Below are 57,671 nucleotides of genomic sequence, written 5' to 3'. Positions count from 1 at the left end.
CCGACCTCCTGGCCGGGTCGTCCCCCACGCACGACCACGTCGTCGTCGACGAGGCGCAGGATCTGCACCCCGCGCAGTGGCGTGTCCTGCGCCGCGCGGTGGCGCCCGGCAGCGACGACCTGTTCCTCACCGGCGACCCGCACCAGCGCATCTACGACTCGAAGGTGTCGCTCGGCTCGCTGGGCATCTCCGTGGCCGGCCGCAGCCACCGCCTGCGCATCAACTACCGCTCCACGGAGGAGATCCTCGGCTGGTCGACCGGCATCCTCAGTCCGGTGTCGGTCGACGACCTGGGCGGTGAGGGCAGCGACAACCTGGCCGGGTACCGCTCCCTGCTGCACGGCCGGAGGCCCCACGTGGACGGGTACGGCTCGGAGCAGGCAGAGGTCACGGCGCTCGTCGAACGTGTCGAGGGCTGGATCAGCCAGGGCATCCGGCCGTCGGAGATCGGGGTGTGCGCCCGCTTCAACGTGCTGCTCGACAAGGCGTACGACAGGCTGACCGCGGCCGGGATTCCGGTGGTCCGGGTCAGGGACACCCCCGGGCCCGGCGTGGACGGCGTGCGGCTCGCCACCATGCACGCCATGAAGGGGCTGGAGTTCCGCTGCGTCACCGTCCTGGGGGTGACGGCGAGCGCGGTGCCGTTCGCGCGCGAGATGACACCGGCGAACGTGGACGCGCTGCAACGCGACTCGGACCTGCTGCGGGAGCGGTGCCTGCTTTTCGTGGCGTGCACACGTGCGCGGGAGGCCCTGACCGTCACGTGGAGCGGGTCGGCCAGTTCGTTCGTGCCGTGAGCGCGCCGTTGTACCGGGCGAGCACCGCGACGCTCCCCGTCAGCTCTCCGGGGTGAGCGCGCCGTTGCCCAGTCCGTCCCGTGCCAGTGTCGCCGCGTCCTGGCTCAGCTCCACCACCCTCCGCGCCCGCTGCTCGAACTCCTGCAGCGCGCGGAAGGCCATCCCGTACCGCCGCTGCTCGGTGATGTCCATATGGGGGATGCGGGCGCCCTTGCCGTCGAGCCGGAAGGTGCCGCTGGCGCTCGTGGAGCGCCGGGTGTTGGCCGCGCTGCGCAGGAAGCCCTGCAGGTAGTCGGTGTCGAGCTGGTCGCTGATGGAGACCGGCTCCGGGTCGCCGTACTCGACGAGCCCCGCACGCGCGAGGTCGGCGACGCTGACGGTGGGGCCCTCCAGTGAGCTGGGGCCGTCGCCCGCGGCCAACGCCGGCAGCAGCTCCGCCAACATCCGCACCTGCTCGGCCAGTTCCTGCCGCAGGGTCTGGTACTCGACCGCGTAGTCGCGGTGGGAGTCCTCGACATGACGGCCGGGCGTGAGATCCACGGCATCGTCGAGCAGATCGACCAGGGGGACTTCCGCCATCCGGTCGGGGCCCGGTTCGAGTGAGCCGTCCGGATCGCCCGCCGTCAGATCGACCATGCGGACGCTGGTGCTGCTGTCCTCCGGGGTCCGTGGTCGCCGCAGGTGCCAGAGGTGGACCGGAAGCGCGTGCGAGGACGCCGAGCCCGACGGGAGGGCGGTGATCTGCGTGACGATGCCCCGCCGGACGAGTTCGGCGCGGATCCGGCGACCCGCCTTGCGGTAGGCCACCGAGGCGGGCAGCACCATGAGGACACGACCGCCGGGCGCGGTGTGCGCATACGCGTGCTGCAGCCAGGCGAGCTCGCCCTCGGCGCGGGAGGGGGTGCCGAACTCCCAGCGCGGGTCGAGCAGCAGACCCTCACGCCCCCAGTCGGGTTCGCCGACCGGCGGATCGCAGATGACCAGGTCGGCCCTGAGATCCGTCCACCGGTCCTCGCGCAGGGCGTCCCCCGCGACGACACCGACCCCGGTGTACCCGGTGAGGTCGGCCCGCAACTGCGCGAATAGGGCGCTGCGGGCGTCAAGGTCCTGGCCGTAGCGCTTCGGCCCCTGCCGAGGACCGACAGCCAGCAGCAGGCTACCGATGCCGCAGGCCGGGTCGAAGAGGGTCGCGTCGGACGCCACCTCACCCGCGAAGTGGCGTACGGCACGGATGATGCGCGGTGAGGTGGTCTGGTCCGACCCGGCTCGGCGCACGGAGTCGGTGAAGCGCTCGGCGAGGGCGCTCACCGCCTCGCCCGCACCACCGCTGCCGGCCAGTTCCCGCGCGAGCCGGTCGACGTCCGCCGGAAGCTCCGCGGGGCCCTTTCCCTCGGCAAGGAGGCAGGCGACGTCCAGGAGCCCGCTGAGCGTGTCGTCGCCGTAGGAGCCGCGCAGCGCCTGCCACAGCTGCACCTCCACGGACACCTCCTGCCCCTTGCGCTGCCCGTCCAGCCAGGTCTGCACCTCAGCCAGGTCGAACAGCGGACTGTTGGCACCGCCTCCTGCCGGCCTCGGGAAGTCGTCGTAGCGTCGCCGCCAGTTCGAGACAGCGGCCCGGGTGACGCCTGCCAGCCTGGCGATCTCGGACCCGGTGACCAGGGGGCCGGCCTGTCGGGCGGGGGTGTCCGTCATACGGCAACCGTACACAGCACACCACCCACTATCAACGCAGACATTCGTTGACGACGTTAACAGCGCGGGTCGGCGGGCGTCCCGCAGCAAGTTCCAAGCGCCACTTGTGTCGTGGCTCTGCAGCCCCACTCTGGTCGAGCACCGGGACCGGGTGGTGCCGACCGCCGGACGATCCGGTTTCTTCAGGGCGGATGACGGTACCCGCATCGCCTACGCCACCCCCGACTCGGGGGCGCGGCTGCGGCCTGTCGGACAGGTCCAGGGGGCGAGTGGCCGACGGGCCGGTCCACGGTTGCGCCACCTCCGAGGCCCACTTGCACGCACCGAGGTAACGGTCACTTCGTCGATCTGGGGTTTTTGCGCTGATTGGCAATGAAGCGTGCCTTCTTCTGACGATTCCCGCACGTGTTCATGTCGCACCACTTGCGGGTGCGACTTTGACTGGCGTCGAAGAAGGCGGCTCGGCAGGTCGTTGATGCACACAGGGCCAGTTTTCCGTCTCGCTCGCCTGCGATGAGGCTGATCGCGTCGGCGGCGATCACACTGAGGGCATCCTCCACACTGGCAGCCGAGCTGAGCCGCCATCGCCGCTTGCCCTCGGGCGTCAGGATCGCCGCGGCCCGACCCTGAGTGCTGCAGTCATTGATGGCTTGGACAGCAGACGCAGGGAGAGCGTCCTGGATCGCGGCCGCTGTCGCGGCGGCGTGAATCGACTCCCTCAGCTTCCTGGCGAGGTCGAGCTGGGCGGCGGTCCGCGGACCGGCGCATCGGCGGCCCGCATCTACTACGAAAGCCACAACTCGCTGGACCCCGAACTTCGGGTCGACGTCCCGTCAGCGATCAGCATGTATCCGTGCAACATCGAGAAGTGCCCGCGCCCCTGGGCCCAGGAGCGGTACCGGCAGATCGTCCGATGGATGTCGCCCGAAGTCGGGGGACATTTTCCGTCACTGGAGGTACCCGACTACTTCGTCCAAGATCTGCAAGAGAGCCTTGCGGCAGTGCTGGCCGCCAGGCGGTGATCGGGTGCCGGCACCCGATCACCGCCTGATCCGGTTCAAGGCGTTGCCCGACGGCTTCCAGGACGAGCTCATCGAGACGGCGGAACGTGGTCAGAAATGGGCGGCGAAGGGCGTAGAGCCTGTCGAGGTCTTTCGGATGGCAGGCGTCGGCCCCGTCCCGGCCCCGGCGACGCTGACGGCCTCGCCGGGGGCCGGGTACGCCGTGGCTCAGGCCACCGGCGCCGGGTAGGTCGGGTACTCCACGCCGGAGACGTGCTGGACGACGCGGATGACCTGGCTGGAGTAGCCGAACTCGTTGTCGTACCAGAGATAGAGGATGGCGTCGTCGCCCTCGACCTTGGTGGCGCCGGCATCGACGATCGAGGCGTGGCGGGAGCCGATGAAGTCGCTGGAGACGGCGTCCGGGGCGCTGATGAAGTCGAGCTGACGCTTCAGCGGCGAGGACAGCGACACCTTGCGGAGGTAGTCCAGGACCTCCTCGCGCGTGGTCTCGCGGGCGAGCCGCAGGCTGAGGATCGCGATGGAGACGTCCGGCACGGGAACGCGGATCGAGCTGCCGGTGATCCGCGCGTTGAGGTCCGGCAGCGCCTTGGCCACGGCGGAGGCGGCACCCGTCTCGGTGATGACCATGTTCAGCGGCGCCGAGCGTCCGCGGCGGTCGGAGCTGTGGTAGTTGTCCAGCAGGTTCTGGTCGTTGGTGAAGGAGTGCACGGTCTCGACGTGCCCGCGCAGCACGCCGTACTCGTCCGCCATGGCCTTCAGCGGCGGAACGATGGCGTTGGTGGTGCAGGAGGCACAGGAGATGATCTGCTCGTCCGGCTTGATCATGTCGTGGTTGACGCCGTGCACGACGTTGAGCACGTCGCCCTTGCCCGGCGCGGTCAGGACGACCTTGGAGATGCCGGGCCGCAGGTGCTGCGACAGCCCCTCGCGGTCGCGCCACTTGCCGGTGTTGTCGATGAGGATGGCGTCCTTGACGCCGTACCGGGTGTAGTCCACCGCCGAGGGGTCGTCGGCGTAGATCACCTTGATCGCGTTGCCGTTGGCGATGATCGTGCTGGTCGCCTCGTCGGCGGTGATGGTGCCCTGGAACTGGCCGTGGATGGAGTCGCGGCGCAGCAGCGAGGCGCGCTTGACGATGTCCTGCCCGGCTCCCCTGCGCACGACGATGGCGCGCAGCCGCAGGCCGTTGCCGGAACCGGCCTTCTCGATGAGCAGGCGGGCGAGCAGGCGGCCGATGCGGCCGAAGCCGTAGAGCACGACGTCCCGCGGCTGGCCGCGCTCGATCTTCTGGTCGCCGGTCGCGCCGGCGACGGCCTCGGCGGTGAACTCCTCGACGCTGAGCCCTCGGTCGTCGGCCTTGTACAGGGCGGCGAGCATGCCGAGGTCGACCTGGCAGCAGCCGAGGTCGAGCGTGGTGAGGGCCCGCAGGAACGGCATCGTCTCGGTGACGGAGAGTTCCTCACCGGCGATCTGTCGGGCGAAGCGGTGGGTCTTGAGGATGCTGACCACCGACTTGTTCACCAGGGAGCGGCTGTGGAGCAGGACTGTCACGTCCCGTTCCCGGTGCAGCTTCCCGATGATCGGAATCATCGACTCCGCGATTTCCTCGCGGTGCTTCCAGTTGGTGAACGCGTCTTCGTTGACAGTCACAGGTTTATCTTTCGAGCTAGGCGGTGCTCATATGTTAACCCGCTCTTCGGAGCGGGTTAACGGCGGCCCTCAGCGGGACGCGCGAGGGGGTGAGCGTGCCGCGAGCGGCGGGTCAGCGGCCGGACCACAGCACCGCGACGCCCAGGAGGGCTGCGGCGAGCAGCACCACCCAGCGGCGGCGGGACGGCGCAAGATCGGCCGGGCTGCTGTCCTGCGGTGGTCGCAGTTCTGGGTGGCGCTTCATGAGCGTCAGCAGGTCGGCCGCCCGCCGCGCCTCGTCGGGCCTGCGCAGCAGGCGGCTCAGGAGGCCCGGGAGGAACCTGCCCACCGTGCGGTCCCGGTCACCGTCGCCGTCACCGACCACCACGGCCCCCAGGTACACCGACTTGACGCGGGTGAAGTCCTGCCAGGACAGGAACCGCGTGCCCCAGGCGTTGCGTACCCAGACACCGGAACGGCCCGCCGCCAGTGACCAGTTGGCGAGTGAGCAGGCGAAGTGCAGCCAGGTGGCGACCAACATCGCCCCGAACACCAGCCGGGGCGTGCCGCTCAGCGAGACCTCGTACAGGTGCACCGAACTGGCGGTGATGAGAGCCAGGTTCACGCAGCACAGGACGGCCAGCAGGTGGCTGCCCACACCGGCGCTCCACCCGACGGGTTGGGGCAGCGGCCCGGTTGCCTCGGCGAGCGCGTCCAGGCGGCGGCGCTCCTTCTGCCGTCGCGGCCGCCTGCGATCGTGCGCCCGACCTCTGCCGGCCCCCGCCAGTCGCGCCCACCACGCGGGCTGTTCCCCGTGCATCGCTCCCCCTCGTCACCGGGCACGGCACACTCCCGTCCGGTGCCTGCCCGCCGAGGAGCGTAACCGGTGTGCGTGCCGCACACGGCGGGCAGAGCCCGCAAAAGGGCAGAGCCCGCGCCCCCCGAAGGGGTGCGGGCTCTGCCGGTGGACTGCGGGTCAGCCGCGGGCGGGAAGGTACTGGCGCAGCTCGGCGGCCAGCTCCTCGTGCACACGTGCCTTGAGCAGCGTGCCCTCACCGGTGTGCTCCTCGGAGAGCAGTTCGCCCTCCGCGTGCACGCGGGAGACCAGGCCGCCCTCGGTGTAGGGCACCAGGACCTCCAGCTCGACCTCGGGCCTGGGCAGCTCGTTGTCGATCAGGGCGAGCAGCTCGTCCATGCCCTGCCCGGTGTGGGTGGACACCACCAGGGCGTGCTTCTCGTTGCGCAGCAGCCGCTGGAGGACCAGCGGGTCCGCCACGTCGGCCTTGTTGATGACGACGATCTCCGGCACGTCCGTCGCGCCGACCTCGCGGATCACCTCGCGTACCGCGGCGAGCTGCTCCTCGGGCACCGGGTGCGAGCCGTCGACCACGTGCAGGATGAGGTCGGACTCGCCGACCTCCTCCATGGTGGAGCGGAACGCCTCGACCAGGTGGTGCGGCAGGTGCCGGACGAAGCCGACGGTGTCGGCCAGGGTGTAGAGCCGCCCGCTGGGCGTCTCGGCCCGGCGGACCGTCGGGTCCAGGGTGGCGAACAGGGCGTTCTGCACCAGCACGCCGGCACCGGTGAGCCGGTTGAGCAGCGAGGACTTGCCCGCGTTGGTGTAACCGGCGATGGCCACCGACGGCACCTTGTGGCGGCGCCGCTCCTGGCGCTTGATCTCGCGGCCGGTCTTCATCTCCGCGATCTCCCGGCGCATCTTCGCCATCTTCTCGCGGATCCGTCGCCGGTCCGTCTCGATCTTGGTCTCACCGGGACCGCGGGTGGCCATGCCACCACCGGCCGAGCCGGAGCCGCCACCGCCCATCTGGCGGGACAGCGACTGACCCCAGCCACGCAGCCTGGGCAGCATGTACTGCATCTGGGCCAGGGCGACCTGCGCCTTGCCCTCCCGGGACTTGGCGTGCTGGGCGAAGATGTCGAGGATCAGGGCGGTGCGGTCGACCACCTTGACCTTGACGACGTCCTCGAGGTGGATGAGCTGGCCCGGGCTGAGCTCACCGTCGCAGACGACGGTGTCGGCGCCCGTCTCCAGGACGATGTCCCGCAGTTCGAGTGCCTTGCCGGAGCCGATGTAGGTGGCCGGGTCGGGCTTGTCCCGCCGCTGCACGAGGCCGTCCAGGACGAGCGCGCCGGCCGTCTCGGCGAGCGCCGCCAGTTCGGCGAGGCTGTTCTCGGCGTCCTGGGCGGTACCGGAAGTCCAGACGCCGACCAGCACCACACGCTCCAGGCGGAGCTGCCGGTACTCGACCTCGGTGACGTCCTCGAGTTCGGTGGACAGACCCGACACCCGGCGCAGGGCGGCGCGGTCGGCGCGGTCGAGCTGGTCGCCGTCACGCTCCTCGCCGTCCTCGATGCTCCACGCGACGTCCTCTTCCATCAGGGCGTCGGCTCGGCGGTTCGACTCGGCGATGCGCTGGCCTGGGTGCGGAAGAGAAGAAGAGGAGGTCATTGGATCCTTCACGTCGATGGAGTGGTTCGTGTACGGGGTCAACGCCGTCGTTCCGCGGAACATTCCCGGCGCCGTCCGCACCCTGAGATGGTCGCACGGCACCGGGCGGCGGTCATCCGAATTCCCGCGCCCGCACCCACTCCGGCGCCCTACTCCCCGGTCCGCCGCTCGCCGGCGGCCCGGGCGGCGGCGTCCTCCAGTTCCCGGGCGCCCGCAGGCCCGCCGGGGGCCGCCGCTCCGCCGGACGGGCCACCCGGGGCGGCCGACGGGCCGGTGCCGCCGGCGGCCCAGTCGGGGCGTCCGGGCATCGGCGGCGTGGTGCTGCCGTGCAGCCACTCGTGCAGGAACGAGGTCAGGTCCTGGCCGGACACCTCGTTGGCCAGGTCGACGAAGTCCGCGGTCCCGGCCACCCCGTCCCGGTGCCGCTCCACCCACTCGCGTTGCAGCTTGTCGAAGGCGGTGGCGCCGATGCGCTGCCGCAGCGCGAAGAGCACGACCGCGGAGCCGTCGTAGACGATCGGCTGGAAGATGCTGATGCGGTCGTCGCTCTGCGGCGCCTTCAGCGCCGCCGGCGGCCCGTACCTGCGGCGCCACTCGTCGGACGCCTGGTAGGCGGCCTTCACCCGGCGTTCCATGGCCAGGCCGCCCACCTCCTCCGCGTAGCGCCACTCGTACCAGGTGGCGTGGCCCTCGTTCAGCCACAGGTCGCTCCAGCGCCGCGGGCTGACGCTGTTGCCGAACCAGTGGTGGGCCAGCTCGTGCACCATGATCGACTCGCGGTACCAGTCCGGATAGCCGGGGTTGGTGAAGAAGTCCAGGGAGTACAGGGAGAGCGTCTGGGTCTCCAGGGCGAAGCCGAAGTCGGCCTCGGCGGCCAGCACGCCGTAGGTCTCGAAGGGGTAGTCGCCGACCTGCTGCTCCATCCACTCCAGCTGCCGGGGCGTGCGGGCGAGCCACGGCTCCAGCTTGTCGCGGTGCCGGCTCGGCACGACGTCCCGCAGCGGCAGCCCGCGCGGCCCGTCGCGGTGCACGACGGTGGACCGCCCGATCGCCACCTGGGCCAGTTCGGTGGCCATCGGCTGGGCCGTGCGATACGTCCAGGTGCGGTTCTTGCCGCGGACCGTGCGGATGACCGGACGCCCGCTGGTGACGGCGGTGTACTCCTGGGGCGCGGTGATGCGGAAGGTGAACAGCGCCTTGTCCGAGGGGTGGTCGTTGCCGGGGAAGACCCGGTGGGCGGCGTCGGCCTGGTTGGCGAGGACCAGGCCGTCCCGGGTGCGGATCCAGCCGGTGGGCTTGTCCCCCTCGGTGGGGCTGGTGTGGCGGATGTCGACGGTGAAGGTGCTGCCGGCGGCGACCGGCTCGGCCGGGGTGACGACGATGTCCTCCCCCGCCTGGACCGACTCGGCCGCGCCGCCGTTGACGCGGACCGAGTGGACGCGTCCTTCGGAGAAGTCGAGGTTGAACGTGTCGAGCGCGTCACCGGTCGCCTCGGCCTTGATGCGGGTGCGCGCCTGGAGGTCGTCGGTGTTGTCGCCGCTGTAGCGCAGCGAGATGTCGTAGGTCAGCACGTCGTAACCGGGATTGCCGAGGTGGGGGAAGAGCCGGTCGCCGATGCCGAGCGGTTCGGGCGCCGGGACCGCCACGGCGATCAGGGCGAGCGAGGTGACGGCGACCGCCGTGGCGGTGGCGGTGCGGCGCAGCGCGGCACCGTTGCGGGGGGTGACCATGGTCCACCGCTACCAGCCGCCGGGGTGCCCGAGCGGGCGGCACGTCAGCGGCCCACCTGATCGGCCCATCAGGCCGCGGCCCGGTACACCCGGCCGGGGTCCGCAACCCGCCGGGGCAGGCATCCGGGCTCAGCAGGCGGGGCCGATACGGACGGGGCCATACGGACGGGGCTCAGACGGACGGGGCTCAGACGGACGGGGCTCAGACGACGGGCCGGGTGGCGCGGATGACGTCGTAGACGCCCGGCACGTTGCGCATGGCGCGCATCAGCGCCGGCAGTCCCGTGGCGTCGGGCAGGTGCAGCGTGTAGGTGTGCCGCACACGTTGCTGCCGGGGCGGTTCCACGTCGGCGGCGATCACGGCGGCGCCCTGCACGGCGATGGTCTCGGTGAGGTCGGCCAGCAGCCGCGGTCTGCCGAAGGCCTCGGCGAGCAGCGTGACCCGGCAGCCGGAGTCACCGGGCTGCCAGCGGACCGGCAGCGCGTCGCGGCCGGCCGCGGTCATCCGGGCGACGGCGTCGCAGGTCTCCCGGTGCACGGTGACGGTGGAACCGCGCACCGCGAACCCGGCCACCGCGTCCGGCGGCACCGGTGTGCAGCAGCGGGCGAGCCGCACCTGGCGGCCCGGCAGCCCCACCGCGACGGCGGCGCTCTCGGCGGCCCCGGCCACTGCCCGGTCCTGGCGCGGCGCGGCGTCGCCGGGTACCGGCGGGAGGGAGTCGGGCTGGCGGTCGGCGGTGCCGCTCTCGGGGTGGGTGTCGAGCCAGCGGCGGATCGCGATACGGGCGGCCGGGGTGCGGACGTGGTCCAGCCACTCCGGCGAGGGCCCCGAGGCGCCGTCGGCGGCCATCAGCAGTTCGAGCGCGTCGCCGTCGCGCAGCGTGGTGCCCAGTGCGACGAGCCGGCCGTCGACGCGGGCGCCGACGCAGCGGTGGCCGTCCGCGCCGTGGCGGGCGTAGGCGGCGTCGACGCAGCTCGCACCGGCGGGCAGGTGCAGGGTCGCGGAGTCGGCGGTGCTTCCCGGCGCGGCGCAGTAGACGGTGATCTCGCGGTCCTGGGCGAGGTCGTCGCGCAGCTCGGCCCAGAAGGTGTCTGGGTCGGGTGCGTGGCTCTGCCACTCCAGCAGGCGGGACAGCCACCCCGGTCGGGTGGGGTCGGCGCGCTCGCCCTCGGCGACCGGCTCGTCCGGGCCGGTCGTGCGGTGCGGGTCGCCCAGGGCGATGACCCCGGCCTCGGCGACGCTGTGCATGCGCCGGGTGCGGACGAGGACCTCCACGACGCGGCCCTCCGCGTCGGCGAACGCGGTGTGCAGCGACTGGTAGAGGTTGAACTTCGGTACCGCGATGAAGTCCTTGAACTCGGAGATGACCGGTGTGAAGCAGGTGTGCAGCTCACCGAGGACCGCGTAGCAGTCGGCGTCCTCGGTGACGAGGATCAGCAGGCGCCCGAAGTCGCAGGGGCCCAGCACACCGCGGCGGACGGAGGCCCGGTGCACGGAGAGGGAGTGCCGCGGCCGGATGTGCACGGTGGAGGTGATCCGCGCCTCGCGCAGCACCGAGCGGACGGCGTCGGCGGCGGTCTCCAGCGGGTCGGGCTCGGCGGCGTGCGCGCTGATCAGCGCCTGGGTGCGGGCGTGCTCCTCGGGGTGGAGGATCGCGAAGACGAGGTCCTCCAGCTCCGTCTTGAGCGCCTGCACGCCCAGCCGCTCGGCGAGCGGGATGAGCACGTCCTTGGTGACCTTGGCGATGCGGGCCTGCTTCTCGGGGCGCATCACGGTGAGGGTGCGCATGTTGTGCAGGCGGTCCGCGAGTTTGATCGACATGACGCGGACGTCGTTGCCGGTGGCGACGAGCATCTTGCGGAAGGTCTCCGACTCGGCCGCGGCGCCGTACTCGACCTTCTCCAGCTTGGTGACGCCGTCGACGAGGTAGGCCACCTCCTCACCGAACCCGTCCCGCACCTGCTCCAGGGTGAGGTCGGTGTCCTCGACGGTGTCGTGCAGCAGGGCCGCGGTGAGCGTGGTCGTGCCGGCGCCGAGCTGGGCCAGGATGAGGGTGACGGCGAGCGGGTGCGTGATGTACGGCTCGCCGCTCTTGCGCATCTGCCCGCGGTGCGAGGACTCGGCCAGCAGGTACGCGCGGCGCAGTGCTCCGAGGTCCGCACCGGGGTGGTGAGCGCGGTGGGCCTGGGCGACGTGCTCGATGGCGTGCGGCAGGCCGCCCCGGGCGGCGGTGCCCCGCAGGGCTGCCCGGCTGAGCTTGCGCAGGCTGGTGACCGCGCTCATGGGCAGCCTCCTTCGAGGTGTCGCACCGTCAGTTGCCTGATGCTACCGACCACATCACGCCTGTCCGACCGGCTCCTGCGGACCGTGGTGCGGATCACCCGTTCGAGCGAGCCGGCCCCGGGCGTGGCGCCGGAGGACACGCGTCACGCGGCGGCCAGCCATGCCGGGTCGAACGTGCCCTCGGCCACGATGACCGCGGGCCCGGTCATCCGGATCTCCCCGTCGGGGTCCTCGCTGATGATTAGGCGTCCGCCCGGCACGTCGACGGTGTACGTCACGGAGGTGCCGTCCACCGCAGGGTCGGCGCCGTCGCGGCGGGCGGCGGCGACCATGACCGCGCAGGCGCCGGTGCCGCAGGAGCGGGTCTCGCCCGAGCCGCGCTCGTGCACGCGCAGCGCGACGTGCCGCGGCCCGCGGTCGACGACGAACTCCACGTTGGTGCCGTCCGGGTAGGCGTCGGCGGGCTGGACCGCGGGTGCGTCCAGCAGCCGGCCGGCGTGCGCGAGGTCGTCGACGAAGACGACCGCGTGCGGGTTGCCCACGTTGACGTTGCGGGCCGGCCAGGTGCGGCTTGCGACGGTGACCCGTACCTCGCCCGCGGGCAGCAGGGCGCGGCCCATCGCGACGGTGACCTGCCCGTCTCCGGCTCCGGCCTGCACCCGGCGCACCCCGGCGCGGGTGGCGACCGCGAGCTCCCCGGGCTTGGCGAGGCCGGCGTGCAGCAGGTAGCGGGCGAAGACGCGGACGCCGTTGCCGCACATCTCGGCGACGCTGCCGTCACCGTTGCGGTAGTCCATGAACCACTCGGCGGTGTCCGCGTGCTGCCGCGCCTCGGGATGCGCGGCGGAGCGGACCACGCGCAGCAGGCCGTCGCCGCCCAGGCCGCCCCGCCGGTCGCAGAGCCGGGCCACCGCGGCGGCGTCCAGGTCGAGCAGGCCGTCGGGGTCGGGAAGGATCACGAAGTCGTTCTCGGTGCCGTGGCCCTTGAGGAAGGCGAGGGGCTGCGCTGCGGTGCTCACGGTTCCGATCGTACGGGAGCCGCCGGAGCCGGGGCCGGCGACGCGGCGTCAGCGGAGCCGGGCCACCCGCCACACGGCGAGGGCGACGAGCGTGGTGACGATGACGGCGTAGAGCAGCACCATGCGCCAGTCGGTGCGGTCGCCGGAGCCGCGCGGCGCCAGACCGGGCCAGGTCAGGCCGACCCGCCGGGCCGCCATCATGCCCCAGCCCGCCGCGCAGAAGCTGATGAGCAGTCCGAGCATGGCGACGACGGCCCCGCCGTCCCCGAACTCGAAGGCGAGCGGGAACGCGAACATCAGGGAACCCGTCGCGGCCAGCGCCACGATGGGCGCGAGCTGCCAGATGCGCAGGCGCCGCGGCGGGCGCAGCTCACCGTAGGACTCGTCGCCCGGAGCGGAATCTGCGGGGCCGTCGTCCAGCGGTTCCAGGACGGGGTCGTCGCTGTCACGAGGGCCGGCCTCCATCGCCACGCACCCTCCCACCTACGGCTCACGGCATTGCGGCTGAGCGTCGATGATGGCACGCTCAACCGCCTGCCAGCGCCGTCAGAAGCGTCCCGATGCCATCACGTGATCAGGCTGTGACCGGTCGTTCGACGAGCGACAGCGCGTCCGCCGCGAGACGATCCGAGCCACCGCCGTCACAGCCGCTGTCGCCGCTGAGCCAGTGCACCCGCGGGTCCCGCCGGAACCAGGACTCCTGGCGGCGGGCGAAGCGCTTGGTGGCCCGCACGGTCTCCGCCCTGGCCTCATCCATCGTGCACTCCCCGGCCAGTGCGGCCAGCACCTGCTGGTAGCCCAGCGCCCGTGCCGCGGTGCGTCCTTCGCGCAGCCCGCCGGCCTCCAGCGTGCGCACCTCCTCGACGAGGCCCGACTCCCACATCCGGTCCACCCGCCGGGTGATACGGCGGTCCAGCTCGGGACGCTCCACCCGCACGCCGATCTGCACGGTGTCGTACGCGCCCTGCTCGGCCCCGGGCCCCGGCAGGTTCGCGGTGAAGGGCCGCCCGGTGATCGTGATGACCTCCAGGGCCCGGACGATGCGGCGGCCGTTGCTGGGCAGGATGGCGCGGGCCGCCTGCGGGTCGGCGGACGCCAGCCGCTCGTGCAGCGGCCCGCTGCCCCGCTCGGCGAGTTCCTCCTCCAGCCGGGCCCGCACCTGCGGGTCGGTCCCGGGGAACTCCAGGGCGTCGACCGCGCCCCGCACGTAGAGGCCGGAGCCGCCGACGAGCACCGGGTGGCGGCCCTCGGCGAGCAGCCGGTCGATCTCCGCGCGGGCGAGGCGCTGGTACTCGGCGACGCTGGCGGCGACGGTGACGTCCCACACGTCGAGCAGCCGGTGCGGCACGCCGCCGCGCTCGGCAGGCGTCAGCTTGGCGGTGCCGATGTCCATGCCCCGGTAGAGCTGCATGGAGTCGGCGTTGACCACCTCACCACCCAGCCGCTGGGCGAGGGCGACGCCCAGGTCGGACTTTCCGGCCGCGGTGGGGCCGACGACTGCGATGACCCGGGGGGTGGAGGGTGCGTTCTTCACGGGAGCAGTCTTCCAGAGGGCGGTTGGTGAGGCGATGTCCCGTTTCCCTCGGGAGGGTACTGGTGGTACATCCCAGTGGTGTGTACTTTGGGTTCATGCCCTTGCCCCGATTCGACCGCCTGCCCGCCGAGCGCCGGGAGCAGATCCTGCGCGTGGCGCGCCGCCACTTCGCCGACCACGGCACCGAATCCGCCTCCTACAACAAGATCATCGAAGCTGCGGGCTTCTCCAAGACCGCGGCCTACCACTACTTCGACGGCCGGGAGGACCTGCTCTCCACCGTGCTCGACGACGTCCTCCTGCGGCTGCTCCACACCCTTGGCCCCTGGGTCCCGGCGAGCGGCCGGGCGGAGTTCTGGGCCCGCCTGGAGGCGGGCGCCGGAGCGCTCGCGGCCCATCTGCGCGACCACCCGGACGACCTGGCCCTCGCCGACGCGGCCATCGGGCACACCGGTGACGGGCCGTGGCTGAAGTGGTTCGACGACCTGGTCACCAACGGCCGGCAACTGGGGATCGTCCGAACCGACGTGGACCACGGGCTGCTGGTGACGGTGACGGCGGCGGTCGTCCGGGCCGCCGACGCGTGGGCGCTCGCCCGCATGACCTCTCCGCCCGCGCCCGGGGACGCGGTGGCGGACGAGGAGGGCGCGCAGCTCTGGCAGCTGCTGCGCGGGCTGTGGAGCGGGGCCGGACCGGTCACCGAGGAGGGGAGCGCCGATGCGCACTGACCTGAGGATCGCCTGGGACATACCCGCGACACCCCCCGGGCTCAGCGGCCGCCTGCAGCGGTTCATGGGACCGGGCAAGACGCGCGCGGAGTCGGCGGTGGAGGTCGCCGGCCTCGTCGTCTGCGGCGTGCTGCTGGCCGGCGGGGCGTGGGCCTCGGACGCCCGGCCCCCGTGGTCGGCGCTGCAGCTGGCCGTGGTGGTGCTGGTGGGCCTGGACCTCGTCGGCGGAGTGCTCACCAACGCCACGAACGCGGCAAAGCGCTGGTACCACCGCCCGGCCCCCGGGACCCGGCGGGCGCGGCTGCTCTTCGTCGGCGCCCACCTGGGGCACCTCGCGGCCATGGGGCTGGTCGTCCTGCCGGGTGACTGGCACTGGACGCTGGTCAACGCCGCGCTGCTGCTCGCCGGTGCGGCCCTCGTGGAGTTCGCACCGCTGCACCTCAGGCGCCCCGTCTCGATGGCCGTCCTGATGGCGGCCGTCCTGGTCAACCTGTTCTGGCTGGACGTGCCCGCGGTGCTCGGTTGGTTCGCGCCGCTGTTCTTCCTCAAGCTGCTGGTCTGCCACCTCGTCCCGGAGGCGCCGCTGGAGCGGGGTGACCGTGGTTGAGGCCGCCGGGCGGTGGAGCATCGACCCGGACCCCGACCCTTCCGTCTGCGCCCGCGTGCTGACCGCCGCCTTCGTCCGGGAGCCCGCGGTCTCGTGGATCTGCGGCAGCTCGACGTCGGCGCGGACCCGCTGGTTCGACGCCACGCTGCGGGCCCACGCCACGCTGCCCGCCGCCCGCCGGTACACGCTCACGGCCGCGAACGGGCAGGTGGTCGCTGCCGCGGTCCTCACGCCCCCGGGGGCGGTGCCCGCGCTGACGGCCCGCGCGGTCTGGACAGCGCGGACGGGCGTCCGGTGCGGCCCGCCGGCCCTGTGGAGGACCCTGCGCTATCTCCAGCTCACCGAGGCCGTGGCCCCGGCGGACACGTGGACGCTGGAGTTCGTCGGCGTACGGCCCGAGAGCGCCGGGACCGGGGCGGGAGGGTTCCTTCTGGACCGCGTACTCGCGGATTCCCTGCATCCGGCGGTCCCTCGGGCGAAGGAGGCCACGGCGGTCCCCGCGGGGTGCTTCCTGACCACGGCCGACCCTGCCCTCGTCCCCCTCTACCGCCGCTTCGGCTTCGTCGAGCTCCGGCGGGCCGAGCTGGGGCCGCTCCACGTCACGGCGATGGCGACAACCCGCCCGGCCTGAGCGGCCACGGCCCGCCCGTCGCCCGGCGCCCGTTCCGCGGCCACTGCCCGAACGAGCGACGTGACGCGCCCCGTCCATCCTCGTTCCCCCTTCTTGAAAGCCGCGGAGTACCGCGGAACAAGATCTTCCGGTGCAGCGGGCGCACGGAGGCGCCGAGCGGCGCGGACGTGCCACCGCTCACACCGGACACACGAAAGGTTGGAGAAGGCATGGGTGTTCTCTCCTGGTGGCGCGGCAGGACGTCACGCCCCGCACAGGGCGGCCCGGCGGCGGTGGAGCCGGCAGCGGATACCGACGGGGACGCGGAGGCCGCCGCACAGCCCGCTCCGGCGGGTGACACGCCGGCCGCTGCCGATACGATCCTGGCGGACGGTGACGCCTCCTCGCCCGGTGGGGCCGCGTCGGATGGTGCCGGCATCCCCCGGCAGCAGTCGGCGGCCGAAGCCGCCGACAGCGAGCCCGGCGAAGGCGCCCGCACCTAGCACCCGGGGACTACGGAAGGTGGCGCGATGAGTTTTCTGAAGAAGGCCAAGGACCTGCTGGCCAAGCACGACGACAAGGTCGGCCAGGCCGTGGACAGGGCGGCGGCGATGGCCGACAGCAAGACCGGCGGCAAGTACCGCGACCACATCAGGACGGGCAGCGAGAAGGCCAAGGAGGCCGTGGAGAAGCTGGCCGACGACCCCAAGGGCGCCAGCGGCACCAAGGGGGGTGCCAAGGGTGATGAGAGCACCAGGGGTGACGGGGGCGCAGCCGCCGAGCGCACGCCCGACAGCGGCACGCCCGAAGGCAGCCGTCACGAGGACGGCGGGCCCTCCGGCACGCAGAAGTAGACCGGCCGAGCCGGGCCGTCACGGCCCCGACGGAGCCCGCCGCCGCCCGCCGCACCGGGGCCGCGGCGGGCAGGGCGGTCAGGACCAGCTGGCGACCAGGTAGCCGACGCCGTAGGGCGCGCTGTTGTGCAGCAGGCGCCCCCGCAGCCCGGCGCGCTCCCCGGCACCGGCCAGTACCTGCCAGCAGGCACGCCCGGACACCATCAGGTTCTCGGCGAGCGACACGTCCAGCGCGGCCAGCGCGGCGGTGTCCGCAGTGCCGAGCGCGTGGGCCACGTCGGCGTCGAAGACGCCGGCCTGCTCGTCGAAGTGGCCGGGCGCCTTCTCCGAGCGGCGGGCGCTGCCGTCACCCATGACCAGCAGCGCCATTCGCTCGCCCTCACCGGCGAGTTCACGTCCGGCCTCCGCGCAGCGCTCCGGGGGCAGCCCGGTGCCGACGCCCAGCCCCTCCACGGGGGCGCTGCCCCAGTGGGTGCGGTCCAGCAGCCAGGCAGCGACGGAGAGGGACGCCGGCAGCGCCCGCTCGCCTCCCGGCCCGGTGCCCAGGGCCACCTCCAGGTCCAGTCCGAAGCCCGCGAACGAGCCGCGGCTGCCCCCGGGGAAGACGCCCCTGTCGTCCCGGTCGGCGGGGCCGAGGACCACCAGGCGGTCGGGACGGGCCGCGGCGAGCACCCCCACCGCGTCGAAGCAGGAGGCACGGACGGCGTCCAGTTCGTGGGCGGCACCGCCCGCGAGGTCGGGAAGCAGGAGCGGGGGGCACGGGCAGACCGCGGCGGCGACAAGCATGACCGCAGCCTACGGGGTGCCCCGCCGCTCCCCCGCGCAGGGACGGGCCGCCCGGCGGGCGAGCCGCACTGACGGGGGTCCGGGTCGTCAGCAGGCGTTGCAGCCGCCGGCCGCCGGCGGCAGCGGCTCGGGCACGCCGATCTTCGGCAGTCCGAGCAGTACTCCCGCGCCGGGCTCGCCGGACGCGGCCGGGGCGGCGGTGCGGGCCTCCCAGGCGTCGCCGGCCCGCGTGCGGCGCACGGACAGCGGCGCCCCCTCGGCCAGCAGGTGGTGCGGCGCGGCGTAGGTGACCTCGACCGTCACCATGTCGCCGGGACGCACCGGCTCCTCGGGCCGGGTGAAGTGCACCAGCCGGCTGTCGGGCGCACGGCCGGACAGGCGGCGCGTGGCACCGTCCTTGCGTCCCTCGCCCTCGGCGACCATCAGCTCCAGCGTCCGGCCGACCTGCTTCTTGTTCTCCTCCCAGGAGATCTCCTCCTGGAGGGCGACCAGCCGCTCGTAGCGCTCCTGGACGACGGCCTTGGGGATCTGGTCGTCCATCTCCGCGGCGGGCGTCCCGGGCCGCTTGGAGTACTGGAAGGTGAAGGCCTGGGCGAAGCGGGCCTCACGGACCACGTGCAGGGTCTCCGCGAAGTCCTCCTCGGTCTCCCCGGGGAAGCCGACGATGATGTCCGTGGAGATGGCCGCGTCGGGCATCGCCGCCCGGACCTTCTCGATGATGGACAGGAACCGCTCCTGCCGGTAGGAGCGGCGCATCGCCTTCAGCAGCCGCGAGGAGCCCGACTGGAGCGGCATGTGGAGCTGCGGCATCACGTTCGGGGTCTCGGCCATCGCCGCGATCACGTCGTCGGTGAAGTCGCGCGGGTGCGGCGAGGTGAAGCGGACCCGCTCCAGACCGTCGATCCGACCGCACGCCCGCAGCAGCTTGCCGAACGCCTGCGGGTCGCCCATGTCGCTGCCGTAGGCGTTGACGTTCTGGCCCAGCAGCGTCACCTCGGTGACGCCCTCCTCGACGAGCGCCTCCACCTCGGCGAGCACGTCGCCGGGCCGGCGGTCCTTCTCCTTGCCGCGCAGCGCGGGCACGATGCAGAAGGTGCACGTGTTGTTGCAGCCCACCGACACCGACACCCACGCGGCGTAGGCGCTCTCCCGCCGGGTGGGAAGCGTGGACGGGAACGCCTCCAGCGACTCGGCGATCTCGACCTGCGCCTCCTCCTGGACGCGGGCGCGCTCCAGGAGGACGGGCAGCTTGCCGACGTTGTGCGTGCCGAAGACCACGTCCACCCACGGCGCCCGGCGCACGATGGTGTCGCGGTCCTTCTGCGCGAGGCAGCCGCCGACGGCGATCTGCATGCCGGGGCGGGCGGCCTTCTTCGGCGCGAGCTGGCCGAGGTTGCCGTAGAGCCGGTTGTCGGCGTTCTCCCGCACCGCGCAGGTGTTGAAGACGACGACGTCGGCGCCGTCGGCCTCCTCGGGGGCGCGCACGTAACCGGCCTGCTCCAGCAGACCGGCCATCCGCTCGGAGTCGTGGACGTTCATCTGGCAGCCGAAGGTGCGCAGCTCATATGTCTTCGCAGTCATGTCAGTGGACAAGCCTACGCGCTCCCCCGGCAGGTCCGCCCCTCCCCTTCCCCCGTCGCGGATGGCAGGATCCGCGTCATGGCCCCGATCCGCATCACCCGCCCGGCCGGCCGCGCGGGACTCACCGCCGCCGCAGCCGCAGCCGTGGCGCTGGCGCTGCTGCTGTGGTGGCTGCTGCCGCCCGGCGGCACGCCGCCCAGCGGGCGGGTGGCCTTCGCCACCGGCTCGGCCAGCGGCGTGTACGAGCGGTACGGCGCGCTCATCCAGGAACGGCTGCGGCGGGACCTGCCGGACGTCGAGATGGAGTTGCAGCGCAGCGAGGGCTCGGTCCAGAACATCGAGCGCCTGGTGTCCGGCAAGGCCGACTTCACCATCGCCCAGGCCGACGCGGTCGCCTCCTACCTGGCCAAGGGCGGTCAGGACGCCGACCGGCTGCGGGCCTGCGCCCGGTTGTACGACGACTACGTGCAGCTGGTGGTACCGGCCGACTCGCCCGTCCAGGAGGCCGGGGACCTGCGCGGGCTGCGGGTCGGGGTGGGACCGCAGCGGTCGGGCGTGCGACCGGTCGCGGAACGCCTGCTGCGCGCGGCCGGGCTGGACCCGGCGAAGGACGTCACCGCCGTGCAGGAGGGCATCGACCGGATGCCCGAACTGCTGGAGCGCGGCCGGCTCGACGCGTTCTTCTGGACCGGCGGGCTGCCGACGGCCGCCGTGCAGGACCTCGCCGCGCGGGCTGAGATCCGGCTGGTGGAGCTGGGCGACCTGGTGCCCGCCCTGCACACCGCCGACCCGCAGGCCCGGCACTACCGTGCCGCGGTCATCCCGGGCGACGCCTACCCGTCCGTGCAGCACGGCGAGGGCGTGAAGACCGTCGCCGTGGCGAACCTGCTGGTCACCACCGAGGACACCGGCGCCGCGCTCACCGAGGGCCTGACCCGGTCGCTGATCAGCAGCCGCGACCACATCGGCCGCGAGGTGCACGCAGCGCAGAAGGTGGACCTGCGCACCGCGATCTACACCGACCCGCTGCCGCTGCACGAGGGGGCCCGCCGCTACTACCGGGCGGTCAAGCCCTGACCCGCTGCCCGCGCGGTGCCGCGGGCCGGGCAGCGGACGGGGAGGTCACCGGTCAGGTGCGCAGTGCCTCCTCGCGCGGGCCCTCGCCCAGCAGCGTCTCCGCGCAGGTCCGCAGCAGGTCCGGACGGACCCCGGCAAGCGCCGCGGAGAGGTGGCCGTCGGGCCGGACGACCAGCACCGTGTGCGCCGCCGCACCGGGGTAGTTCTCGGCGACGAGCAGTTCGGCGGGAAACGGCAGCACCCTGACGGCCGCGGCGAGTTCCGGCATGACTCCGGCGTGCAGCCAGTGGCGGCTGTCCCACACCCCGGTACCGGGCGCGACCAGCACCACCAGCAGGTCCCGGCCGAGGCACTGCCACAGCGGCAGGCACTCGCCCTCCAGCGAGGTCACCGGCACGTCCTCCGCCAGGTCCCCCGGAGCGGTGCCGACGGCGACGGTGCCGGCCTGGCCGGGGGCGAGCGGTGACCCGCCGTATCCGGCCGGGCCGCCTATGGAGCCCAGGCCCAGATGGCCGTCGGTGAGCAGTGCGAGCGGGCCGCGGGTGCCGCCCGGCAGCAGCCCGCGCAGCCCCTTGCCGCCGCGTACCAGGGGCAGCGCCTGGTCCAGGGCCCGCAGCCGGCTCACGACCGCGCCGCGCCGCTCCGCCTCGTAGGCGTCGAGCAGCGTGTCACAGGCGCCGTGGTGCCAGGCCACGGCCAGCTTCCACGCCAGGTTGTCGACGTCGCGCAGGCCCTCGTCGACGGACTGCGTGCCCAGCGCCCCCAGCAGGTGGGCGGCGTCACCGGCGAGGAAGACCCGGCCGGTGCGCCAGCGCCGGGCCAGCCGCTGGTGCACGGTGTGCACGCCGGTGTCGAGCAGCTCGTACGCCGGCTCCTGCTCGCCCGTCCACGCGGTGAGCGTGGTGGTGACGTGGCGCATCAGCAGGTCGGGGGTGACGACCTCGCCGCGCGGCGGCAGCAGCCAGTCGAACCTCCACACCCCGTCCGGCAGGGCGCGGGCGCAGATCTCCCCGCGCTGCTCGGGTGGGTCGCGGTGCAGTAAGCCCTCGTTGGGCCACGGCAGCCGGGTGCGCAGCGCGGCGACGGCGTGCCGTTCGACGGCGGTGCGGCCGGGGAAGCGCACCTCCATGAGCTTGCGCACGGTGGACCGGGCGCCGTCGCATCCCACCAGGTAGCTGCCGCTCCAGCCGGTTGAACGCACCCCCCGGGTGCGGGCGGTGACGCCCTCGGCGTGCTGCTCCAGCTCGGTGAGGCGGCTGCCGGTCGCCATGTGCACCAGGTCCTCGCCGCGCACGGCGTCCCGCAACGCCCCGGCCAGGGCGTGCTGGTAGAGGTGCGTGGGCGCGTCGGGAGCGGCGAAGTCCTCCTGGTGCACGGTCTGCCGGCGGCGCATGGTGCGCCACACCCGCCATCGGGCGCCCTCCGGCGGGCGCTCACCTGACAGGCGCCGCACCAGGGCGGCGGTGTCGGGCCGCAGCACGCAGCTGCGCGCGGGACGGGGGGTGACCTCGCCGTCCTCCGTCTCCAGGACGATCGAGGGAACCTCGTGGCGGGCCAGTGCCAGCGCCAGCGCCAGCCCCACCGGCCCGGCCCCGACCACGATCACCGGGTCCACGGCACGACGCCTCCGGGGACCCCGCGGTGCGAGCCGGCCAGGCGGCCGGGTGGTGCCGTGCAGACAGGGGGAGTTGACGCCGGAGGGCCGGTGTGGTGCGTGATCACAGTAGGTCATGCAACCCACTGCCCGTTCAACCGTCAAGTGACGGCGGAACGGGCAGTGGCGGGCCGTGGCGTGAGGTGCCGCGGCGCGGTCAGGTCACATGCCTCTCCCGGTGTCCATGTCCGAGATCGGCTTGGGCCCGGGTTGCTCCAGTTGTTCGAGATCGTCGCGGGTCAGCGTGGCGCCGGTGCTGCGCTTGGCCCGGCGCATCCGCTGTTCCAGCCAGCCGGCGAAGCTGGTGAGCAGGAAGTTCAGCAGGATGAAGATCACCGCGACCACGACGAAGCTGGCGATGGTGTTGGCGTAGTTCGCGTTGAGCTGCCGGACGGAGTTGAGCAGTTCGGGGAAGCCGAGCAGGGCGCCGCCGAGTGCGGTGTCCTTCACGATGACCACCAACTGGCTAACGATGGTCGGCAGCATCACCGTGACCGCCTGCGGCAGCAGCACGGTGCTCATCGTCTGGCCCTTGCGCAGACCGATCGCCTTCGCCGCCTCGGTCTGCCCGCGCGGCAGCGAGAGAATGCCGGCCCGCACGACCTCGGCGAGCACCGAGGAGTTGTACAGGACGAGGCCGGTGACGACCGCGTACAGCGGGCGCACCTCCGGGCTCACGTCGGTGAACTGCGCGTACAGCTCGTTGGCGAACAGCATCAGCACCAGCACCGGGATCGCGCGGAAGAACTCCACGATGGTGGTGGCGACGCCCCGCACCCAGCGGTGGTCGGAGAGCCGGGCGATACCGAGCACCGCGCCCAGCGGCAGTGCGATGACCACCGACAGGAAGGCGGCCTTGAGGGTGTTGCCCAGTGCGGGGAGCAGATAGGTGGTCCACGAGCGGGAGTCGGTGAAGAACGGACTCCACTTCTCCCATTCGAGCTGGCCCGCAGCCGCCACGGTGTCGATCACCCACCAGCAGACCGCGGCCAGCACGACGAGGAAGACCACTGTGTACAGCACGTTGCGCGCCTTGGCCTTCGGGCCCGGTGCGTCGTAGAGAACCGTGTTCATCGCTTCACCGCCACACGCTTGCTGACCCGGCCGAACACGAGACCGGTGGGCAGGGTCAGGATGATGAATCCGACGGCGATGACCATCGAGATGAGCAGCAGTTGCGCCTCGTTCTCGATCATCTCCTTCATCACCAGTGCCGCCTCCGCCACTCCGATCGCCGCCGCGACCGTGGTGTTCTTGATCAGTGCGATCAGCACGTTGGTCAGCGGGGCCACCACCGAGCGGAACGCCTGCGGAAGGATGATGTGGGACAGCACCTGGGAGAAGGTGAGTCCGAGCGCGCGGGCCGCCTCGGCCTGACCGAGCGGCACCGTGTTGATACCGGAACGCAGCGCCTCGCAGACGAACGCCGCGGTGTAGGCACCGAGGCCGAGCACGGCGAGCCGGAAGTTCTTCGTATCGAAGTCGTTCTCCGCCCCGAGGTGGATGCCCAGTGTCTGGGAGAGGCCCAGCGAGGTGAAGAGGATGATGATGGTGAGCGGCGTGTTGCGCACCAGGTTCACGTAGGCGGTACCGAAGGCCCGCATCAGGGGAACGGGGCTGACCCGCATTCCGGCGAGCACCGTGCCCCAGACCAGAGCACCGATGCCCGAGAGGACGGCGAGTTTCACCGTCACCCAGAAAGCCCCGAGCAAGTCGTATTGCTCAAGAAAGTCGAACACGATCTTCCGTGCTTCCGTTTGGATGGATGACGCGGTGTGCCGCCCCGAGGGGCGGCACACCACCGGGCCTTTGTGGCGCTGTCAGCGAGCGCGCTCAGCCCTTCTCGGTGATCTCCGGCGCGGGCTCGTTCTTGTAGTTCGCGGGGCCGAAGTTGGCCTCGACGAACTTGTCCCAGGAACCGTCGTCGACCATCTTCTTGAGCGCGTCGTTGATCTTGCCCTGGAGCTCGGTGTCGCCCTTCTTGAGGCCGATGCCGTAGTTCTCGTCGCTCAGGCTGAGACCGGCGAGCTCGAACTTGCCCTGGTACTGCTTCTGCGCGGCGAACCCGGCCAGGATGGAGTCGTCCGTGGTCAGCGCGTCGAGCTGGCCATTGGCCAGGCCGCTCAGGCACTCCGAGTAGCCGCCGTACGTCTGCAGCTGGGCCTTGGGCGCGAAGTCCTTCTTCACGTTCTGCGCCGAGGTCGAGCCGGTGACCGAGCAGAGCTTCTTGCCGTTGAGGTCCTCGACCTTGCCGATCTTCTCACCGGAGCGGACCAGCAGGTCCTGGTGGGCGAGCAGGTACGGGCCGGCGAAGGAGACCTTCTGCTTGCGCTCGTCGTTGATCGAGTAGGTGGCGGCGATGAAGTCGACGTCCCCGCGAGCGATGAGGTTCTCCCGCTCGGCGCTGGGCGCCTCCTTCCAGGTGATGTCGCCCTCCTCGTAGCCGAGCTCCTTGGCCACGTAGGTCGCGACGTCGACGTCGAAGCCCTCGTACTTGCCGTCGGGCGTCTTCAGGCCCAGGCCCGGCTGGTCGAACTTGATGCCGATGGTGACCTTGTCGTTGCCGTCCCCGTCACCGCTTCCGCTGTCCCCACCGCAGGCGGTGAGGGACAGGCCGAGAGTGACCGCGGTGGCGACGGCGATGCTGGTGCTGCGGAGTTTCATGACTGGTACTTCCCTCGGTTGAGTGGTGTGGAGAATTCCGTCGGGCAGGACTGTCGGGCAGGGCCTCAGTGCGCCAGGATCTTCGACAGGAAGTCCTTGGCACGGTCGCTGCGCGGGTTGCTGAAGAACTGGTCGGGAGTGGCCTCCTCGACGATGCGCCCGTCGGCCATGAAGACCACCCGGTTCGCCGCCGAGCGGGCGAATCCCATCTCGTGGGTGACGACGATCATCGTCATCCCGTCCCTGGCCAGCTGCTGCATGACCTCCAGGACCTCGTTGATCATCTCCGGGTCGAGCGCGGAGGTGGGCTCGTCGAAGAGCATCACCTTCGGCTCCATCGCGAGCGCGCGGGCGATGGCCACGCGCTGCTGCTGGCCGCCGGAGAGCTGCGCCGGGTACTTGTCGGCCTGGTTGGCGACGCCGACCCGGTCGAGCAGTTCGCGGGCGCGCTTGTCGGCCTCGTCCTTGGACTTGCGGCGGACCTTGACCTGCCCCAGCGTCACGTTCTCCAGCACCGTCTTGTGCGCGAAGAGGTTGAACGACTGGAAGACCATGCCGACGTCGGCGCGCAGCCTGGCCAGCTCCTTGCCCTCCGCCGGCAGCGGCTTGCCGTCGATGGTGATCGAGCCGGACTCGACCGTCTCCAGCCGGTTGATGGCCCGGCACAGGGTCGACTTGCCGGACCCCGAGGGGCCGATCACGACCACGACCTCGCCCCGGGCGATGCTCAGATCGATGTCCTGAAGCACGTGCAGGGCGCCGAAGTGCTTGTTGACGTTGTCCAGTACGACCAGCGGATCCGCCTTCGGCGCGGCGTCCTTGGTCACCGATACTTCGCTCATCGGCGTCACTCGCTCCGTCCTCATCGATTGGGGGGACCTTAGTGACCTGCGGGAACCGGCGTCATCACATCTGAGCGGAACTTGAGGATAACGATCCGGCCACGCACGGGCACTCTGGGTGACCGGTCCGCTCGGGAGAGTACCGGGTCCGCAACGAAAATCCGACCGTGCCGGAACAGGGTTGACGCACCCGGTCCTGTCGGGGTGTATGCATAAGCGTGCCCGCACCCCGCGGGATACGCCACGCAGCGCGCGGCGAAGGACGACGGATCCGGAGGGAGGCCCGGTGAGACTGCTGCTCGTCGAGGACGACGAACACGTCGCCGCGGCCCTGAGCGCCGTGCTCAGCAGGCACGGCCTGGACGTGGTGCACGCGCGCAACGGCGCCGAGGCCCTCGACCACCTGCTCCCCGCGGACGGCGTGTCGCCCTTCGCGGTGGTCCTGCTCGACCTGGGTCTGCCCGACCAGGACGGCTTCGAGGTGTGCGGCCGGATCAGGCGGCGCACCAGCACTCCGGTGATCATGGTCACCGCCCGGGCCGACGTCCGCTCGCGTATCCACGGCCTCAACCTGGGCGCTGACGACTACGTCGTCAAGCCCTACGACACCGGTGAACTCCTCGCCCGAATCCATGCCGTCAGCCGCCGCAACGCCCCCGACGAGCACACCGAGCAGCCCGACGAGAGCCGCGGCCCGGCCGGTGACGGTGACGCGCTGCGCTTCGGTCCGGTCCTCATCCACCTGTCCACCCGCCAGGTGACCGTGGACGGCGCCCCCGTGCAGCTGACCCGCAAGGAGTTCGACCTGCTGACCCTGCTCGCCCAGCGGCCCGGTGTGGTGTTCCGGCGGGAGCAGATCATCAGTGAGGTGTGGCGCACCAGCTGGGAGGGCACCGGCCGCACTCTGGAGGTGCACGTCGCCTCCCTGCGGTCCAAGCTGCGCCTGCCGGCGCTGATAGAGACCGTCCGGGGCGTCGGCTACCGGCTCGCCGGGCCGGCGTCCTGAGGCCTCAGACCGTGCGCTCCCGCCTGCTTCCCCTGCTCATCGTGCTGTCCGCCGGGCTGCTGCTGGGCCTGGGCGTGCCCCTGGCGGTCAGCATGGCCGCCCGCGAGCAGCAGCGGGTCGTCGTCGACCGGATCGACGACACCGCCCGGTTCGCATCCCTGGCGCAGTTCGTCACCGCCCGGCCCGTCGACGGCTCGCTCGCCTCCGCGGAGAACCGCGCCGCCCGCGAGGAGCAGGACGAGCGCCTGGCCACCCTCACCGAGGAACTGGCCCGCTACCACCAGCTGTACGGCATCCGGGCCGGCGTGTTCTTCCGGGACGGACGTGCCATGGCGGCCTCACCCGACGGCTGGAGCGTGCCCGCGGAAGAGCCCGGCGCCGAGGCCTTCGCGGAGGCCCTCGCCGGGCGGCGCAGCCACGACCCGGCGCAGGTGTGGCCCTGGTCGGACCACCGCATCGCCATCGCGTCCCCGGTGATCAGGGACGGCGACGTGATCGCCGTCGTGCTGACGTCCTCGCCCGGTGACCAGCTGGGCTCGCGCATCCTGCGCAGCTGGCTGCCGCTGGCGGCAGGCGAGGCCGCGGCGATGCTGCTGGCGGTGATCGCGGCGTTCCGCCTCACCGACTGGGTGCTGCGCCCGGTCCGCACCCTGGACAAGGCGGCGCACGACATCGCCACCGGCAAGCTCGCCTCCCGGGTCGCCGCGTCCGGCGGCCCACCGGAACTGCAGCGGCTGGCGCACTCGTTCAACGAGATGGCTGACCACGTCGAGGACATCCTGGAGCAGCAGCGGGCGTTCGTCGCGGACGCCTCGCACCAGTTGCGCAACCCGCTCGCCGCCCTGCTGCTGCGCATCGAACTGCTCGGGCTCGCCCTGCCGGACGGCAGCGCCGAGTTCGCCTCGGTCCAGGCGGAGGGCAAGCGGCTGGCCCGCGTACTCGACGACCTGCTCGGGTTGGCCCTCGCCGAGCACTCGGCAGCCGACATGCAGGTGACGGACGTGGCCGCACTGGTGGCCGAACGGGTGGACGCCTGGCACACGCTGGCAGAGCGGCGCGGCGTGGAACTCGGCACGGCGGGCAACACCGCGGTCACCGCCTGGACCGACCCGGTGGCGCTGTCCAGTGCGTTGGACGCGGTGGTCGACAACGCGCTGAAGTTCACCCCTGCGGGTGCCGCCGTCACCGTCTCCACCGAAGCCAACGGTGAGCACGTCACCATCGAGGTCGCCGACGGCGGCCCCGGGCTGGACGAGGACGAGCTGGAACGCATCGGTGACCGGTTCTGGCGCAGCGGCAAGCACCAGAACATGCCCGGTTCGGGGCTGGGCCTTTCCATCACCCGGGCGCTGCTCACCGCGGGCGGCGGCACGGTCTCCTACGCGCCGAACGAACCGTGCGGGCTGCGCGTCACCTTCACCGTGCCCCGCACGTCCCCCTGAGGCCCCGGAGCACCGTACCGCCGGGGGCCGGCCGTCGGAGAGGGCAGTACAGGGCACAGCACAGGGCACAGCGGAAGGGGCCGGCCGGGCGGGCTCTGCGGACGGCCGGGGGCGCGATGTGGCCGATGTCGCAGGAGGTACGGGGCCGGGCGGCGCGATCGGCGAGGCAGGATGGCCGGATGCTCGATCCGGCAGACCCGGCCTTCGCCCGCGACCCCTACCCTTTCTACGCCCGGCTGCGCGCCCAGGGCCCGGCGGCGTGTGTGCCGCTGGCCAACGGCAGCAGCGCCTGGCTGGTCACGGGATACGAGCAGGCCAGGGCCGTCCTGGCGGACTCCCGCTTCTCCAACGTGCCGCCCCGGGGCGCCGGCCGACCGAAGGCGGACTCCCCGGCCCAGCGGGCCAGGGCCCGGCTGGGACGGCACATGCTGAACACGGACGCGCCGGACCACACCCGGTTGCGCCGCCTGACCGCCGCCGCGTTCAGCCCGCGCCGGGTGAACGCGCTGCGGCCCCGCATCGAGGTGCTCGTCAAGGAACTGCTCGCCGAGCTGGGCAGCCGCGCCGTCGGCGGCACTCCGGTCGACCTGGTCGACGGGTTCGCCTTCCCGCTGCCGGTGCTGGTGATCGGTGAGGTGCTGGGCGTGCCCGAGGCGGACCGTGCCGACCTGCGGGCCTGGACCTACCGCGTCGGTTCACCGACCGACGCGCTGCCGGCCGGAGCAGTGGACGCCGCCTGGGTGGCACTGCACGACTACTTCGAGCAGTTGATCGCGGACAAGCGCGCACGGCCCGGCGACGACCTGTTCAGTGATCTTGTGCATGACTCCGCCGAGGGCGGCCTGACGGACGGCGAACTCCTGGCGATGGCCTTCCTTCTGCTGTTCGCCGGCTACGAGACGACGATGAACCTGCTCGCGTCGGCCTCGCTACTGCTGCTCGCCCACCCCGCCGAACGGGCAGCAGCCGAAGCGGACCCCTCCCGCCGCTGGCCGGCCGTCGTGGAGGAGACGCTGCGGTACGCCAGCCCGCTGGAGGGCACCACCTGGCGCCGGGCCACCCGGCAGGTCGACCTGGGCGAGGGCGTGCACATCCCGGCGGGGGCCTCCGTACTGGTGGTGCTGGCCGCGGCCAACCGCGACCCGGCGTTCTTCGACGACCCGGACACCTTCCACCCAGCCCGCTACCTACCGGCTCCGGGAAGGGCGCGCCCGGCACCGCACGCCGCCTTCGGCCATGGACCGCACTTCTGCGTGGGCTCCGGGCTCGCCCGGCTGGAGGCGCAGATCGCGCTACCGCTGCTCTTCTCGCACCTGCCGGACCTCCGCCTGGCCGCGGACCCGGCGCGGCTGCCCTACCGCCCCGGCCTGCTGGTACGTGGTCCGCAGACACTGCCCGTCCACCTGGACGGCAACTCCACCACCCGCTGAGGGCGCCGGCGCGCCTCCCCGGGCGGCCTCACACCGGCCCGCGGCCCGGTGCCGCCTGGGGCTCCACCCTCGCTGCCACGGCCGGCTCCCCGCTACTCAGGGAGAACCGGACCCGCCGCACGCTTCCCCGTTCTACGCGTCCCCGTACGCGCCTTCCCCCGTTGAGTCCTCCTCCTCAGCCTTGAGCGCCTGCCGCACCACACGCAGTGCCAGGCCTTCCGAGTAGCCGCGCCGGGCGAGCATGCCGGCCAGTCGCCTGATCCGCTTCTCCCCGTCCAGGCCCCTGGTCGCACGCAGCTTGCGTTCCACCAGGGCCAGCGCGGTGGCCTCCTCCTGCTCCGGCTGGAGCTGGCCGACGGCTTCCTCAATGACGGCCGACTCCACACCCTTGGTGCGCAACTCCTGCGCCAGCGCCCGCCGGGCCAACCCACGTCCGCGGTGCCGGGACTCCACCCAGGCGTCTGCGAACGCCGCATCGTTGATGAGTCCCACCTCTTCGAAGCGGGACAGCACCTGCTCGGCTGCCTCGTCGGGGATGTCCCGCTTGCGCAGGGCCTCGGCCAGTTGCTGTCGGCTGCGCGAACTCCCGGTGAGCAGCCGGAGGCAGATCGCCCGCGCTTGCTCGACCGGGTCCCGGGGAGTGGGCGGTGGTCCCGCGTCGGCCCTCGACGACGAGGGACCACCGCTGTCCTTGGGGGCTGCCGGGCTCTCCGACCACTCGGTGCGGCGCGCCATGCCGTCAGCTCTTGGCCGCGGCGGCAGCCTTGGTGGCCTTCCCCTTGGCCGCTGTGGCGGGCACGGCCTTCGCCGCGTCCGCCACCGGCTCGGCGGTGACATCGGCGGCGTCCTTGCCCGGTTCGGCCTCCGGCTTCTCGGTCTTCGGGCCGATGCCCAGCTTCTCCTTGATCTTCTTCTCGATCTCGTTGGCCAGGTCGGGGTTGTCCCGCAGGAAGTTGCGGGCGTTCTCCTTGCCCTGCCCGAGCTGGTCGCCCTCGTAGGTGTACCAGGCACCGGACTTGCGGATGAAGCCGTTGTCCACGCCCATGTCGATCAGACCGCCCTCACGGCTGATGCCGATGCCGTAGAGGATGTCGAACTCAGCCTGTTTGAACGGCGGTGCGACCTTGTTCTTCACGACCTTGACCCGGGTGCGGTTGCCGACGGCGTCGGTGCCGTCCTTGAGGGTCTCGATCCGGCGGATGTCCAGACGCACCGACGCGTAGAACTTCAGCGCCCGGCCACCGGTGGTCGTCTCCGGCGAGCCGAACATGACGCCGACCTTCTCCCGGAGCTGGTTGATGAAGATCGCCGTGGTCTTGGAGTGGTGCAGCGCACCAGTGATCTTCCGGAGCGCCTGGCTCATCAGACGGGCCTGGAGACCGACGTGCGAGTCGCCCATCTCACCCTCGATCTCGGCCCGGGGCACCAGCGCGGCCACCGAGTCGATGACGATGAGGTCCAGGGCCCCGGAGCGGATCAGCATGTCGACGATCTCCAGCGCCTGCTCGCCGTTGTCCGGCTGGGACAGGATGAGCTGGTCGACGTCGACGCCGAGCTTCTTGGCGTACTCCGGATCGAGCGCGTGCTCGGCGTCCACGAAGGCGACGGTGCCGCCCTGGCGCTGGGCGTTCGCCACCGCGTGCAGCGTCAGCGTCGTCTTGCCGGAGGACTCCGGGCCGTACACCTCCACCACACGGCCGCGCGGCAGGCCGCCCACGCCGAGCGCGACGTCCAGTGCGGTCGAGCCGGTGGGGATGATCTCGATGGGTTCGTCCGGGCGCTCGCCCAAGCGCATCACGGCGCCCTTGCCGAACTGCCGCTCGATTTGTGCGAGAGCGGCGTCCAGCGCCTTCTCGCGGTCGGTTCCTGCCATGGGGGCCACCCGGTTTGCTTGAGTCGATCGCTTCACGTTGAAGACGCTAGCGGCTGCCACTGACAATCGGCTCCGAGGGCACCTTCGCCCGACCCCCGGACCGACTCAGCACCTCCATGGGAATCCATGTTCGATTTTGATGTCAAGTGACACGCCGAGCCTGTGGACAGAACTAAAACCGCAGGTCAGCGAGGTGTCCGCAGGGAGAACACCAGGCGGCGGCCCCGCCGCGGACCCGCCAACACCTGGCCGATGTCCCCGCCCAAGCCCCCCGAAGATCCGACGAAGACCGATCGGAATCAGGCTTCGGGCGCAGGTCAGCACAGGTCAGCGCAGGTCAGCGGGTACGTCGACGGCCGCACACACCGCGCGCCACACCCGCTTCACCTCCCACCCCGCGTCGAGCGCCTGGTGGACCGTGCGCCCGCCCAGCTCTGACATCACGTGGTCGCGGGCGAACGAGTCGGCGTAGGCCTCACCGAAGTGGGCGGCCATCCGGGCCCAGAAGGTCGTCAAGCGCATGGGCCCAGTATCGCCCCCGCCCGGCCGACCCCCGCCCGGCCGGACCGACGCGCCGCCCCGGCACGCGGCCGGACCGCCGCGCTGCCCCCGCGCCCTGCCCGCTCATCCGCCCAGAGCCCGGACACCGGCGGTGACCAGCACCGCTGCTGCCACCACCACCAGGAACGGCGCGCGCAACAGCAGGGCCACCGCCGCCGCTGCCAGACCCGCCGCCCGGGCGTCCACACCGAACGTGCCCCCGTCTCCGCCGAAGGTCTGCAACGCGGTCAGCGCGGCGAGCAGCGCCACCGGCAGCAGGACGGCGAGCCGCCGCACGACGGGCGCCCGCAGCACACTCGCCGGCACGGTCAGGCCGGCCAGCTTCACCAGGTAGCAGCCGAGCGCGGTGAGTCCGACCGCGATCCAGACGGTCATCGCTCCCCCTCCGCCCCGGCCCGGGGGCGCCTTCGTCGGCCCACGAGTGCCAGCGGGGCGGCCAGCGCCGCCACCAGCACCGGCACTCCCGCGGGCAGCAGCGGCAGGGTGGCCAGCGCCAGGACGACCGCCAGCGCGGCGACGACGCGGGCCCGCACGGAGTCGAGCATGGGCGCCAGCAGTGCCAGGAACACCGCCGGGCCGGCGGCGTCGAGACCCCAGTCGGCGGGGTCGCCGAGCGCACCGGCACCCAGCGAGCCGAGCAGCGTCGTCAGGTTCCACAGCACGTACAGCGTGGCGCCGGTGACGAAGAAGCCGAGTCGGGCGCTGCGGCGGTCGGGCTGGGCCAGGGCCACTGCCGACGTCTCGTCGATCACCCACTGGGCGGCGAGCGGCCGGTAGCGGCCGGGCAGCCGGAGGACCTCGGACAGGCGCAGCCCGTAGAAGGCGTTGCGCAGGCCGAGGAACAGCGCCCCCGCTGCGGCGGCGGCCGCACCGCCCCCGGCTGCGAGCGCGCCGACCAGGGCGAACTGAGAGGCGCCGGTGAAGACCAGCAGGCTGAGCGCGCAGGTCTGAGCGAGGCTGAGGCCGGCCCCGGCGGCGGTCACCCCGAAGGCGAACCCGGAGAGCCCGACCGCGACGCCCACGCCCAGCGCATCGCGGACCGCCGCCCGGTCGGCCCTGGAGACAGGAACGGGTTCGGATGCGCAACGCGGGGCGGGGCAGGGGGCGGGATGCGGGTCGGGATGCGGGTCGGGCCCGGGGCCGTCCTCGGAGGCGGGCGCGGGGGCGGGACCAGGCGCGGCACCCGGGGCGCCTGCCGGGCCGGCCGCTGTCGTCGTGCGTTCTTCCACCCGGCGCACGCTAGCCACCACGCGCACCCCCGGTCTTGTACGTTCTTGCGCCCCTCGCCTCCGCCCCGGGCTCCCTCCGCCCCGACCCATCTCCCGCCCACCTGGTCCGCTCCCCCGCTCGCGGCGCGCCTCGGCGGCGCCGGCCTCCGTCGACGGCGTCCGGGCGCGTCAGGGGCGTCAGGGGCGTCAGGAGTGCGTCAGCGGCGTCCACGTTCACGCTGGTAGGCGCCGGGCGGGACGCCGACGATGCGGCGGAAGTGGCGACCCAGGTGCGGCTGGTCGGCGAAGCCGACCGCGAGCGCGGCCTCGGCCGGCGGAACGCCCTCCTCCAGCAGCAGCCGCGCCCGGCGGACCCGGGCGTCGACCAGCCAGGTGTGCGGCGGCATGCCGAAGCGGTCGCGGAAGGCACGCAGCAGCGCGAACGGCCCGCTGCCCAGTTCGGCGGCGAGCGCGGCCAGGGTGGGCGGGTCCGCCATGCGCTGCTCCAGCAGCAGCCGGGCGCGTTCGGCGACTCGTGCGCCCGCGGTCTGTACGGAACGCGCCGGCAGGGCGCCGCCGTGGCTGCGCAGCAGACGGGCGACGGCCACCCGAAGCAGGCTGTCGGCGGCCAGTGCGTCCCCGGCCTCCGCCGACCGGTGCACGGCCCGTATCAGGTGGGAGACGGTCGGGTCGTGGGCCACGTCCGCGGTGAATCCGGGTGTGCCGCGAAGCCCGGTGGTCTCGGCCGCCACCTCCGCGACCAGCGGCAGCGCGGGGTACAGCGTGAAGTACGCCCAGCCCTCCGGAACCCCCGCCCGGGACGTGTGCACCACCTCGGGGTTGATCATCACGACCGAGCCCGGACCGGCCCGTTCCGTGCCGTGCGGCAGCCCGACCTCCTGGATGCCGCCGGTGACCGCGCCGAAGGTGTAGCCGTCGTGACTGTGCCTGGGGAAGGAGTGCTGGATGTAGTGGGCACGCAGCAGGTCGACGCCGGGCAGCCCGTCGTGGCGCCAGTGCCGTGCCCACTCCGTCGCCGCCATTCCTCCATTCTGCGGCCCGGGTCCGACATCCCGCCCGAAGGCCCTTCCCTGTAGCGACCTGTAGCGACCTGCCCTGCCCTGCCCCGGTCGGCTGCCCCGGCCGGTCGCGTCCCGGCCGCCGCTGTCGGTGCCGGGGTGCACGATGGGGTCATGGGTCAGTCCTCGGCTCTCGCCGCCTTCTCACCAGCCACCCGCGCCTGGTTCACCGGTGCGTTCCGGGCGCCCACCGCCGCCCAGGAGGGCGCCTGGCAGGCGCTGGCCGAAGGTTCCGACGCACTGGTCGTCGCACCGACCGGCTCGGGGAAGACCCTCGCGGCGTTCCTGGCCGCCCTGGACGGGCTGGCGTCCCAGCCACCGCCGGCCGACCCCGCGCGGCGGTGCCGGGTGCTGTACGTGTCACCGTTGAAGGCCCTGGCGGTGGACGTGGAACGCAACCTGCGCAGCCCGCTGACCGGCATCCGGCAGGAGTGCGTGCGCCGCGGCCTGCCCGAGCCGGGCATCTCGGTGGCGATCCGCTCCGGCGACACCCCCGCCGCCGAGCGCCGCTCCATGGCGCGCCGACCGCCGGACATCCTCATCACCACCCCCGAGTCGCTGTTCCTGATGCTGACGTCGGCCGCCCGGGACGCGCTGCGCGGGGTGCACACGGTGATCCTCGACGAGGTGCACGCCGTCGCCGGCACCAAGCGCGGCGCGCACCTGGCGCTGTCCCTGGAGCGGCTCGACGAGCTGCTGGACCGCCCGGCGCGGCGCATCGGCCTGTCCGCGACGGTCCGGCCCGTGGACGAGGTCGCGCGCTACCTGTCGCCGCAGCGGTCGGCGAAGATCGTACAGCCGCCGTCGACGAAGCGGTTCGACCTCAGCGTGGTCGTGCCCGTGGAGGACATGGGCGAGCTGGGGTCCTCCCCCGTGCAGGATGCGGGGGGCGAGGCCGCCGCGTCCTCCCCGTCGATCTGGCCGTCGGTAGAGGAGCGCATCACCGACCTGGTGCAGGCCCACCGCTCGACGATCGTGTTCGTCAACTCGCGGCGTCTCGCCGAGCGGCTGTGCAACCGGCTCAACGAGATCGCCCACGAACGGGCCACCGGCGAACCGATGCCCGAGGCGCACACCCCCGCGCAGCTGATGGGCGGTTCCGGCGCCGCACAGGGCGCGCCGCCGGTGCTCGCCCGGGCCCACCACGGTTCGGTGTCGAAGGAGCAGCGGGCGCAGGTCGAGGAGGACCTCAAGGCGGGCCGGCTGCCCGCCGTGGTGGCCACGTCCAGTCTGGAGCTGGGCATCGACATGGGCGCCGTGGACCTGGTGGTGCAGGTCGAGTCGCCGCCGTCGGTGGCGTCGGGCCTGCAGCGCGTCGGCCGGGCCGGGCACCAGGTGGGCGCGGTGTCGGCGGGAGTGTGCTTCCCCAAGTACCGCGGGGACCTGGTGCAGTCCGCGGTGGTGACCGAGCGCATGCGGGAGGGCGCCATCGAGGCGCTGCGCGTTCCGACGAACCCGCTGGACGTGCTGGCGCAGCAGGTGGTCGCGATGACGGCCATGGACACCTGGGACGTGGACGAGCTGCTCGCCGTGGTGCGGCGGGCGGCGCCCTTCGCGTCGCTGCCGCAGTCCGCGTGGACGGCGGTGCTGGACATGCTGGCCGGCCGGTACCCGTCGGACGCCTTCGCCGAGCTGCGTCCGCGCCTGGTGTGGGACCGGGTCGCGCACACCGTGACGGGCCGCCCGGGGGCGCAGCGACTGGCGGTGACGTCGGGCGGGACGATCCCCGACCGCGGCCTGTTCGGCGTGTTCCTGGCGGGCGCCGACCCGCGGCGCGGCGGCGGCCGGGTGGGCGAGCTGGACGAGGAGATGGTGTACGAGTCCCGGGTGGGCGACGTCTTCACCCTGGGCACGACGACATGGCGCATCGAGGACATCACCCGGGACCGGGTGCTGGTCTCGCCCGCGCCGGGGGTGCCCGGCAGGCTGCCGTTCTGGAAGGGCGACCAGCTGGGCCGGCCGCTGGAGCTGGGCCGGGCGCTGGGCGCGTTCCTGCGGGAGCTGGGCGGCCTGGACCGGCCCGCGGCCGAGCAGCGGCTGGCCGCGGCGGGGCTCGACGCGTGGGCGTCGGCGAACCTGCTCGCCTACCTGCGGGAGCAACGCGAGGCGTGCGGCCACGTCCCGGACGACCGCACGATCGTGGTGGAGCGGTTCCGGGACGAGCTGGGCGACTGGCGGGTCGTCGTCCACTCCCCCTTCGGCGCGCAGGTGCACGCCCCGTGGGCGCTGGCGCTGGGCGCGCGGCTGACCGAGCGGTACGGGCTCGACGCCCAGGTGATGCACGCCGACGACGGCATCGTGCTGCGGCTGCCGGACGCCGACCTGCTCAGCCTTGGCCCGGACGACGGCTCCGGAGCCACGGATGCCGGGGGCCTGCCGGGCGGCTCCGCGCACGGCGCGGACGAGGCCCCGGTGGGAGCGGCGGACGTGCTGCTGGACCGGGACGAGGTCGAGCGGACGGTCACCGACGAGGTCGGCGGCTCCGCGCTGTTCGCCGCCCGGTTCCGGGAGTGCGCGGCGCGCGCCCTGCTGCTCCCCCGGCGCAGCCCGGGCCGGCGCACTCCGTTGTGGCAGCAGCGCCAGCGGGCGTCCCAGCTGCTGCAGGTCGCCAGTGACTTCGGGTCGTTCCCGATCGTGCTGGAGGCGGTCCGCGAGTGCCTCCAGGACGTCTTCGACGTACCGGGCCTGACGGAGCTGATGGGCGACGTGGAAGCGCGCCGGGTCCGCCTGGTGGAGGTCTCCACGCCGGAGCCGTCACCGTTCGCCAGGTCGCTGCTGTTCGGCTACGTCGCGCAGTACCTGTACGAGGGCGACTCGCCCCTCGCGGAGCGGCGGGCGGCTGCCCTGTCGCTGGACTCGCGACTGCTGGCGGAGCTGCTGGGCCGGGCGGAGCTGCGGGAACTGCTGGACGCCGAGGTGGTGGCCGCGCTGGAGCGGGAGCTGCAGTGGAGCACCGAGGACCGCCGCCTCAAGGACGTCGAGGCGGTGGCCGACGTGCTGCGGCTGCTCGGCCCGCTGACCGGCGAGGAGCTGGCGTCCCGGGGCGCCGAGCCGGGCTGGGCCGGGGAGCTGGCCGAGGCCCGCCGGGCCATCGGGGTGCGGATCGCCGGGCGGGACCACTGGGCGGCCATCGAGGACGCCGGGCGGCTGCGGGACGCGCTGGGTGCGGCGCTGCCGGTGGGCGTGCCGGAGGCCTTCACCGAGCCGGTGCCCGACCCGCTGGGGGACCTGCTGGCACGCTTCGCCCGGACCCACGGCCCGTTCACCACACAGCAGGTCGCGGCCCGCTTCGGGCTGGGGTCCTCGGTCGCCGACGGCGCCCTGCACCGCTTGGCGGCAGAGGGGCGGCTGGTGCAGGGCGAGTTCCATCCGGCGGGCAGCGGCCAGGAGTGGTGCGATCCGGCGGTGCTGCGGCGGCTGCGGCGCCGGTCACTCGCGGCGCTGCGGGAGGAGCTGGAGCCGGTTCCCGCCCCGGCCCTGGCGGCGTTCCTGCCGCAGTGGCAGCACGTGGAGTCCGGCGGGCTGCGCGGCGTGGACGGCCTGCTGCGGGCGGTCGAGCAGTTGCAGGGGGTGGCGGTCCCCGCGTCGGCACTGGAGCGGCTGGTGCTGCCCGGCCGGGTCACCGGCTACAGCCCGGTGATGCTGGACGAGCTGACCGCGGCGGGTGAGGTGGTCTGGGCGGGCGCGGGCGCGCTGCCCGGCAAGGACGGCTGGGTGGCGCTGTATCCGGCGGACAGTGCGCCGCTGCTGCTGCCACCGGAGCATCCGCTGGAGCTGAGCGAGCACCACCGCGCGGTGCTGGACGCGCTGGCGGGCGGCTACGGGCTCTTCTTCCGGCAGATCGCCGAGCAGGCCAGGGCGGTCGACGGGCAGGTCACCGACCTGCGGCTGGCGGAGGTGGTGTGGGAGCTGGCGTGGTCGGGACGGCTGACGAACGACACGCTGGGTCCGCTGCGCAGCCTGCTCGGGTCGGGGCGTACCGCGGGCGCCACCGCGCACCGGGCGCGCCGCACGGTCCTGCGGGGGCGGTACGGCGGCCCGGGTGCCCGCCCGGCGGGCCGGGGCGGACCGCCGACGGTCGCCGGCCGCTGGTCGCTGCTGCCGGAACGCGCATCGGACCCGACGCTGCGGGCGCACGCGCTGGCCCGCACTCTGCTGGACCGGCACGGCGTGGTGACGCGCGGCGCGGTGGCCGCCGAGGGTGTGCAGGGCGGGTTCGGCGCCGCGTACCGGGTGCTGGCGGCCTTCGAGGACACCGGCCGGGCCAGGCGCGGGTACGTGGTGGAGGGTCTGGGCGCGGCGCAGTTCGCCGTGGACGGCGCGGTGGACCGGCTGCGGGCGGTGCACACCGCACGGGAGCGGCAGCGGGAGCCGTCCGCGGTGGTGCTGGCTGCGGCGGACCCGGCCAACGCGTACGGGGCGGCGCTGCCCTGGCCGGACCCGCCGGACAGCGCCGGCCACCGGCCCGGCCGGAAGGCGGGCTCGGTGGTGGTGCTCGTCGACGGCGAGCTGGTGCTGTACCTGGAGCGCGGCGGTAGGAGCCTGCTGGTGTGGGAGGAGGACGGGCCGCGCCGGGCCGCGGCGGTGGCGGCGCTCGCCCGGGCGGCGAAGGCGGGCACGCTGGGCCCGCTGACGGTGGAACGCGCGAACGGGGTGGCGGCGCTGGGCTCCGCGCTGGGCTCCGCACTGGAGGCGGCGGGGTTTCACGCCACGCCGCGCGGCCTGCGGCTGAGACCCTGAAGCCATGCCTGAGGGAGACACGGTATGGCGTACCGCGCGGCGGCTGCACGAGGCCCTGTCCGGTTCCCGGCTGACCGGTTGCGACCTGCGGGTTCCGAAGCTTGCCACGGTCGACCTGAGCGGCCGGGAGGTGCTGGAGACGGTGCCGCGCGGCAAGCACCTGCTGACGCGGTTCGAGGGCGGCCTGACGCTGCACTCGCATCTGCGGATGGACGGCGCCTGGCGGGTGCAGGCCGCCGGTGAGCGCCCCAGGGGCGGGCCCGCGCACCAGATCCGGGCCCTGCTGGAGACCGCGGACCGGTTCGCGGTCGGTTTCCGGCTGCCGGTGCTGGAACTGCTGCGGACAGCGGAGGAGGCCTCTGCGGTCGGGCATCTGGGCCCTGACCTGCTGGGCTCCGACTGGGACGCCGCCGAGGCGCTGCGGCGGCTGCTGGCGGCGCCCGCGCGGCCGGTGGGTGAGGCGCTGCTCGACCAGCGCAACCTGGCCGGTGTGGGCAACGTCTACCGCTCGGAGCTGTGCTTCCTGACCCGCATGGTGCCGTGGCTGCCGATGGGCGAGGTTCCGGAGCCGGAGCGGCTGCTTGCGCTGGCGCACCGGCTGCTGCTGGTCAACCGAGACCGCGCGGAGCGTTGCACCACCGGGGAGCTGCGACGCGATCGCCGGCTGTGGGTGTACGGGCGGGGGCGGCGTCCGTGCCTGCGGTGCGGCACCCCGGTGCGTGCCGCGGAGCTGGGACCGGCGGACGCACGGCGTCCGGTGTACTGGTGCCCGAGCTGCCAGCCCGACCCGGAAGGCCTCATCCCCACGAGCTGATCCCCGTGTACTGAGCCCTCACACTGGTCCTGCACCCTGAGCCCCCGCGGGGCCTGCTCCGGCCGGCGCTACGGGCAGCAGGGGCAGGGCACACGTGTGCGCCGCACCGGGCCGGTGTGCGGTCGGTGCGGCGCTGTGTCGGGTGTGCGTCAGGCTGCGACGACGTCCACGGCCTCGGAGGGCCGCTTGATCGTCACACGCTCCTCCGGACGCCCCGTGACGGACGTCACGGAGACCGGATTGAGCATCGACCGCATCGGCGCGGGTACCGCGTCGCTTGCGGCGGACTGCGCCAGTTCGGCCAGGGCCAGCTCATCGCTGACCTCGCGCATCAGCTCGGACATACGAACGTCCAGCGCGTCACAGATCGAGGACAGGAGCTCGGAGGAAGCCTCCTTCTGTCCTCGCTCGACCTCGGACAGGTAGCCGAGTGAGACGCGCGCGGATGCGGAGACTTCGCGCAGGGTGCGGCCCTGACGCTGGCGCTGCCGACGCAGCACGTCACCAAGCAGGCGACGGAGCAGAATCATCGGTGGCTCCCTCCTCGGACCGCGGACCTGGATCCTTCATGCCCCACCGTACCGTCTACAACCCCGGCCGTGCGGGGAGCAATGTCGTGTTCACTCAGGGCTGCAAACATGCGTCCTCCCCACGGTGTTCCGTGTATGGTCCCTACCCATTCTCGACCAGTTCCCTGTACAGCAACCGGAGAACGGCTCGGACGCTTTCGTTCCGGATCTCCGCGCGCCCGCCGCGCAGGGTCAGCCGACGGCCGATCACCAGGCCGCCCGGGCCCGCCACCGCGACGTGCACCGTCCCCACCGGCTGCCCGTCCTGGGGTTCCGGACCGGCCACACCCGTGGTGGCGGCACCCCAGTCGGCGCCCAGTCGGGAGCGCACTCCGGCCGCCATCTGCCGGGCCACCTCGGCGTCGACCGCGCCCCGCTCGGCGAGCAGTGCGGCGTCCACGTCCAGCAGGGTGTGCTTGAGCGCCGTGGCGTACACGGTGACCGAGCCGCGGAAGCACCGCGAGGCGCCGGGCACCGAGGTCAGCGCCGCCGCCACCAGACCGCCGGTCAGCGACTCGGCGACTGCGAGCGTGCCGTTCCGCCCGGCGAGCAGGTCGAGTACCCGCTTCGCCTCCGTCCCCACGCTCCCGGTCGGTTCCGTAGCCTCAACGCTCCCGGCCAGTTCCGTCTTCCCCGGCCCAGCACCCGTGCCGCCGGCCGCCGGCAGGCGCTCAGTCGGCACAGGACCGTTCCGCCGCCAGGCCGGCCCGCCGCAGCAGCACCGCCTGCCGCACGTAGTCGGCGGCGGTGCCGACCGTCAGGACGACGGCGGCGCCCATCACCCACCAGCGCAGTGACGCCAGCCCGCCGGTCATCACCAGGATGTACATGCCGACCGCGACGCCCTGGGCGAGCGTCTTCATCTTGCCGCCGCGGCTCGCCGGGATGACGCCGTGGCGAATGACCCAGAACCGCATCAGGGTGATGCCCAGCTCGCGGGCGAGGATGATGCCCGTGACCCACCAGGAGAGGTCGCCGAGCGCGGACAGGCAGATCAGCGCCGCCCCCATGATCGCCTTGTCCGCGATGGGGTCGGCGATCTTCCCGAAGTCGGTGACCAGGTTGTACCGCCGCGCCAGCTCGCCGTCGAAGAGGTCGGTGATCATGGCGACGGTGAACGCCGCCCAGGCGAAGGCGCGCCAGACGGGGTCGTGGCCGCCCTCGACGAGCATGAGGGCCACGAAGCCCGGCACCAGCGCCAGCCTGAGCATGGTGAGGATGTTGGCGATGTTCCACAGGCCCGCCTGCTGACGTGCGGCGGGCGCCTTGCGCTGGGCCATGGAACCGCCGCCGGCCGCGGGGGCCGGGATGCCGGTCATCTGGGCGCCTCCTCACAGTCCAGCGGTTCGGCGACCAGGTCCACTCCCTCGCTGGCCACCGCCTTGGCCTCGACCATGCGGCCGGGCGTCAGCGTCCGGGCGCCGGGCCCGGTCAGGCGGACCTGGCCGTCCGTCTCCGGTGCCTGGTGCTCGGCCCGGCCCAGCACGCCGTCCTCCTCGTCCACGGTCTCCACCAGCACGGAGAGCGTCTCACCGAGGCGCTCCTCGGCGCGCTGCGTGGTCAGTTCCTCGGCGAGCCGGCTGAGGTGCGCCAGTCGCTCCGCGACCGTCTCCGGCTCGTTCTTGTCCTCGTAGCCGGCGGCCTCGGTGCCGTCCTCGTCGGAGTAGCCGAACACGCCGATGGCGTCCAGCCGGGCGCCGGTGAGGAAGCGCTCCAGCTCGGCGAGGTCCTGCTCGCTCTCACCGGGGAAGCCGACGATGAAGTTGGACCGCACACCGGCCTGCGGCGCCTTGGCCCGGATCGTCGCCAGCAGGTCCAGGAAGCGGTCGGTGTCGCCGAAGCGGCGCATCGCGCGCAGCACCTTCGGCGCGGAGTGCTGGAACGACAGGTCGAAGTACGGCGCGACCTTCTCGGTGCCGGTCAGCACGTCGATCAGGCCGGGGCGCATCTCGGCGGGCTGGAGGTAGCTCACCCGGATCCGCTCGATGCCGTCGACGGCCGCCAGCTCGGGCAGCAGGGTCTCCAGCAGGCGGATGTCCCCGAGGTCCTTGCCGTAGGAGGTGTTGTTCTCGGAGACGAGCATGACCTCCTTGACGCCCTGCTCGGCCAGCCAGCGGGTCTCGCCCAGCACGTCGGAGGGGCGGCGGGAGATGAACGAGCCGCGGAAGGAGGGGATGGCGCAGAACGAGCAGCGCCGGTCGCAGCCGGAGGCCAGCTTCACCGAGGCGACGGGCGTGTTCCCCAGCCGGCGCCGCAACGGGGCCCGGGGGCCGGAGGCGGGGGCGACCCCCGCGGGCAGGTCACCGGGCGGGGACGCCGGCTGGTCGCCGTGCCCCGGCAGGGCGACGGTGGTGGTCTGCCGCTCGGCCGGGCTGATGGGCAGCAGCTTGCGGCGGTCGCGGGGGGTGTGGGAGGCGTGCACCCCACCGGCGAGAATGGTCTGCAGCCGGTCGGAGATGTCGCTGTAGTCGTCGAAGCCGAGCACACCGTCGGCTTCGGGCAGCGCCTCGGCCAGTTCCTTGCCGTAGCGCTCGGCCATGCAGCCGACGGCCACGACGGCCTGGGTTCTGCTGCCGCCGCCCTTGAGGTCGCCCGCTTCGAGCAGGGCGTCCACGGAGTCCTTCTTTGCGGCTTCGACGAAGCCGCAGGTGTTGACGACGGCGACGTCCGCGTCGGCGGCTTCCTCGACAAGGTCCCAGCCGTCCGCCGCCAGGCGGCCCGCCAGCTCCTCCGAGTCCACCTCGTTACGGGCGCAGCCAAGAGTGACAAGGGCGACAGTACGGCGTTCGGGCATGGGCTCAGCCTACTTTGTCCCGGCCGGGCAGTCGGCCGGTGCCTGCCGGCGACCGGCCGTCCGCCCTCGTCAGGGCCCCTCGTGCGGCCCGTCAGCCCTGCTCGGGGTCGCCCTTGGTGTAGCTGACCCGCTGGACCTGGCCGACGTCACCGATGCGCTGCACCTTCTTGCCGTTGACGAACAGCTCCACCGCACCGGCGTTGCCGAGCACCAGGTCGATCTGCTGCTTGTCGGTGAAGGTGCGGGAGTCGCCCTGTTTGAGCACGCCCTCGTGCATCAGCCGCCCGGTGTGGTCCTCGGCCGAGATCCAGCTGTTGCCGCCGTCCGCGACGAGCCGCACCGTCACCTTGTCGGCGGGGGCAGCCGCGATGGCGCTCTTGGACGGCTTGGGCTTGGTCTCGGTGGACTTGCCGGGGCTGGGGGTGGCCGGCGGACCGCTGCTGGGCGCGGTCTCGGCGACGTTGCCGGAGGTGTCGCCGCCGCCGCTGAACAGCGTGAAGCCGACGAAGCCGATCACCGCGACGATGGCGGCGACCATGGCCGCCGTCCAGTTGGGCCGCCGGGGCTCGGGGCGGATGCGCTCCGCCTCGAACAGCGGTGCGGCCGGGGTCGCCGTGGGGCGTCCGCCGTGCTCGTCGTCGTACCTGGCGACCAGCTCGGCCGAGTCCAGGCCGACGGCTCTGGCCAGGGTGCGGATGTGGCCGCGCGCGTAGACGTCGCCGCCGCACCGGGAGAAGTCGTCCTGCTCGATCGCGTGGACGATCGGGATGCGCACACGCGTGGCGGAACTGACCTCGTCCACGGTCAGTCCCGCGTCGATACGGGCCTGCTGGAGGGCTCGACCGACCGAAGGCCGGTCCTCTTCGGGTGTGTTGCCGAGGGACACGAGAGAGCCTTTCGAGCGTGCAGCCACCTGCTGGAGGTTCAGTCTAGGGGGGTGAGGAAAGAGTCGGGCAAGCGGGCGGGCGGACTTTGTCCGCCATCGGGATTGCCGTACGTCCTGTCGGCGGAACGCGCCGCCGCTCCCCGGAGCGTGCGCCGGGACGCAGGGCGTGTGTACACCGCTTACCCAACTAACGGGACGCGGCACACACGGAAACGGTTGCCCGGCTGCTCCTTACGAGTGACCGCCACCGCGGATCACCTCCAGCACGCCGTCCAGCTCGTCCGGTTTGACGAGCACGTCGCGCGCCTTGGACCCCTCGGTGGGCCCGACCACCCCGCGGGACTCCATCAGGTCCATCAGCCGGCCGGCCTTGGCGAACCCGACCCGCAGCTTGCGCTGGAGCATCGACGTCGAACCGAACTGCGTGGACACCACCAGCTCCGCCGCCTGGCAGAGCAGGTCCAGGTCGTCGCCGATCTCCTCGTCGATCTCCTTCTTCTTCGTCTGCCCGACGGTGACGTCCTCCCGGAAGACCGGGTTCATCTGTTCCTTGCAGTGCGCCACCACGGCCTGGATCTCGGTCTCGGCGACGAAGGAACCCTGCATGCGGACGGGTTTGTTGGCACCCATCGGCAGGAACAGTCCGTCACCCTTTCCGATGAGCTTCTCGGCCCCGGGCTGGTCGAGGATGACCCGGCTGTCCGCGAGCGAGGAGGTGGCGAACGCCAGCCGCGACGGCACGTTCGCCTTGATGAGGCCGGTCACCACGTCCACCGACGGCCGCTGCGTGGCCAGCACCAGGTGGATGCCGGCGGCCCGGGCGAGCTGGGTGATGCGCACGATGGCGTCCTCGACGTCACGCGGGGCGACCATCATCAGGTCGGCCAGCTCGTCCACGATCACCAGCAGGTACGGGTAGGGGGCGAGCTCCCGCTCGCTGCCCTCCGGCGCGCTGACCTTGCCGCTGCGCACCGCCGCGTTGAAGTCGTCGATGTGCCGGAAGCCGTAGGCGGCCAGGTCGTCGTAGCGCAGGTCCATCTCGCGCACGACCCACTGCAGGGCCTCGGCGGCCTTCTTGGGGTTGGTGATGATCGGCGTGATGAGGTGCGGGATGCCCTCGTAGGCCGTCAGCTCGACCCGCTTGGGGTCCACCAGCACCATCCGGACGTCCTCCGGCGTTGCCCGGACCATCACCGACGTGATGAGGCAGTTGATGCAGGACGACTTGCCGGAGCCGGTGGCTCCGGCCACCAGCAGGTGCGGCATCGACGTCAGGTTCACCTTGACGTAGCCGCCCTCGACGTCCTTGCCCAGCGCCACCAGCATCGGGTGCGTGTCCCCCACCGCGTGCGCCGACCGCAGCACGTCACCGACGTTGACCATCTCACGGTCGCTGTTGGGGATCTCGATGCCGACGGCGGACTTGCCCGGGATGGGCGAGATGATCCGCACGTCGGGGCTCGCCACGGCGTAGGCGATGTTCTTGGCCAGCGCGGTGATCTTCTCGACCTTGACCGCGGGGCCGAGCTCCACCTCGTAGCGGGTGACCGTCGGACCGCGGGTGAACCCGGTGACGGCCGCGTCCACCTTGAACTCGGAGAAGACGGTCGACAGCGAGGCGACCACCGCGTCGTTGGCGGCGCTGCGGGTGCGGCCGGGGCCGCCGCGCTCCAGCAGGTCAAGTGACGGCAGCGCGTAGGTGACGTCGCCGGCGAGTTGCAGCTGCTCGGCTCGCGGCGGCAGCGGCCCCTCCGCGACGGCGCTGGGTTTCGTCAGGTCCGGAACCGCGCTGCGTCCGGAGTCCGCGTACGCTCCCGGCTCCGCACCGGCGTCCGGCGGCGGCGCTGCGAGCGCCTCGGCGCGCTGGCGGGCGATGCCCGCGGTGAGGTCGGCGACCAGCGGTGAGGGCTGCACACCGTGCAGCACCGCGCCGTCCAGGTCCGCGGCGGCCGCGGCGGCGACGTCCACCGCGTGCAGTCCGCTGTCCGGCCCCGCGTCGTTGACCGACGGCGTGTGGGCGGCTCCGCGCCGGGAGCGGCGCCCGCCGCGCCTGCGGTCGAGCGCCTCCTTCTCGGCGTGGATCGCGTCGACGTCCTTGCGGAAGTCGGGTCCGCGCGGGCGGCGGTACTCCCCCGCGGCGGGCACCTCGCCGTAGCCGTCGTCCTCCTCGCCGTAGCCGTCGTCGAGGTCGTCCTCGGCGTGCGCGCCCCGGGCGCCCCGGCGCCGGCGCGGGGACTCCTCGGACGGCGGCGCCGCCACGACGCCCAGCCGCACACCCAGTTGCCGCAGCCGCTGCGGGATGGCGTTGACCGGGGTCGCGGTCACGACCAGCAGACCGAACACCGTGACCAGGACCAGCAGCGGCACCGCGAGCACGTCGCCGACGGTGAAGATGAGCGGCTTGCTCGCCGCCCAGCCGATCAGGCCGCCCGCGTCCTGCAGCGCGGCCGTGCCCTCTCCGCGGCCGGGCGACCCGCAGGCCATGTGCACGAGCCCGAGCACCCCGACCACCAGCGCGGACAGCCCGATGACGATGCGTCCGTTGGCGTCCTGCTTCTCCGGATGCCGTATGAACCGGACGGCCATCGCGCCGAGCAGTATCGGCACCACCAGGTCCAGCCGCCCGAACGCCCCGGTGACCAGCATGGTGATGAGGTCGCCGACCGGGCCCCGCAGGTCCGACCAGGTGCCCGCCGCGACGATCAGGGCGAGGCCGAGCAGGAGCAGCGCCACCCCGTCCTTGCGGTGCGCAGGGTCGAGGCCGCGTGCGCCGCGCCCGATGCCGCGGAACATCGCCCCCACGGTGTGCGCGAGGCCGAGCCACACCGCCCGCACCAGGCGGTAGACGCCGTTGGTGGGCGACGGAGCTGGTTTGGCGGGCGCGCGCTTCGCGGGCGCCTTGCGCGGAGTGGCCTTCTTCGCCGGAGCTCTCTTGGCGGCTGCCTTCTTCGCGGGCGCCTGCTTGGCGGCCTTGCCGGACGTACGTGAGGCCATGGTGGTGAGGTTACCGCCGTCCGGGGCGCAAGGCACGGATGAATGCGCCTGTATGCCTGTGTGACGTGGCGTCAGCCGCGGGGCGAACCGTTCACTGCTGCGAGCGCGCCGGGGCGGCGGAACCCTCCGTGCCGGGTTCCAGGGCGTCAAGCGCCCTGCGCAGCCCGGTCAGTTTGCGTTCCAGGTGTGCGGCGGTGGACACCGCCGCGGCGTCCGCGCTGTCGTCGAGCTGCTTGGAGAGCGCCTCCGCCTGCTCCTCGACGGCAGCGAGACGGGCCGAGAGCTCGGCGAGCAGCCCGGCCGACTCCCGGGCGTCGCCGCCGCTCTGGTGGCCGTTCTCCAACTGGAGCCGCAGCAGGGAGGCCTGCTCGCGCAGCTGCACGTTCTTCATGTACAGCTCGACGAACACCGAGACCTTCGCCCGGAGCACCCACGGGTCGAACGGCTTGGAGATGTAGTCCACCGCGCCGGCCGCGTAGCCGCGGAACGTGTGGTGCGGGCCGTGGTTGATGGCGGTGAGGAAGATGATCGGGATGTCCCGGGTCCGCTCGCGCCGCTTGATGTGGGCGGCGGTCTCGAAGCCGTCCATGCCCGGCATCTGGACATCCAGCAGGATCACCGCGAAATCGTCGGTGAGCAGTGCCTTGAGTGCTTCCTCCCCTGACGATGCCCGCACCAGCGTCTGATCGAGCGCGGAGAGGATCGCCTCCAGCGCCAGCAGATTCTCCGGCCGGTCATCGACCAGGAGGATCTTGGCCTTCTGCACCATGGCCCGTCCTCCTCGCCCCGGCGACGTCGAGGACGCCACCCCTGGGGACGACTTCTTTGCGCCGCCCGTCCTTGTGCCGGTCATGGTAGCCGCACCCTGCCGCCCACCACACCCTGTCACCGTGATGTCACTGTGCACGTAGCCAGAACGCGCCGGGGCACGGGGAGGTTCCCCGTGTTCCGTCACTTCCGCGTGTCACCTGACACCAGCGGACCGGGCGGTACCAGCGGTCCCACCCGTCCCGACAGCCAACGTACCCTGCCGGGCGGGCGTCCCTCATGTCACCCCGTCATGTCACGCAGACATGTCACCCCGTCCTCATCCACTGGCGCATGACTCCCAGCAGGTGGTCGGTGTCCACCGGCTTCGTCACGTAGTCCGACGCCCCCGAGTCGATGCTCTTCTCCCGGTCGCCCTTCATCGCCTTCGCGGTGAGCGCGATGATCGGCAGGCCGGCGAACTGCGGCATCTTGCGGATCGCCACCGTCGTGGCGTAGCCGTCCATCTCCGGCATCATGATGTCCATCAGCACCAGGGCGACGTCGTCGTGCTGCTCCAGCACCTCGATGCCCTCCCGGCCGTTCTCCGCGTACAGCACCTGCAGCCCGTTCTGCTCCAGGACGCTGGTCAGGGCGAAGACGTTGCGGATGTCGTCGTCGACGATGAGCACCTTCTCCGAGTGGAACCGCCCGCCGGCCGAGGGCCGTGCCGGTTCCTGCTCGCCGTCCGACGGCCAGGACCCGTTGCGCCGCGACCGTCCGGTCACCTGCGGCGCCGACTCCGGCGCGGTGCCGGAGGATTGCGCTCCCGGTGCCCGCCGCGCGACGGATCCGCCCGAGGAGGGCGGCGGGAGGAGCTGCGCCGGCTGCGGGCCCGCCTCGATCGCCGCGGCCGTCTCGTGCCCGACCGTGTTCTCGTGCCCCTCTCCGTCGCCCCCGTCGTCGTCACCGGCCGGGCCGAACCCGTGGCTGAGCAGGCCGGCAGGGTGGAGCGGCAGGTACAGGGTGAACGTCGACCCGCGCCCGGGCTCGCTGACGGCGTGGATCTCCCCGCCCAGCAGCCGGGCGATCTCCCGGCTGATGGACAGCCCCAGGCCCGTGCCGCCGTACTTGCGGCTGGTCGTACCGTCGGCCTGCTTGAACGCCTCGAAGATGACCCGCATCTTGCTCTGCGCGATACCGATACCGGTGTCCGTCACCGAGAACGCGATCATCTCCGCGTCGGCGTCGCGCAGCGAACCGGCCTCCAGCATCTGCTCGCGGATCGACACCGGCACGTCGGCCGCGGCCGAGCGGATCACCAGCTCCACCGCGCCGCTGTCGGTGAACTTGACCGCGTTGGACAGCAGGTTGCGCAGCACCTGCAGCAGCCGCTGCTCGTCGGTGTGCAGCGTCGCCGACAGCTCGGGCGAGACCCGTACGGAGAAGTCCAGGCTCTTCTCCGCGGTGAGCGGCCGGAAGGTGGCTTCCACGTAGTCGACCAGCTGGACCAGCGCGATCCGGGTCGGGCTCACGTCCATCTTGCCCGCCTCGACCTTCGACAGGTCCAGGATGTCGTTGATCAGCTGGAGCAGGTCGGAGCCGGCGCCGTGGATGGTCTCCGCGAACTCGACCTGCTTCGCCGACAGGTTCTCCTCCGCGTTGTCGGCGAGCAGCTTGGCGAGGATGAGCAGCGAGTTCAGCGGGGTGCGCAGCTCGTGCGACATGTTCGCCAGGAACTCCGACTTGTAGCGCATGGACACCGCGAGCTGCTCGGCCCGCTCCTCCAGCACCTGCCGGGCCTCCTCGATCTCGGAGTTCTTGATCTCGATGTCGCGGTTGGTCTGCGCGAGCTGCTTGGCCTTCTCCTCCAGCTGGGCGTTGGAGTCCTCCAGCGCCTTCTGCCGGCTCTCCAGCTCGATCGAGCGTTCCTGAAGCTGCTCGGTCAGCTCCTGCGACTGCTCCAGCAGCACCTCGGTCTTGGTGTTGACGCTGATGGTGTTGACGCTGGTGGCGATCATCTCCGCGATCTGGCTCAGGAAGTCCTTCTGGATCTGGGTGAACGGCTGGAACGCGGCGAGTTCCACGACGCCCAGCACCACCGACTCGAAGACCACCGGCAGCACGATGACGTGAGCGGGCGGCGCCTCGCCCAGGCCCGAGGCGATCTTCAGGTAGCCGGGCGGGGTGTTCTCCATCAGGATCGTGCGCTGCTCCTTCGCGGCGGTGCCGATCAGGCCCTCCCCCGGCGCGAACGAGGTGGGCATGAGGCCCTGCGTGTAGCCGTAGGCGCCGAGCAGCCGCAGGTCGTAGGAGCCGTCCGCGCCCTGGCCGACGCCGACGTCCTCCGGCCGCCCGCCGTCCGGCACCGCGAGGAAGAACGCGCCGTGCTGGGCGGACACCGCGGGGGTCAGCTCGCTCATGATCAGCTGGGCTACGTCCTTGAGGTCGCGGCGGCCCTGCATCAGGCCGGAGATGCGGGCCAGGTTGCCCTTCAGCCAGTCCTGCTCCTGGTTGGCGAGCGTGGTCTCGCGCAGGTTGCTGATCATCTCGTTGATGTAGCCCTGGAGCTTGAGGATCTCCCCGGCCGCGTCCACGTCGATCTTCACGCCGTGGTCGCCGCGGGTCACCGCGGTGGCGACCTCGGCGATGGCCCGCACCTGACGCGTCAGGTTGCCGGCCATCTCGTTCACCGACTCGGTGAGGTCCTTCCAGGTACCGGCCACGTCCCGCACCCGCGCCTGGCCTCCGAGCTGGCCCTCGGTGCCCACCTCGCGGGCGACCCGGGTGACCTGCTCCGCGAACGAGGAGAGCTGGTCGACCATCGTGTTGATCGTGGTCTTGAGCTCCAGGATCTCGCCGCGCGCCTCGATGTCGATCTTCTTGGTGAGGTCGCCCTTGGCGATGGCCGTGGTGACCTGGGCGATGTTGCGGACCTGCCCGGTCAGGTTGTTGGCCATGCCGTTCACCGACTCGGTGAGGTCCTTCCACGTGCCCGAGACACCCGGCACCCGTGCCTGGCCGCCGAGAATGCCCTCGGTACCCACCTCACGCGCGACCCGGGTGACCTCCGCTGCGAACGAGGACAGCGTCGTCACCATCGTGTTGACGGTGTCGGCGAGCTGCGCGACCTCGCCGCGGGCCTCGACGGTGACCTTCTTCGTCAGGTCGCCGCTGGCGACCGCCCCGGCCACCTGGGAGATGTTGCGCACCTGCGACGTCAGGTTGTTCGCCATCAGGTTGACGTTCTCGCTGAGGTCCTTCCAGATGCCGGTGACACCCGGTACCTGCGCCTGGCCGCCCAGCCGGCCCTCGGTGCCCACCTCGCGCGCCACCCGCGTCACCTGCTCCGCGAACGAGGAGAGCTGGTCGACCATCGTGTTGACCGTGGTGACCAGCGCCAGGATCTCACCCTTGGCGTCAACGGTGATCTTCTTGGAGAGGTCGCCGTCGGCGACCGCCGTGGTCACCTCGGCGATGTTGCGCACCTGCGAGGTCAGGTTGTTCGCCATGCCGTTGACGGACTGGGTGAGGTCCTTCCAGGTGCCGGAGACGCCCTTCACCTCGGCCTGGCCGCCGAGGATGCCCTCGGTGCCGACCTCGCGGGCGACCCGGGTGACCTGCTCCGCGAACGAGGAGAGCTGGTCGACCATCGTGTTGATCGTGGTCTTGAGCTCAAGGATCTCGCCGCGCGCGTCCACGTCGATCTTCTGCGACAGGTCACCGCGCGCCACCGCGGTGGCGACCTGCGAGATGTTGCGCACCTGGGCGGTGAGGTTTCCCGCCATGCCGTTCACGGAGTCGGTGAGGTCGCGCCACACCCCGGCCACACCGGGCACCTGCGCCTGGCCGCCCAGCCGCCCCTCGGTGCCCACCTCGCGGGCGACCCGCGTCACCTGGTCGGCGAAGGAGGAGAGCTGGTCGACCATCGTGTTGATGGTGCTCTTGAGCTCAAGGATCTCGCCGCGCGCGTCGACCTCGATCTTCTGCGACAGGTCACCGCGCGCCACCGCCGTCGTCACCTGCGCGATGTTGCGCACCTGCGAGGTGAGGTTGCCCGCCATGAAGTTGACGGAGTCGGTGAGGTCCTTCCAGGTACCGGAGACACCGTCCACGTGGGCCTGGCCGCCCAGCCGGCCCTCGGTGCCCACGTCGCGGGCCATCCGGGTCACCTGCTCGGCGAACGACGACAGCTGGTCCACCATCGTGTTCACGGTGTTCTTCAGCTGCAGCATCTCGCCGGAGACGTCGACCGTCACCTTCTGCGACAGGTCCCCGTTCGCCACCGCCGTCGTCACCTGCGCGATGTTGCGCACCTGGCCGGTGAGGTTGCGGAACGCGGTGTTGACCGAGTCGGTCAGGTCCTTCCACGTGCCGGCGGCGCCCGGGACCTGCGCCTGGCCGCCCAGCTCGCCCTCCACGCCGACCTCGCGGGCCACCCTGGTGACCTCCGCGCCGAACGCGGACAGCTGGTCGACCATGGTGTTGACGGTGTTCTTGAGCTCCAGCATCTCGCCGGAGACGTCGACCGTCACCTTCTGCGACAGGTCCCCGTTCGCCACCGCCGTCGTCACCTGCGCGATGTCCCGTACCTGCGCCGTGAGGTTGCGGAACGCGGTGTTGACCGAGTCGGTCAGGTCCTTCCAGATGCCGCCCGCCCCGGGCACCTGCGCCTGGCCGCCGAGCACGCCTTCCGTGCCGACCTCGCTGGCGGCCCGCGTCACCTCGTCGGCGAAGGTGCGCAGGGTCTCCGTCATCGTGTTGATGGTCTCGGCGAGCTGCGCGACCTCGCCGCGCGCGTTGACCGTCACCTTCTGCGACAGGTCCCCGTTCGCCACCGCCGTCGTCACCCGGGCGATCTCCCGCACCTGCGAGGTGAGGTTGCCCGCCATGAGGTTCACCGAGTCGGTGAGGTCCTGCCAGACGCCTGCGACGCCCTCCACCCGGGCCTGGCCGCCCAGCTCGCCCTCGGTGCCCACCTCGCGGGCGACCCGGGTGACCTCCGACTGGAACGACGACAGCTGGTCCACCATCGTGTTGACGGTGTTCTTCAGCTCCAGCATCTCGCCGGCCACGCGCACGGTGACCTTGCGGGACAGGTCGCCCTTGGCCACCGCCGTCGTCACCAGCGCGATGTCGCGCACCTGCGCGGTGAGGCGGGACGCCATGGTGTTGACGGAGTCGGTGAGGTCCTTCCACGACCCCGACATGCCGCGCACCTTCGCCTGGCCGCCGAGTTTGCCCTCGGTGCCGACCTCGCTCGCCACCCGCGTCACCTCGTCGGTGAACACCGACAGCTGGTCGACGAGCCCGTTGACGGTCCGGCCCACCTTCAGGAACTCGCCGCGCAGCGGCTGCCCCGACCCCTCCGCGGTGTGCACCCGCAGGTCCATGCGCTGTTCCAGGTCACCCTCGGCGACCGCGGCCAGCACCCGGCCGACCTCGGACACCGGGCGCACCAAGTCGTCCACGAGGGCGTTGGAGGCGTCCACGGACGCCGCCCAGGCCCCCTCGAAGGCCCCTGGCTCCAGCCGCTCGGTGAGCTTGCCCTCCCGCCCGACGACCCGGCGGACCCGTGTCAGTTCGTTGGCCAGGTGCAGGTTGCGGTCGGCGACCTCGTTGAAGACCGCCGCGACCTCCGCCAGCGGCCCGTTGCCGGCGACGGTCAGGCGGCGCCGGAAGTTGCCGTCCCGCATCGCGACCAAGGCGGAACGCAACCGGTCGACGGCCGCGGCGTCCACTTCGATCGTCCCGCTCTTCCGGGGCCGTCCGCCCTTCGCGCGCGTGCTTGTGCCCCGCGCTGCTCCGCCAGACTCCACCGTGTCCCTCCCGCAGGGGTCGACCATTTGCGCCCGGGTACCTCTTCGAGCCTGTCCCAGTGTTTCACCCCGCGAGAACCAGGCGATAACAGTTCGGCAGCATCGCATACCGGCGGCCCGGCAGGGCGGGAAGAGGAAACACCCGCATCCGGCGCCCACGCACCCCGGCAACGTAAGTAACCTGGCCTCCGGCTGTCCATCCCGTCCCGGTTCCCGGGCTCGGGCCGATTGTCCCCACCGGCGGCGGGATGCGGGCGGTGGAGCGAGCACGACGGGTTACGGAGGGGCGCCGCGATGGAGAAGCAGAGCGCCGAACAGCGAGGGCGTATCGCCCGTGTGGGGGCACAGCGAACCCCCCTCGCTCAGGAGCGGACGGACAACGGCGACATCAGTGAAGCCATGGGGAGACACGTGATCACCGCGCGGGCAGCGGCAACCTTCGAGCCGGTCGGGCGATCCGTCGCGACCGCCCGCGGATTCGTGCGCGACACCCTCCAGGGCTGGGGGCTCTCCGACATCGTCGACGACGCCGTCGTACTCACCAGCGAACTCGTCACCAACGCGGTGGTGCACGCCGGCACGTCCGCCGAGGTGCTGTGCCTGCGGGACGCGGCGGGTGCCCGGATCGAGGTCGCCGACCGGTACCCGGACCGGGAGGTGCCGATCCACGACGCGTCCAGGGCGCACCCCGGTCCCGACCGCGAGGGCGGGCGGGGCCTGCTGCTCTGCTCGGCCCTCGCCACCCGCTGGGGCGTCGACTACGCGTCCGCGGAGAAGCGCGTCTGGTTCCGCCTCGACCTGCCGCAGCGCTCGGTGGGCATGCGCAGCTCCGGCCCCGAGGTGCCGGACGCGGCCCTGCCGGTCACCGACTCACACGTCCGGGTGGCCGTCGTCCAGGTCGACCGCGGCGGCGCCATCGCCGCGTGGAACGACGACGCCCGCGACCTCTTCGGCTACCGGCCGGAGCAGGTCGTCGGCAAGCCGCTCAACGACTTCGCCGCCTGGCCGCACACACCGGGCACGGGCACCGGCATCGCCGAGGCGCTGGTCTTCTCCCGCTGGGAGGGCACCTACGGCTTCCGCGACGCCCAGGGCCGCACCGTGCCCGTCTACGCCTCCCATCTGCGGGTCCGCGACCCGCAGGGCGAGCCCTCCACGGTCTGCCTGCTGGTTCCCGAGGACGAGCGCGCCGTGCTGGCCTCCCCGCAGCGGGCGCCGGCCACCGAACCCGTCGGCGGCCACGACGGCCGGGAGCGCCCGGGGGTGGACCCGTTCGAGATGTTCATCGGTTCGCCCCCGCCGGAGGATCTCGACGGCCTGCTGCAGCGCACCGTGGAGCGCGCCCGGGACATGCTCGACGGCGACGCGGCCTTCCTGCTGCTGGCCACCGACGACGAGACCGAACTGGAGGTGCGGGCCTCGACCGGGCTGCCCTCCGCCCGGCAGCGCTTCGCCCGGGTCCCCGTCGAGGCGGGCAGCGGACGCTACGGCAGCGCCCGCATGCCGTCGGTGCACGAGGACCTGACCGCGGTCCCCGGCGCGGTCCCGCTGCTCACCGGCACGGGCATGCGCTCGGTGGTGACGGTGCCGCTCAAGGTCGAGGGGCGCCTCACCGGTTCGATGGGGGTGGCTGCCGAGACGTCCGGCCGCTACACCAACGAGGAGGCGCTGCGCCTGCAGTTCGCCGCCGACCGCATCGCCCTGGCCGTGGAGTCGGCGCGCCTCACCGAACTGGAACGGCTGCGACGCGGCTCGCTGTCCTTCCTGGTGGAGGCCTCTGACCTGCTGGCGGGGACTCTGGACCGTGACCAGACCCTCGCACTGATGGCTCAGATGACGGTCCCCACCCTCGCCACCTGGTGCGCCGTCTACACCATCGCGGACCCGGCATCGGAGCCGGAACTCTCCTACGTGCTGCACGAGGACGAGGACCGCATCGACGGCCTCAAGGCCCTGCTGGCGAAGGTCGACGCACCCGACCCGGTGCCCACTCCCGGCGCACGCGGCTGGAGCGCCCCCGGCGACGCTGCGCACTCCAGCGCACTGCGCAACTCGCTCCGCAGCCTGCAACTGGACGAGCCGACGCTGCCCGCCCCCGGCACCACGCTGGCCACCGCCTCGGCGGTCGGCGGCGAGACGGTGGTACTGCCTCTGGTGGCGCGCAACCGCGTCATCGGCATGATCGTGCTGGGCAAGCCGACCGACGAGCGGTTCCGCCAGGAGATCCTGGAGCTGGCCGAGGACCTGTCCCGCAGGGCGGCACTGGCCCTGGACAACGCCCGTCTGTACTCGGAGCGGACGGCGATCAGCCAGTCGCTGCAGCGCAGTCTGCTGCCGCCGGAGCTGCCCGACGTGCCGGGCGTCGAGGTCGAGGTGATCTACCGGGCCGCGGGTGAGGGCAACGAGGTGGGCGGCGACTTCTACGACCTGTTCCCGATCCGCGACGGCGCCTACGGCTTCGCCATCGGCGACGTCTGCGGCACCGGCCCGGAGGCCGCCGCCGTCACCGGCCTGGCCCGGCACGCGCTGCGTCTGCTCGCCCGGGAGGGCTTCAGCGGCCCGGCGGTGCTGGAGCGGCTCAACGCCGCGATCCTGGACGAGGGTGCCCGCAGCCGCTTCCTGACCCTGCTGTACGGCGAACTGTGGCCGCAGGAGGACGGCAGTGCGCTGCTGAAGGTGGTGTGCGCCGGCCACCCGCTGCCGCTGCGGCTGCGCCCGGACGGCACCGTGGAGCCGGCCGCCGAACCTCAGCCGCTGCTGGGGGTGATGGACGACCTGGAGCTCTACGAGGAGACGCTGACCCTGGAGCCCGGCGACGTCCTGCTGTGTGTCACGGACGGCGTCACGGAGCGGCGCGAGGGCACCCGCATGCTGGGCGACGACGGACTCGCCGAATGCCTCACGACGTGCACGGGCCTGACCGCCGGGGCGGTGGCGGCCCGCATCATGCGGGCCGTGGAACGCTTCGCCGCAGACGCCCCGTCGGACGACATGGCCATTCTCGCGATGCGCGTGCCGAAGTAGTTTCCGCAGGGGCCGGGAAAACAGTGCGGAAAAGCGAAACGGCCCCCGCCGTGAGGCGGGGGCCGTTCGCTTGCGGAGCCCCAAAACGGAATCGAACCGTTGACCTTCTCCTTACCATGGAGACGCTCTGCCGACTGAGCTATTGGGGCGCGTCGACGGGGAAAAGCATACCCGACGCGGGACGTCGTCCCGCACGCCCCCGCCCGTTCCGGACAGGGTCCAGCGCGGCGGTGCGCCCTCCCGTCAGGCCGCTTCGAGCAGCAGGCCTCCCAGGGCCCTGCAGGCGGAGACGATGCGCTGGAGTTCGCGCCGGGTGATGTCCTCGTGCACGGGCAGGGCGAGCGTCTCGGCTGCGGCACGTTCGGTCTCGGGCAGCCACAGCTCGCTGCGGAAGTCGTGGGTGCGGTGCGCGGGTGTGGGTATCGGGATGCGGCTCACCACACCCCGTGCAAGCAGTGCGTACCGGAAGGCGTCCCGGTCGGGCCGCCCGTTGCCGGGGACCCGCACCACGTACTGCTCGTAGGTGTGCTCCACGCCCTGGGCGACGGTCGGCGTGAGGACCCCGCGGAGACGCACGTCGAGGTAGGCCGCGGCGTGCTGCCGGCGCCTGGCCGCGGCGTCGCTGACCCGCCCGAGCGGTTCGCCGGTCTCCACCAGTCGCAGGCCGTGCCGCTCGGCGAGAGCGTGCAGGCACACCATGTCGGCGGGGTGCCCGAAGAGGTGGACGGGCACCACGGCTGTGGTGCGTTCGGTGACGGCGGCCTCAACCGCGTGCGGGGCGAGGCAGTAGCTCGCCCGGTCGATGTCCACGAACACCGGGGTCGCCCCGACGTCCCGTACGGCCTGGGCCGCGTGCTCGCCTCCGAAGGACGGGACGATCACCTCGTCCCCGGACTTCACTCCGGCTGCGGTCAGCTCTGTCGTCCCCATGCGCCCGATGCTCGCGGCCCCACATGAACAGCCGGTGACGGAACACAAAAAGACTCGGGCCCCTGGAATGAATTCCAGGGGCCCGAGCCCAATATTTGTTCGGCGGCGTCCTACTCTCCCACACGCTCCCGCATGCAGTACCATCGGCGCTGAAAGGCTTAGCTTCCGGGTT

Annotated in this window: 43 protein-coding genes, 1 tRNA gene, 1 rRNA gene and 3 pseudogenes (1 of these 48 running past the window's edge); 14 read left to right on the top strand and 34 right to left on the bottom strand. The window is 72.4% G+C overall.

The features are described from left to right. A pseudogene (locus QNO07_RS27600) lies at window positions 1–797 on the top strand (3'-5' exonuclease) (its annotated part extends 79 nt beyond the left edge of the window); the annotation flags it as partial. A gap of 39 nt (window positions 798–836) precedes the next feature. Here QNO07_RS27600 and QNO07_RS24105 read toward each other — a convergent pair. Both QNO07_RS24105 and QNO07_RS24100 read right to left on the bottom strand, forming a co-directional pair. After that, window positions 837–2,489 carry an N-6 DNA methylase gene (locus tag QNO07_RS24105; RefSeq protein WP_283994455.1) on the bottom strand — a complete coding sequence of 551 codons (1,653 nt, stop codon included), beginning with the start codon at window positions 2,487–2,489 and terminating at the stop codon, window positions 837–839. A gap of 335 nt (window positions 2,490–2,824) precedes the next feature. Further along, window positions 2,825–3,241: pseudogene (locus tag QNO07_RS24100) on the bottom strand (CGNR zinc finger domain-containing protein); the annotation flags it as partial. 3 nt (window positions 3,242–3,244) lie between these two features. Between QNO07_RS24100 and QNO07_RS24095 the strand changes: the two are divergent. Next, window positions 3,245–3,511, top strand: a pseudogene (locus QNO07_RS24095) (epoxide hydrolase); the annotation flags it as partial. 207 nt (window positions 3,512–3,718) lie between these two features. Here the strand turns inward: QNO07_RS24095 and QNO07_RS24090 are convergent. From QNO07_RS24090 to miaA, 8 genes are all read right to left on the bottom strand, one after another. After that, complete coding sequence (locus QNO07_RS24090) at window positions 3,719–5,164, bottom strand: glyceraldehyde-3-phosphate dehydrogenase (RefSeq protein ID WP_283994453.1); 1,446 nt, start codon at window positions 5,162–5,164, stop codon at window positions 3,719–3,721. A 112-nt stretch (window positions 5,165–5,276) separates the two neighbouring features. Further along, window positions 5,277–5,963: a hypothetical protein gene (locus QNO07_RS24085; RefSeq protein ID WP_283994452.1), complete on the bottom strand. Its 687-nt coding sequence runs from the start codon at window positions 5,961–5,963 to the stop codon at window positions 5,277–5,279. Between the two features lie 156 nt (window positions 5,964–6,119). After that, entirely contained in the window at window positions 6,120–7,613 is a 1,494-nt protein-coding gene (hflX, locus tag QNO07_RS24080) for a GTPase HflX (protein WP_283994451.1), read from the bottom strand. 149 nt (window positions 7,614–7,762) lie between these two features. Beyond that, window positions 7,763–9,343 carry a M1 family metallopeptidase gene (locus tag QNO07_RS24075; protein WP_283994449.1) on the bottom strand — a complete coding sequence of 527 codons (1,581 nt, stop codon included), beginning with the start codon at window positions 9,341–9,343 and terminating at the stop codon, window positions 7,763–7,765. A 202-nt stretch (window positions 9,344–9,545) separates the two neighbouring features. After that, the gene (locus QNO07_RS24070) at window positions 9,546–11,627 is read right to left on the bottom strand and encodes a RelA/SpoT family protein (RefSeq protein WP_283994447.1); all 2,082 of its coding nucleotides are present in this window, start codon (window positions 11,625–11,627) and stop codon (window positions 9,546–9,548) included. A gap of 143 nt (window positions 11,628–11,770) precedes the next feature. Beyond that, complete coding sequence (gene dapF / locus QNO07_RS24065; protein ID WP_283994445.1) at window positions 11,771–12,646, bottom strand: diaminopimelate epimerase; 876 nt, start codon at window positions 12,644–12,646, stop codon at window positions 11,771–11,773. Between the two features lie 48 nt (window positions 12,647–12,694). Further along, window positions 12,695–13,111, bottom strand: coding sequence for a hypothetical protein (locus tag QNO07_RS24060; RefSeq protein ID WP_283994461.1), 417 nt, complete (start codon window positions 13,109–13,111; stop codon window positions 12,695–12,697). Window positions 13,112–13,220: 109 nt separating this feature from the next. Beyond that, window positions 13,221–14,180, bottom strand: a complete 960-nt coding sequence (gene miaA, locus QNO07_RS24055; protein ID WP_283994443.1) for a tRNA (adenosine(37)-N6)-dimethylallyltransferase MiaA — start codon at window positions 14,178–14,180, stop codon at window positions 13,221–13,223. Window positions 14,181–14,275: 95 nt separating this feature from the next. Here miaA and QNO07_RS24050 point away from each other — a divergent pair, with 95 nt between their 5' ends. The 5 genes from QNO07_RS24050 to QNO07_RS24030 all read left to right on the top strand — a co-directional run bounded on the left by QNO07_RS24050 (window position 14,276) and on the right by QNO07_RS24030 (window position 16,979). After that, window positions 14,276–14,908, top strand: a complete 633-nt coding sequence (locus QNO07_RS24050) for a TetR/AcrR family transcriptional regulator (RefSeq protein ID WP_283994442.1) — start codon at window positions 14,276–14,278, stop codon at window positions 14,906–14,908. Then, window positions 14,898–15,515: a hypothetical protein gene (locus QNO07_RS24045; RefSeq protein WP_283994441.1), complete on the top strand. Its 618-nt coding sequence runs from the start codon at window positions 14,898–14,900 to the stop codon at window positions 15,513–15,515. Before QNO07_RS24050 ends, QNO07_RS24045 begins: the two co-directional genes overlap by 11 nt. Beyond that, a complete protein-coding gene (locus QNO07_RS24040) occupies window positions 15,502–16,146 on the top strand; it encodes an N-acetyltransferase (RefSeq protein WP_283994440.1) in 645 nt (214 codons plus the stop codon). Before QNO07_RS24045 ends, QNO07_RS24040 begins: the two co-directional genes overlap by 14 nt. 209 nt (window positions 16,147–16,355) lie before the next feature. Then, window positions 16,356–16,628: a hypothetical protein gene (locus QNO07_RS24035; RefSeq protein WP_283994439.1), complete on the top strand. Its 273-nt coding sequence runs from the start codon at window positions 16,356–16,358 to the stop codon at window positions 16,626–16,628. 27 nt (window positions 16,629–16,655) lie between these two features. Then, window positions 16,656–16,979 (top strand): antitoxin, encoded by a 324-nt coding sequence (locus QNO07_RS24030; protein WP_283994438.1) that lies wholly within the window; start codon window positions 16,656–16,658, stop codon window positions 16,977–16,979. A 78-nt stretch (window positions 16,980–17,057) separates the two neighbouring features. On the opposite strand, the gene QNO07_RS24025 is transcribed toward QNO07_RS24030, so the two are convergent. Further along, window positions 17,058–17,765, bottom strand: coding sequence for a class III extradiol ring-cleavage dioxygenase family protein (locus tag QNO07_RS24025; protein WP_283994437.1), 708 nt, complete (start codon window positions 17,763–17,765; stop codon window positions 17,058–17,060). Window positions 17,766–17,852: 87 nt separating this feature from the next. After that, on the bottom strand, window positions 17,853–19,346 hold the full coding sequence (miaB, locus tag QNO07_RS24020; protein ID WP_283994436.1) for a tRNA (N6-isopentenyl adenosine(37)-C2)-methylthiotransferase MiaB: 1,494 nt from the start codon (window positions 19,344–19,346) through the stop codon (window positions 17,853–17,855). A 78-nt stretch (window positions 19,347–19,424) separates the two neighbouring features. Between miaB and QNO07_RS24015 the strand changes: the two genes are divergently transcribed. Next, window positions 19,425–20,423: a TAXI family TRAP transporter solute-binding subunit gene (locus QNO07_RS24015; RefSeq protein ID WP_283994434.1), complete on the top strand. Its 999-nt coding sequence runs from the start codon at window positions 19,425–19,427 to the stop codon at window positions 20,421–20,423. A gap of 52 nt (window positions 20,424–20,475) precedes the next feature. On the opposite strand, the gene QNO07_RS24010 is transcribed toward QNO07_RS24015, so the two are convergent. The 5 genes from QNO07_RS24010 to QNO07_RS23990 form a co-directional block, all read right to left on the bottom strand. After that, a complete protein-coding gene (locus QNO07_RS24010) occupies window positions 20,476–22,038 on the bottom strand; it encodes an FAD-dependent monooxygenase (RefSeq protein ID WP_283994433.1) in 1,563 nt (520 codons plus the stop codon). A 201-nt stretch (window positions 22,039–22,239) separates the two neighbouring features. Beyond that, window positions 22,240–23,151 carry an amino acid ABC transporter permease gene (locus QNO07_RS24005; RefSeq protein ID WP_283994431.1) on the bottom strand — a complete coding sequence of 304 codons (912 nt, stop codon included), beginning with the start codon at window positions 23,149–23,151 and terminating at the stop codon, window positions 22,240–22,242. After that, window positions 23,148–23,816 (bottom strand): amino acid ABC transporter permease, encoded by a 669-nt coding sequence (locus QNO07_RS24000; RefSeq protein ID WP_283994429.1) that lies wholly within the window; start codon window positions 23,814–23,816, stop codon window positions 23,148–23,150. Before QNO07_RS24000 ends, QNO07_RS24005 begins: the two co-directional genes overlap by 4 nt. A gap of 94 nt (window positions 23,817–23,910) precedes the next feature. Next, complete coding sequence (locus QNO07_RS23995; RefSeq protein WP_283994427.1) at window positions 23,911–24,741, bottom strand: glutamate ABC transporter substrate-binding protein; 831 nt, start codon at window positions 24,739–24,741, stop codon at window positions 23,911–23,913. 65 nt (window positions 24,742–24,806) lie between these two features. Further along, window positions 24,807–25,583, bottom strand: coding sequence for an amino acid ABC transporter ATP-binding protein (locus QNO07_RS23990; RefSeq protein WP_283994425.1), 777 nt, complete (start codon window positions 25,581–25,583; stop codon window positions 24,807–24,809). Window positions 25,584–25,869: 286 nt separating this feature from the next. Between QNO07_RS23990 and QNO07_RS23985 the strand changes: the two genes are divergently transcribed. The 3 genes from QNO07_RS23985 (at window position 25,870) to QNO07_RS23975 (ending at window position 29,461) form a co-directional block, all read left to right on the top strand. Then, the gene (locus QNO07_RS23985; RefSeq protein ID WP_283994424.1) at window positions 25,870–26,589 is read left to right on the top strand and encodes a response regulator transcription factor; all 720 of its coding nucleotides are present in this window, start codon (window positions 25,870–25,872) and stop codon (window positions 26,587–26,589) included. A gap of 11 nt (window positions 26,590–26,600) precedes the next feature. Further along, window positions 26,601–28,031 carry a sensor histidine kinase gene (locus QNO07_RS23980; RefSeq protein WP_283994423.1) on the top strand — a complete coding sequence of 477 codons (1,431 nt, stop codon included), beginning with the start codon at window positions 26,601–26,603 and terminating at the stop codon, window positions 28,029–28,031. 179 nt (window positions 28,032–28,210) lie between these two features. Next, window positions 28,211–29,461, top strand: coding sequence for a cytochrome P450 family protein (locus tag QNO07_RS23975; RefSeq protein ID WP_283994422.1), 1,251 nt, complete (start codon window positions 28,211–28,213; stop codon window positions 29,459–29,461). 132 nt (window positions 29,462–29,593) lie between these two features. On the opposite strand, the gene recX is transcribed toward QNO07_RS23975, so the two are convergent. From recX to QNO07_RS23945, 6 genes are all read right to left on the bottom strand, one after another. Next, window positions 29,594–30,196, bottom strand: a complete 603-nt coding sequence (recX, locus tag QNO07_RS23970) for a recombination regulator RecX (RefSeq protein ID WP_283994421.1) — start codon at window positions 30,194–30,196, stop codon at window positions 29,594–29,596. A 4-nt stretch (window positions 30,197–30,200) separates the two neighbouring features. After that, a complete protein-coding gene (gene recA, locus QNO07_RS23965) occupies window positions 30,201–31,334 on the bottom strand; it encodes a recombinase RecA (RefSeq protein WP_283994420.1) in 1,134 nt (377 codons plus the stop codon). A 327-nt stretch (window positions 31,335–31,661) separates the two neighbouring features. Then, window positions 31,662–31,856: a DUF3046 domain-containing protein gene (locus QNO07_RS23960; protein ID WP_283994418.1), complete on the bottom strand. Its 195-nt coding sequence runs from the start codon at window positions 31,854–31,856 to the stop codon at window positions 31,662–31,664. Window positions 31,857–31,958: 102 nt separating this feature from the next. Then, a complete protein-coding gene (locus tag QNO07_RS23955) occupies window positions 31,959–32,270 on the bottom strand; it encodes an AzlD domain-containing protein (RefSeq protein WP_283994416.1) in 312 nt (103 codons plus the stop codon). Further along, the gene (locus QNO07_RS23950) at window positions 32,267–33,133 is read right to left on the bottom strand and encodes an AzlC family ABC transporter permease (RefSeq protein ID WP_502961920.1); all 867 of its coding nucleotides are present in this window, start codon (window positions 33,131–33,133) and stop codon (window positions 32,267–32,269) included. The genes QNO07_RS23955 and QNO07_RS23950 overlap by 4 nt, the downstream gene beginning before the upstream one ends. A 188-nt stretch (window positions 33,134–33,321) precedes the next feature. Next, the gene (locus QNO07_RS23945; RefSeq protein WP_283994414.1) at window positions 33,322–34,146 is read right to left on the bottom strand and encodes an AraC family transcriptional regulator; all 825 of its coding nucleotides are present in this window, start codon (window positions 34,144–34,146) and stop codon (window positions 33,322–33,324) included. A 150-nt stretch (window positions 34,147–34,296) separates the two neighbouring features. Here QNO07_RS23945 and QNO07_RS23940 point away from each other — a divergent pair, with 150 nt between their 5' ends. Together QNO07_RS23940 and QNO07_RS23935 are read left to right on the top strand one after the other, a co-directional pair. Further along, complete coding sequence (locus QNO07_RS23940; RefSeq protein ID WP_283994413.1) at window positions 34,297–38,922, top strand: Lhr family ATP-dependent helicase; 4,626 nt, start codon at window positions 34,297–34,299, stop codon at window positions 38,920–38,922. Between the two features lie 4 nt (window positions 38,923–38,926). Further along, on the top strand, window positions 38,927–39,736 hold the full coding sequence (locus tag QNO07_RS23935) for a DNA-formamidopyrimidine glycosylase family protein (protein ID WP_283994411.1): 810 nt from the start codon (window positions 38,927–38,929) through the stop codon (window positions 39,734–39,736). Between the two features lie 149 nt (window positions 39,737–39,885). Here QNO07_RS23935 and QNO07_RS23930 read toward each other — a convergent pair whose 3' ends face one another. The 8 genes from QNO07_RS23930 to QNO07_RS23895 all read right to left on the bottom strand — a co-directional run bounded on the left by QNO07_RS23930 (window position 39,886) and on the right by QNO07_RS23895 (window position 53,545). After that, window positions 39,886–40,266, bottom strand: a complete 381-nt coding sequence (locus tag QNO07_RS23930) for a helix-turn-helix domain-containing protein (protein WP_283994409.1) — start codon at window positions 40,264–40,266, stop codon at window positions 39,886–39,888. Between the two features lie 142 nt (window positions 40,267–40,408). Next, the gene (locus QNO07_RS23925) at window positions 40,409–40,888 is read right to left on the bottom strand and encodes a CinA family protein (protein ID WP_283994408.1); all 480 of its coding nucleotides are present in this window, start codon (window positions 40,886–40,888) and stop codon (window positions 40,409–40,411) included. A gap of 88 nt (window positions 40,889–40,976) precedes the next feature. After that, entirely contained in the window at window positions 40,977–41,624 is a 648-nt protein-coding gene (gene pgsA / locus QNO07_RS23920) for a CDP-diacylglycerol--glycerol-3-phosphate 3-phosphatidyltransferase (RefSeq protein ID WP_283994407.1), read from the bottom strand. Next, the gene (rimO, locus tag QNO07_RS23915) at window positions 41,621–43,099 is read right to left on the bottom strand and encodes a 30S ribosomal protein S12 methylthiotransferase RimO (RefSeq protein WP_283994406.1); all 1,479 of its coding nucleotides are present in this window, start codon (window positions 43,097–43,099) and stop codon (window positions 41,621–41,623) included. Before rimO ends, pgsA begins: the two co-directional genes overlap by 4 nt. A 91-nt stretch (window positions 43,100–43,190) precedes the next feature. Then, window positions 43,191–43,985, bottom strand: coding sequence for a helix-turn-helix domain-containing protein (locus QNO07_RS23910; protein WP_283994405.1), 795 nt, complete (start codon window positions 43,983–43,985; stop codon window positions 43,191–43,193). 231 nt (window positions 43,986–44,216) lie between these two features. Continuing rightward, window positions 44,217–46,979: a DNA translocase FtsK gene (locus QNO07_RS23905; protein ID WP_283994404.1), complete on the bottom strand. Its 2,763-nt coding sequence runs from the start codon at window positions 46,977–46,979 to the stop codon at window positions 44,217–44,219. Window positions 46,980–47,070: 91 nt separating this feature from the next. Further along, a complete protein-coding gene (locus QNO07_RS23900) occupies window positions 47,071–47,748 on the bottom strand; it encodes a response regulator (RefSeq protein WP_283994403.1) in 678 nt (225 codons plus the stop codon). Between the two features lie 307 nt (window positions 47,749–48,055). Beyond that, the gene (locus tag QNO07_RS23895) at window positions 48,056–53,545 is read right to left on the bottom strand and encodes a HAMP domain-containing protein (RefSeq protein ID WP_283994401.1); all 5,490 of its coding nucleotides are present in this window, start codon (window positions 53,543–53,545) and stop codon (window positions 48,056–48,058) included. A 399-nt stretch (window positions 53,546–53,944) separates the two neighbouring features. Between QNO07_RS23895 and QNO07_RS23890 the strand changes: the two genes are divergently transcribed. Continuing rightward, a complete protein-coding gene (locus QNO07_RS23890) occupies window positions 53,945–56,569 on the top strand; it encodes a SpoIIE family protein phosphatase (RefSeq protein ID WP_283994400.1) in 2,625 nt (874 codons plus the stop codon). A gap of 76 nt (window positions 56,570–56,645) precedes the next feature. On the opposite strand, the gene QNO07_RS23885 is transcribed toward QNO07_RS23890, so the two are convergent. The 3 genes from QNO07_RS23885 to rrf all read right to left on the bottom strand — a co-directional run. Next, a tRNA-Thr gene (locus QNO07_RS23885) sits at window positions 56,646–56,718 on the bottom strand. A 94-nt stretch (window positions 56,719–56,812) separates the two neighbouring features. Beyond that, a complete protein-coding gene (locus QNO07_RS23880; RefSeq protein WP_283994398.1) occupies window positions 56,813–57,499 on the bottom strand; it encodes a DegT/DnrJ/EryC1/StrS family aminotransferase in 687 nt (228 codons plus the stop codon). Between the two features lie 97 nt (window positions 57,500–57,596). Continuing rightward, a 5S ribosomal RNA gene (gene rrf / locus QNO07_RS23875) occupies window positions 57,597–57,671 on the bottom strand; the annotation flags it as partial.

Origin of the sequence: Streptomyces sp. 549, from assembly GCF_030124175.1 — a bacterium.
GTDB lineage: Bacteria > Actinomycetota > Actinomycetes > Streptomycetales > Streptomycetaceae > Streptomyces.
Note: the sequence above shows the minus strand (reverse complement) of the source record. Positions and strands in the feature narration are given on the sequence as shown.

Coding starts and splice junctions, on each gene's coding strand:
- QNO07_RS24105 (WP_283994455.1), bottom strand. CDS start 2,489: ATGACGGACACCCCCGCCCGACAGGCCGGCCCCCTGGTCACCGGGTCC.
- QNO07_RS24085 (WP_283994452.1), bottom strand. CDS start 5,963: ATGCACGGGGAACAGCCCGCGTGGTGGGCGCGACTGGCGGGGGCCGGC.
- hflX (WP_283994451.1), bottom strand. CDS start 7,613: ATGACCTCCTCTTCTTCTCTTCCGCACCCAGGCCAGCGCATCGCCGAG.
- QNO07_RS24075 (WP_283994449.1), bottom strand. CDS start 9,343: ATGGTCACCCCCCGCAACGGTGCCGCGCTGCGCCGCACCGCCACCGCC.
- QNO07_RS24070 (WP_283994447.1), bottom strand. CDS start 11,627: ATGAGCGCGGTCACCAGCCTGCGCAAGCTCAGCCGGGCAGCCCTGCGG.
- QNO07_RS24060 (WP_283994461.1), bottom strand. CDS start 13,111: ATGGAGGCCGGCCCTCGTGACAGCGACGACCCCGTCCTGGAACCGCTG.
- QNO07_RS24050 (WP_283994442.1), top strand. CDS start 14,276: ATGCCCTTGCCCCGATTCGACCGCCTGCCCGCCGAGCGCCGGGAGCAG.
- QNO07_RS24045 (WP_283994441.1), top strand. CDS start 14,898: ATGCGCACTGACCTGAGGATCGCCTGGGACATACCCGCGACACCCCCC.
- QNO07_RS24035 (WP_283994439.1), top strand. CDS start 16,356: ATGGGTGTTCTCTCCTGGTGGCGCGGCAGGACGTCACGCCCCGCACAG.
- QNO07_RS24030 (WP_283994438.1), top strand. CDS start 16,656: ATGAGTTTTCTGAAGAAGGCCAAGGACCTGCTGGCCAAGCACGACGAC.
- QNO07_RS24025 (WP_283994437.1), bottom strand. CDS start 17,765: ATGCTTGTCGCCGCCGCGGTCTGCCCGTGCCCCCCGCTCCTGCTTCCC.
- miaB (WP_283994436.1), bottom strand. CDS start 19,346: ATGACTGCGAAGACATATGAGCTGCGCACCTTCGGCTGCCAGATGAAC.
- QNO07_RS24015 (WP_283994434.1), top strand. CDS start 19,425: ATGGCCCCGATCCGCATCACCCGCCCGGCCGGCCGCGCGGGACTCACC.
- QNO07_RS24005 (WP_283994431.1), bottom strand. CDS start 23,151: ATGAACACGGTTCTCTACGACGCACCGGGCCCGAAGGCCAAGGCGCGC.
- QNO07_RS23995 (WP_283994427.1), bottom strand. CDS start 24,741: ATGAAACTCCGCAGCACCAGCATCGCCGTCGCCACCGCGGTCACTCTC.
- QNO07_RS23990 (WP_283994425.1), bottom strand. CDS start 25,583: ATGAGCGAAGTATCGGTGACCAAGGACGCCGCGCCGAAGGCGGATCCG.
- QNO07_RS23975 (WP_283994422.1), top strand. CDS start 28,211: ATGCTCGATCCGGCAGACCCGGCCTTCGCCCGCGACCCCTACCCTTTC.
- recX (WP_283994421.1), bottom strand. CDS start 30,196: ATGGCGCGCCGCACCGAGTGGTCGGAGAGCCCGGCAGCCCCCAAGGAC.
- recA (WP_283994420.1), bottom strand. CDS start 31,334: ATGGCAGGAACCGACCGCGAGAAGGCGCTGGACGCCGCTCTCGCACAA.
- QNO07_RS23960 (WP_283994418.1), bottom strand. CDS start 31,856: ATGCGCTTGACGACCTTCTGGGCCCGGATGGCCGCCCACTTCGGTGAG.
- QNO07_RS23955 (WP_283994416.1), bottom strand. CDS start 32,270: ATGACCGTCTGGATCGCGGTCGGACTCACCGCGCTCGGCTGCTACCTG.
- QNO07_RS23945 (WP_283994414.1), bottom strand. CDS start 34,146: ATGGCGGCGACGGAGTGGGCACGGCACTGGCGCCACGACGGGCTGCCC.
- QNO07_RS23940 (WP_283994413.1), top strand. CDS start 34,297: ATGGGTCAGTCCTCGGCTCTCGCCGCCTTCTCACCAGCCACCCGCGCC.
- QNO07_RS23935 (WP_283994411.1), top strand. CDS start 38,927: ATGCCTGAGGGAGACACGGTATGGCGTACCGCGCGGCGGCTGCACGAG.
- QNO07_RS23930 (WP_283994409.1), bottom strand. CDS start 40,266: ATGATTCTGCTCCGTCGCCTGCTTGGTGACGTGCTGCGTCGGCAGCGC.
- pgsA (WP_283994407.1), bottom strand. CDS start 41,624: ATGACCGGCATCCCGGCCCCCGCGGCCGGCGGCGGTTCCATGGCCCAG.
- rimO (WP_283994406.1), bottom strand. CDS start 43,099: ATGCCCGAACGCCGTACTGTCGCCCTTGTCACTCTTGGCTGCGCCCGT.
- QNO07_RS23905 (WP_283994404.1), bottom strand. CDS start 46,979: ATGGCCTCACGTACGTCCGGCAAGGCCGCCAAGCAGGCGCCCGCGAAG.
- QNO07_RS23900 (WP_283994403.1), bottom strand. CDS start 47,748: ATGGTGCAGAAGGCCAAGATCCTCCTGGTCGATGACCGGCCGGAGAAT.
- QNO07_RS23890 (WP_283994400.1), top strand. CDS start 53,945: ATGGGGAGACACGTGATCACCGCGCGGGCAGCGGCAACCTTCGAGCCG.
- QNO07_RS23880 (WP_283994398.1), bottom strand. CDS start 57,499: ATGGGGACGACAGAGCTGACCGCAGCCGGAGTGAAGTCCGGGGACGAG.